Source organism: Streptomyces shenzhenensis (assembly GCF_003688995.1).
In the GTDB taxonomy this organism is placed as follows: Bacteria; Actinomycetota; Actinomycetes; order Streptomycetales; family Streptomycetaceae; genus Streptomyces; species Streptomyces shenzhenensis_A.
The window spans coordinates 343,376-400,001 of sequence record NZ_PENI01000001.1; the positions used below are offsets into that span (position 1 = coordinate 343,376).

A 56,626-nucleotide genomic window follows, 5' to 3' on the forward strand; every position below is an offset into this window, starting at 1 on the left:
CCGCCGATGCCGGTGGGCCGCAGGCGACCGCCCCGCGGTCAGCGCGCCCCGGAGGCGAGCCGCCTGAACACGCTGCATGTCGAGTGAGGAATGGGCAAAGATGCCGGACAGTTCTCCCCCAACCCACCCTGCGTTCGCCTACGCCGAGCTGCTTCCCCAGGGCGAGGACACCACCCCGTACCGGCTGGTGACCTCCGAGGGTGTCTCCACTTTCGAGGCCGACGGGCGAACGTTCCTCAAGGTCGAGCCGGAGGCGCTGCGCAAGCTGGCCGAGGAGGCCATCCACGACATCCAGCACTATCTCCGCCCGGCCCACCTCGCACAGCTGCGCCGCATCATCGACGACCCCGAGGCGTCGGGCAACGACAAGTTCGTCGCCCTGGACCTGCTGAAGAACGCGAACATCGCGGCGGCGGGCGTGCTGCCCATGTGCCAGGACACCGGTACGGCGATCGTCATGGGCAAGCGCGGGCAGCACGTCCTCACCGAGGGCGCGGACGAGAAGGCCCTCTCGCACGGCATCTTCGACGCCTACACCAAGCTCAACCTGCGGTACTCGCAGATGGCGCCGCTGACCATGTGGGAGGAGAAGAACACCGGTTCCAACCTCCCCGCGCAGATCGAGCTGTACGCGACCGACGGCGGCGCCTACAAGTTCCTCTTCATGGCGAAGGGCGGCGGCAGCGCCAACAAGTCGTTCCTGTACCAGGAGACGAAGGCGGTCCTGAACGAGGCCTCCATGATGAAGTTCCTGGAGGAGAAGATCCGTTCGCTGGGCACGGCCGCCTGCCCGCCGTACCACCTGGCGATCGTGGTCGGCGGCACCAGTGCCGAGTACGCGCTGAAGACCGCGAAGTACGCCTCCGCGCACTATCTGGACAACCTGCCCGCCGAGGGCTCACCGCTCGGCCACGGCTTCCGGGACAAGGAGCTGGAGCAGAAGGTCTTCGAGCTGACCCAGCGGATCGGCATCGGCGCGCAGTTCGGCGGCAAGTACTTCTGCCACGACGTCCGCGTGGTCCGGCTCCCCCGGCACGGCGCGTCCTGCCCGGTCGCCATCGCCGTCTCCTGCTCGGCCGACCGCCAGGCGCTCGCCAAGATCACCGCCGAGGGTGTCTTCCTGGAGCAGCTGGAGACGGACCCGGCGCGCTTCCTGCCGGAGACGACGGACGAGCACCTGGACGACTCCTCCGACGTCGTGAGGATCGACCTCAACCAGCCGATGGACGCGATCCTCACCGAGCTGACCAAGTACCCGGTCAAGACCCGGCTGTCCCTCACCGGCCCGCTGGTGGTGGCCCGCGACATCGCGCACGCGAAGATCAAGGAGCGGCTCGACGCGGGCGAGGAGATGCCGCAGTACCTGAAGGACCACCCGGTGTACTACGCGGGCCCCGCGAAGACCCCCGAGGGTTACGCGTCCGGCTCCTTCGGCCCCACCACGGCCGGCCGCATGGACTCCTACGTCGAGCAGTTCCAGGCCGCGGGGGGCTCCAAGGTGATGCTCGCCAAGGGCAACCGCAGTAAACAGGTCACGGACGCGTGCGGCACGCACGGCGGCTTCTACCTCGGCTCCATCGGCGGCCCGGCCGCCCGGCTCGCCCAGGACTGCATCAAGAAGGTCGAGGTCGTCGAGTACGAGGAACTCGGCATGGAGGCCGTCTGGAAGATCGAGGTCGAGGACTTCCCGGCGTTCATCGTCGTCGACGACAAGGGCAACGACTTCTTCCAGAACCCGGCGCCCGCGCCGACGTTCACGTCGATCCCGGTACGGGGGCCTGGGCTGGCGTAGCACCTGCGCTGCGGCGGGGGACGGACTTCGCCCCCGCCGCCCCTACCTATCCCCAGGGACTCCACCCCTGCACCCCACCGGGGCTGCACCCCTCCGGGGCTCCGCCCCGGACCCCGGTGCGGATCACCCGTCGGGGTGGGAACAGGCGCCGTGTCCGGGGTGCTGTGACTGGCGGAGGTGATCGGCAGTGGCCGACAACGAGCAGGGGTACCGGATCGAGCACGACTCCATGGGTGAGGTGCGTGTTCCCGTCGAGGCGAAGTGGCGGGCGCAGACGCAGCGTGCCGTGGCGAACTTCCCGGTCTCCGGGCAGCGCATCGAGCGCGCCCACATCGAGGCGCTCGCCCGGATCAAGGCGGCGGCGGCGAAGGTGAACGCCGAGCTGGGCGTGGTCGACAAGGACATCGCCGAGGCGATCCAGGACGCGGCCCGGGAGGTCGCCGAGGGCGGGTGGGACGAGCACTTCCCCGTCGACGTGTTCCAGACCGGGTCCGGGACCTCGTCCAACATGAACGCCAACGAGGTCATCGCCACGCTGGCGAGCGAGCGGCTCGGCCGGGACGTGCATCCCAACGACCACGTCAACGCCTCGCAGTCGTCCAACGACGTCTTCCCCTCCAGCATCCACATCGCGGCCACCGCGGCGGTCACGCACGACCTGGTCCCGGCCCTGGAGCGGCTCGCGGACGCGCTGGCCCGCAAGTCCGCGGAGTTCGCCGACGTGGTGAAGTCCGGGCGGACGCACCTGATGGACGCCACGCCGGTGACCCTGGGCCAGGAGTTCGGCGGGTACGCGGCCCAGGTGCGGTACGGGATCGAGCGGCTGCGCGCCACCCTGCCCCGGCTCGCCGAGCTGCCGCTGGGCGGCACCGCCGTCGGCACCGGCATCAACACCCCGCCGGGCTTCTCCGCCGCCGTCATCGAGGAGGTCGCCCGGGCCACCGGGCTGCCGCTCACCGAGGCCCGCGACCACTTCGAGGCGCAGGGCGCCCGGGACGGGATCGTGGAGGCGAGCGGCCAGCTGCGGACCATCGCCGTCGGCCTGACGAAGATCGCGAACGATCTGCGCTGGATGGCCTCCGGGCCGCGGACCGGGCTCGCCGAGATCCGGCTCCCCGACCTCCAGCCGGGGTCCTCGATCATGCCGGGCAAGGTCAACCCGGTCGTCCCGGAGGCCGTGCTCATGGTCTGCGCGCAGGTCATCGGCAACGACACGACCATCACCACGGCCGGCGCCGCCGGGAACTTCGAGCTGAACGTCATGCTGCCGGTGCTCGCCAAGAACGTGCTGGAGTCGGTCCGGCTGCTCGCCAACGTCTCCCGGCTGCTCGCCGACCGGACGGTCGACGGCATCGTCGCCGACCGGGACCGGACCCGCGAGTACGCCGAGTCGTCACCCTCCGTGGTCACACCGCTGAACCGGTACATCGGCTACGAGGAGGCCGCGAAGGTGGCCAAGCGGGCGCTGGCCGAGCGGAAGACGATCCGTCAGGCCGTCCTGGAGGGCGGGTACGTGGAGCGCGGCGATCTGACGGTCGAACAGCTCGACGAAGCGCTGGATGTCCTGCGGATGACTCATCCGTAACCGGAGGTTTCGGGCGCGCGAACCGTCATGCCCAGCACAGCGCCGTATGCCCAGGGCACCTAATATCTGTACATGGCAGACGGCGGAGCGGTGAGACGCGTGACAGGCGGAGGAGCGAGCGGTTCGGCGGGCTTCTGGGCGCCGGGCAGTCACATCCTGTGGCGGTACCGGGAGAACGGCGGCGAGCACGTCCACATCGCCCGCCCCGTCACCGTCGTCCGGGACGACGCGGAACTGCTCGCGGTGTGGCTGGCGCCCGGCACCGAGTGTGTGAAGCCGGTGCTGGCCGACGGCACGCCCGTGCACGTCGAACCGCTGGAGTCCCGGTACACCAGGCCCCGTACCGTGCAGCGCGACCGCTGGTTCGGCACGGGTGTGCTGAAGCTGGCCCGGCCCGGTGAGCCATGGTCGGTGTGGCTGTTCTGGGATCCGGGCTGGCGGTTCAAGAACTGGTACGTCAACCTCGAAGAACCGCTGGCCCGTTGGCGGGACGGGGTCGACTCAGAGGACCATTTCCTGGACATCTCCGTGCACCCGGACCGGAGTTGGCACTGGCGCGACGAGGACGAGTTCGCGCAGGCCCAGCGGGACGGGCTGATGGACCCGGGCCTGGCCGAACGGGTGCGGCAGGCGGGGCGGTCCGCGGTGGCGTCGATCGAGTCGTGGGGCCGGCCGTTCTCGGAAGGCTGGCAGCGCTGGCGCCCCGATCCGTCCTGGGCGGTACCGTCGCTGCCGGAGGACTGGGACCGTATGCCCGCACACATGTCCTCATGAGACTCTTGATGCGCCCCGGGGCCACAACCGTAGGATCGTCCTCCGCAAGGGCGCACAGCAGCAACTCCGGGTACAGACGCCGAGTCTGACCGAACGTCACCGAGGGGCGGCAGGACGTGAGCGAGGGGTACGAGGGCACCACCGGCGCGCATCGGAGACGGTTCGCCGGTGACACAGGAACAACCTCTGACCACGCGGGAATTCCGTTCCTGGGGCACGTATTCCGGGTATCGGAATTCCTGCGGGACGAACTGCGCGCGCTGCGCGCAGCCCCGGACGGATGGATTCGACACGCGTGACGGAGCACCCCACCTCCTACGAACGCCCCCAGCCGGGCGCCGACCCCGTGGATCCCCGCGGGGCGCTCGCGCGTGCCCCGAAGTCCTACGGTGCCGCCGCCCTACCCGCACAGGCCCGCGCCGGCGAGACGCCCTCCTCTCCGGGTACCGCCACGTCCCGCGGCAAGGAGAAGGAGCCCCCAGTCAACGGCCCCGAGCACGCACAACCCGCCGCCGCCGAGACCGACCCGCACCGCCCGCGTCCCACGCCGGCGCCGGAGAGCATCCCGCCCCAGCCGGGCGCCGAGCAGGAGCGGACGGCCGGCGGCCAGGAACGACGTACCGGACGGGGGCTGCCACCCGGACGGCCCATGCCGATGCGGCGGGACGGGGACCGGCTGCGGTTCGTGGGCGCGGCGACCCGGCGGATCGCCCGCGGCATCGACCTGGACGAGATCGTGATGGGGCTGTGCCGGGCCACCGTGCCGACCTTCTCGGACGCGATCCTGGTCTATCTGCGCGACCCGCTGCCGGTGGGCGACGAGCGGCCCACCGGCCCGGTGGTGCTGCGGTTGCGCCGCACCGACCGGATCCCGGAGGAGCGGGACACCGAGGGCGGTTTCCTGCCCGTGCCGCCGGAGCCCGAGCCGCCCGAGCTGTCGGGCCTGTCCACGCTGACGGCCGAGCTGTGCGAGGTGCGGCCCGGCGGCGCCCTCAACGAGGTGCTGCGCGGTGTCCGGCCGGTGTTCGCGGACGCGCCCGCCGCCCGCGCCGCGCTGCCCGAGCTGCTCGGCGAGGGCGGCGAGTCGGTGGTGCCCGGCGGCCGGCACGCCATCCTCGCCCCGCTGCGCGGCCGACGCCGTGTCATCGGCGCCGCGCTCTTCCTCCGCCGCCCGGAGCGTCCGGGCTTCGAGGCCGACGACCTGCTGGTCGCCGCCCAGCTGGCCACCCACAGCGCGCTGGGCATCGACAAGGCGGTGCTGTACGGCCGCGAGGCCTACATCGCCGACGAGCTCCAGCGCACCATGCTGCCGGAGAACCTGCCCCGGCCCACCGGCGTCCGGCTCGCCTCCCGCTATCTGCCCGCCGCCGAGACCGCCCGGGTCGGCGGCGACTGGTACGACGCCATTCCCCTGCCCGGCAGCCGGGTCGCCCTCGTCGTCGGTGACGTCATGGGCCACTCCATGACCTCCGCGGCGATCATGGGCCAGCTGCGCACCACCGCACAGACCCTCGCCGGACTCGACCTGCCGCCCCAGGAAGTACTGCACCACCTGGACGAACAGGCCCAACGGCTCGGCAGCGACCGCATGGCCACCTGCCTGTACGCGGTCTACGACCCCGTCTCGCACCGCATCACCATCGCCAACGCGGGACACCCGCCGCCGGTGCTGCTGCACCTGGGCGGAGAGGCCGAGGTGCTGCGGGTGCCGGCGGGCGCGCCCATCGGTGTCGGCGGAGTGGACTTCGAGGCGGTCGAGCTGGAGGCACCCGCCGGGGCCACGCTGCTCCTCTACACCGACGGTCTGGTCGAGTCCCGGCTGCGCGACGTGTGGACCGGCATAGAACAGCTCCGGGAGAAGCTGGCCGCGACCGCGCAGCTGACCGGACCCGATCACCCGCCGCCGCTGGAAGCGCTGTGCGACGAGGTGCTCGACATGCTCGGCCCGGGCGACCGGGACGACGACATCGCGCTGCTCGCCGCCCGCTTCGACGGAATCGCCCCGAGCGATGTGGCGTACTGGTTCCTGGAACCGGAGGACGCCGCCCCGGGCCGGGCCCGCAGGCTCGTCCGGCGCGCGCTGGACCGCTGGGGCCTGGAGGAGCTGTCCGACTCGGTGGAGCTGCTGGTCAGCGAGGTGGTGACCAACGCCGTGCGCTATGCGTCACGCCCGGTCACGCTCCGGCTGCTGCGCACCGATGTGCTGCGCTGCGAGGTCGGCGACGACGTACCGCAGCTGCCGCGGCTGCGGCAGGCCCGGGCCACGGACGAGGGCGGGCGCGGCCTGTACCTGGTGAACAGGCTGGCCAGGCGCTGGGGCGCGACCCGGCTGAGCACCGGAAAGGTGGTCTGGTTCGAACTGAACCGGTCTTAGACCCGGTCCAAAAGTTGCCGATGTCCTTGTGACGGAGTTGACTGGCTGAGGTGAGCGAAGCGACCTGACGTAACCCCATGCACGACGGGAGGACGCTCGTGACGCAGACACCTCAGCAGACTCCGTACACCACGAACAACGCCGGCATCCCCGTGGAGAGCGACGAACACTCGCTCACCGTGGGAGCCGACGGCCCGGTCCTGCTGCAGGACCACTACCTGATCGAGAAGATGGCCCAGTTCAATCGGGAACGGGTCCCCGAGCGGGTGGTCCACGCCAAGGGCTCGGGGGCGTACGGCATCTTCGAAGTCACCAATGACGTCAGCCAGTTCACCAAGGCCGATCTGTTCCAGCCCGGGAAACGCACGGAGATGCTGGCGCGCTTCTCGACGGTCGCGGGTGAGCAGGGCTCCCCCGACACCTGGCGCGATCCGCGGGGCTTCGCGCTCAAGTTCTACACGGAGTACGGCAACTACGACCTGGTCGGCAACAACACGCCGGTCTTCTTCGTGCGGGACGCGCAGAAGTTCCAGGACTTCATCCGCTCCCAGAAGCGCCGGCCCGACAGCGGGCTGCGCGACAACGACATGCAGTGGGACTTCTGGACGCTGTCCCCCGAGTCCGCGCACATGGTGACGTGGCTGATGGGCGACCGCGGCATCCCGAAGACGTACCGCAACATGAACGGGTACTCGTCGCACACCTACATGTGGGTCAACGGCGGCGGCGAGCGGTTCTGGGTCAAGTACCACATCAAGACGGACCAGGGCATCGACTTCCTCACGCAGGCCGAGGCGGACGAGCTGGCCGGGACCGACGGCGATGTCCACCGCCGCGATCTGTTCGACTCGATCGCGTCGGGCAACGCGCCGAGCTGGACCATGCGCGTCCAGGTCATGCCGTTCGAGGACGCCCCGGACTACCGGTTCAATCCGTTCGACCTGACCAAGGTGTGGCCGCACGGCGACTACCCGCTGATCGAGGTCGGCCGGATGACGCTGAACAGGAACCCGGACAACTACTTCGTCCACATCGAGCAGGCCGCGTTCGAGCCGTCCAACATGGTGCCGGGCATCGGCCCGTCGCCGGACAAGATGCTGCTCGGGCGCCTCTTCTCCTACCCGGACACGCACCGCTACCGGATCGGCCCCAACTACGCCCAGCTGCCGCCGAACCGGCCGCACTCCGCGGTCCGCTCGTACGCCAAGGACGGGCCCATGCGGTACGAGGCCGCCGGCACCGGTGCCGTGTACGCGCCGAACTCGTACGGCGGGCCGGCCGCGGATGTCGCCCGGTTCGGCGACATCGCCGGCTGGCGGTCGGCGGGTGAGATGGTGCGCGAGGCGTACGCGCTGCACCGTGAGGACGACGACTGGGGCCAGCCCGGCACGCTGGTCCGCAACGTCCTCGACGACGCGGCCCGCAGCCGCCTGGTCTCCAACGTCAGCGGCCACCTCAAGCAGGGGGTCACCCGGCCGGTGCTCGACCGCGCGCTGCAGTACTGGCGCAACATCGACAAGGAGACCGGCGACAGGATCGCCCACGCGGTCAACGGCAGTTAGCCGCCGCACTGGGCTCGGGCCGACGAGGAACTGCGCGTCCACGGCGACCGGACACGCAGTTCCTCCCGTCGATGCGGCGCCGGCCGGCTACTGCTGGTCGGCCGGGTTGGGGGAGCTGTCCGCGGCGGGGTCCGTGGGGGTGTCGGACGGGCTGGGAGGTTGCTGGCTTGTGGGCGTCTGGGACGGGGTCTCGGAGGTGGGTGTCTGGGACGGGGTCCGGGACGGGCTCTGGGAGGTCGGCGGGGCGGAGGACGGCGTCTGCGACGGGGGCTGGGAAGTCGGCGGGGTGTAGGACGGGGTGTTCGTCGGCTTGACGGCCGCGCCCTGCGTGGTGTCCAGGTCGAACTTCGCTTTGTCCGTGACGCCGAACGTGTAGGCCGCCCAGATCTCGGCCGGGTAGCCACCGCCGTTGATGCGGCCGCTGCCCGGGATCAGCCCGGTCGCGCCCATCAGCGTGGTGTGCTTGCCGGTCCTGGCCTCCTCGCCGAACAGACCGACCGAGGTGACCAGGTCGGGCGTGTAGCCGGTGAACCACGCGGACTTGTTCTCGTCGGAGGTACCGGTCTTGCCCGCCACCTGCTGGCCGTTGCGCAGCGGGTTGTCCGCCACCGACGTCTTGGCCGTACCGTCGTCGACCACACCGGTCAGCACCGAGGTCACCGTGTCGGCGGCCGTCCGGCTGATCACCTGGTCCCCGATGGGGTCGGGCATCTCGACCGTGCGGTTCCGCTTCTCCGCCGACTTGACGATCGACGGTGTCACCTTCTTGCCGTGGTTGTTCAGGGTGGCGTAGATCCCGGCCATCTCCAGCGGGCTTGCGCCCATGGAGCCCAGCGTCTGGGCCGGCACCGCCTGCATGTTCTTGGTGTCCATGCCGAGTTCCTTGGCGGTGCTCATCACCTTGTCCATGCCCACGTCGACGCCCATCTGCGCGAAGACCGAGTTCACCGACTTGTTCATCGCCGTCTGGACCGTGATGTCGCCGTAGCTCCGGTTGTCCTCGTTGGGCGGGGCGAAGCCGACCTTGCTGCCGCTGTCCACGACCTGGTGGCGGCTGGTGCCGTCGTAGACCGTGTTGGCGTCGATCTGCTTGCCGTCCTGCGTCTCGGCCTTGTTCTCCAGCGCGGCGGCGAGGATCACCGGCTTGAACGTCGACGCGGGCTGGTAGTCGCGGCGGGTGGCGTTGCTGAGGTAGTGCTTGTAGTAGTCCGCGCCGCCGTACAGCGCGACGATCGCGCCGGTACCGGGGTCGACGGAGACGGCGCCGGCCTGGACGTTCCCGTCGACCTTGCGCTTCTTCGCGTCGAGCTTGCCGGTCAGCTCGGACTTGACCGCCCGCTCCAGCTCGGTCTGCTTCTTCTTGTCGATGTTCAGGGTGATGGTCCAGCCCTGGTCGACGACCGCGCTCTCCGCCTGGGACTGGGTGAGTCCCTCCTGGTCCATCAGCTGCTGCTCCAGCTGTTTGTTGGCGAGGTCGACGAGATAGCCCTTCTGCCCGTCGAGGCCGGGGGCGCCCTTGGGGTCGTCGGGCACCGGGAACTTCATGGCGGCGCGCTCGGTCCTGTCCAGCCAGCCCTCCTCGACCATGTTGTCCAGGACGTAGTTCCAGCGCTCTTTCACCAGCTTCTTACCGGTCTCCGACGCGACCGCCCAGTCGTACTGGCTCGGTGCCTGGAGCAGCGCGGCCAGATACGCGCCCTGCTCGACCTTGAGGTCCTGGGCGTCGACCCGGTAGTAGGCCTGTGCCGCGGCCTGGATGCCATAGGCGTTGCGGCCGTAGTAGCTGGTGTTGATGTAGCCCGCGAGGATGTCGTCCTTGGACTTCTGGCGGTCCACCTTCAAGGAGATGACCAGTTCCTTCAGCTTGCGCGTGACGGTCTGGTCCTGGTTGAGGTAGTAGTTCTTGACGTACTGCTGGGTGATCGTCGAACCGCCCTGCTTGCCCTTGCCCGAGAGGGTGTTGAGCAGACCGCGGGCGGTGCCCTTGAAGTCGACGCCGGAGTCCTTGTAGAAGGTCTTGTTCTCGGCCGCGACAAAGGTCAGCTGGACCTTCTTCGGCACCTTCGACAGGTCGACGATCTCACGGTTGACCTCGCCCTTGCGGGCCAGGATCGTGCCGTCGCCGTACTTGTAGACATTGCTCTGGCGCTGCGCCGCCGCGTTGCCCGCGGGGACGTCCACCATCAGGTACAGCACGATGAAGGAGCCGATGCCGAGCAGGCACAGTCCGAGGAACGTGCCGAGCATCTTCTTCCAGGTGAACAGCCGGCGTATGCCGCTCTTGCCGGACCCGTCGGCCGCTCGTGACGAGCGGCGTCTGGGCGCCGCGCGGTGGCCACCACGCTGTCGCGCTCGTCGTTCTTCCGCTCGTCCCATGGATCAGCTCGCTCCGCTTCGGTCTCGGTCAGCTCAGAAAGCTAACACCCGTCTCCATGACAAAGCGCCTTCGATCCGCTCTTTTGCGGACGTGACAATCAGCACCAGCCCTACCCGAACCGACGACCGAGAGGCGTGCAGGGTTGCGCGATGGGGTAAAGTGATATCACTTAGCTAGTACGCCATCAGGCACCGCGAGAACGGGGGAACCACCCATGGCCATACATGAGACGTCCACCACCGCCGACATCCCGGAGATGCCCGCCCCACGGGTGCGGGAGTTCACGGCACACAGCATCGGCGGCGGGCTCGCCCTGCTGCTCGGCCTGGTCGGCCTGCTGCTCGGCATCGGGATGACCCTGAGCGCGATCGCGGTCGACGGGGCCGGGGGCAAGGCCGCCCTGATCGTCCTCGGCATCCTGGTGGCGCTCGGCGCCTTCCTCGCGATGTGCGGGCTGAACATGGTCGCGCCGGGCGAGGCCCGGGTCGTCCAGCTCTTCGGCCGGTACCGGGGGACGATCCGGCAGGACGGGCTGCGCTGGGTGAACCCCTTCACCTCGCGCACGAAGATCTCGACCCGCGTCCGCAACCACGAGACCGCGGTCCTCAAGGTGAACGACGCCTACGGCAACCCGATCGAACTGGCCGCGGTCGTGGTCTGGAAGGTCCGGGACACCGCCCAGGCCGTGTTCGAGGTCGACGACTACAGCGAGTTCGTCGCCACGCAGACCGAGACGGCCGTGCGGCACATCGCCATCGAGTACCCCTACGACGCACACGACGAGGGCGGGCTCTCGCTGCGCGGCAACGCCGAGGAGATCACCGAGAAGCTCGCGGTCGAACTGCACGCGCGCGTGGAGGCGGCCGGGGTGCAGATCATCGAGTCGCGCTTCACGCATCTCGCCTACGCCCCCGAGATCGCCTCGGCGATGCTCCAGCGGCAGCAGGCCGGCGCGGTCGTCGCGGCCCGGCGGCAGATCGTCGACGGGGCGGTGGGCATGGTGGAGGCGGCGCTCGCCCGGATCGCGGAGCGCGACATCATGGAGCTGGACGAGGAACGGAAGGCGGCGATGGTGTCCAACCTGATGGTGGTGCTGTGCGGGGACAGGGCGCCGCAGCCCGTCCTGAACACCGGGACGCTCTACCAGTGACGGACCCCGCCGAGACACCGAGGCGTCGGCCGCAGCAGCGCAAGCAGGTGCTGCTGCGGCTCGACCCGCATGTCTACGACGCGCTCGCCCGGTGGGCCGGGGACGAACTGCGCTCCGCCAACGCCCAGATCGAGTTCCTGCTGCGCAGGGCGCTGGCGGACGCCGGACGGCTACCGAAGGAGACCGGGCCGCTGCCACGACGGGGCCGGCCGCCTGCATCGGATGTATCGGAACCGTGACAATCGACTCCCACCTGCGCACACGTACGCCTCGCCATGATCACTGCACTCCGCGTATACATGCCGCGTATACACCGTGTGTAGAGTTGGCGGCATGTCCATCGGTCACACCCTCCTAGGGCTCCTGGAGTCCGGCCCCCGACACGGCTACGACCTGAAGCGGGCCTTCGACGAGAAGTTCGGTCACGACCGGCCGCTGCACTACGGCCAGGTCTACTCCACGATGTCCCGGCTCCTGAAGCACGGGTTCGTCGAGGTCGACGGGATCGAGTCGGGCGGCGGTCCCGAACGCAAGCGGTACGCCATCACGGACGCCGGGATCACCGACGTGGCCCAGTGGCTGGCGACACCGGAGAAGCCGGAGGAGTACCTCCAGTCGACCCTCTACACCAAGGTCGTCCTCGCCCTGCTGACCCACCGCGACGCCGCCGTCGTCCTCGACACCCAGCGCGCCGAGCACCTGCGCAGCATGCGGGTCCTGACCGACCGCAAGCGCAAGGGCGACCTCGCCGACCAACTGATCTGCGACCACGCGCTGTTCCATCTGGAGGCCGATCTGCGCTGGCTCGAACTGACCACCGCGCGGCTCGACAAGCTCCGTGCGGCGGTGGCCCGATGACCCCGCCCCCCGGTTCCCTGCTCGCCGCCGAGGACCTGCGCAAGGCGTACGGGCCGACCGTCGCGCTGGACGGCGCCTCGTTCTCCATCCACCCCGGCGAGGTCGTCGCCGTCATGGGCCCCTCCGGGTCCGGCAAGTCGACGCTGCTGCACTGCCTCGCCGGGATCGTGCCGCCCGACTCCGGTTCGATCACCTACGCCGGCCGGGAACTCGCGACGATGAACGACGCCCGGCGCAGCCTGCTGCGCCGCTCCGAGTTCGGCTTCGTCTTCCAGTTCGGCCAGCTCGTACCGGAGTTGACCTGTGTGGAGAACGTGGCCCTCCCGCTGCGGCTGAACGGCACGCCACGCAAGCAGGCCGAGCGGGTCGCGCTCGGCTGGATGGAGCGGCTGGAGGTCGACGACCTGCGGGGCAAGCGGCCCGGCGAGGTCTCCGGCGGCCAGGGGCAGCGGGTCGCCGTGGCCCGGGCCCTGGTCACCGACCCGCGTGTGCTGTTCGCCGACGAGCCGACCGGCGCCCTCGACTCGCTCAACGGCGAGCGGGTGATGGAGCTCCTGACGGACGCCGCCAGGTCCACCAACGCCGCCGTCGTCCTCGTCACCCACGAGGCGCGGGTGGCGGCCTACTCCGACCGCGAGGTCGTCGTTCGGGACGGGAAGTCGCAGGACATGGAGCGCGTCGTATGAGCACCCGGCGGGGGCAGCCGGACGGTGGCGCCGAGCGGCCGCGCCGGGGCAGTCTCCGGGATCTGTCCCTGGGGGCCCGCTTCGCCGTCACCGGCGGACGCGAGGGCTGGGTCCGGCTGCTGCTGACGGCCGTCGGCGTGGGGCTCGGCGTGGCCCTGCTGCTGCTGACGACCGCGCTGCCGAGCGCGCTGGCCGTGCGGCACGACCGGGAACAGGCCCGCATGGACTACACCTACGGCGCCCCCCTCCCCCGGGCCGACAACACGCTCCTGATCGCCGACGTCGACACGATGTACCGGGGCAAGGACGTGCGTGGGCGGCTGGTGGAACCGGAGGGGCCGCGGGCACCGCTGGCGCCCGGACTGGCGAGATTCCCGGCCAAGGGCGACATGGTCGTCTCCCCGGCGCTGCGCGACCTGCTCGCCTCCGACGACGCACGGCTGCTGCGGGAGCGGCTGCCGTACCGGATCGTCGGCACCATCGGGGAGAGCGGGCTCATCGGCTCGCACGAACTCGCCTACTACGCGGGCGCCGACGGGCTCGTTCCGCAGATCGACGGCTCCCGGGTGGGCCGGATCGCCGCCTTCGGCAACCCCCAGCCGGCGGACCAGCCGGCCGACCCGGTCCTGGTCCTGCTCGTCCTCGTCGTCTTCGTGGTGCTGCTGATGCCGGTGGCCGTGTTCATCACCGCGGCCGTACGGTTCGGCGGCGAGCGGCGCGACCGCAGGCTGGCCGCGCTGCGGCTGGTGGGCTCCGACAGCCGGATGACCCGGCGGATCGCCGCGGGCGAGGCGCTGGCCGGTGCGGTGTTCGGCCTCGTCCTCGGTACCGTCTTCTTCCTGGCCGGCCGGCAGGCAGCGGGCTCCGTCGAGATCCTCGGCATCAGCGTGTTCCCGAGCTATCTGAATCCGTCCCCCGTGCTGGTCGCGCTCGTCGCGTTCGCGGTCCCGGCCGCCGCGGTCCTGGTCACCGTGCTGGCCCTGCGCGGTGTCGTGATCGAGCCGCTCGGCGTGGTCCGCACGGCACGCCCCGCACGCCGGCGCCTGTGGTGGCGGCTGCTGCTGCCGCTGGGCGGGCTTGCGCTGCTCTACCCGATGGTCGGCCAGGGCCGGACCAACGGGGACTTCAACCAGTACCTGGTCATCGGCGGTGTGATGCTGCTGCTGGTCGGCATCACCGCGCTGCTGCCGTGGATCGTGGAAGCGGTCGTCGCCCGGCTCGGCTCCGGCTCGGTGGCCTGGCAACTGGCCGTCCGAAGGCTCCAGTTGAGCAGCGGCAACGCGGCCCGCATGGTCAACGGCATCGCCGTGGCGGTGGCCGGCGCCATCGCCCTGCAGATGCTGTTCGCCGGAGTCGAGGGCGACTACACCAAGCAGTCGCCCAACGACCTCACCCGGGCGCAGCTCCAGGTGGACGTGCCAAAGGGCATCGATCTCGCCGCGGCGGCGGACCAGTTGGCGGCGACCCGGGGCGTGCGCGGGACAACGGCGCTGGCCGATGCCACGGTCGGCGACAGGCCGTGGCGCAAGGACCCGGAGCGCACGGCCCAGCTGACCGTCGGCGACTGCGCCGCGCTGCGCGAGGTCGCGGCGCTGCCCTCGTGCCGGGACGGCGACGCGTTCGCCGTGCGCGGCGCGGAGTACGACACCGATACCCCGAAGATGTCTGCGCCGGGCACGACGCTCTATCTCGACACCGCGTACGGCGACCGCCCGGACCGGCAGGACATCCTGCTGACCGTGCCGGCCGGTCTGAAGCAGGCCCGGACGATCGAGGGTCCGGGCGGCAACCGCACCGGCGGCTTCCTGCTGACCCCTGGCGCGCTGCCCGCGAAGGCCGCCGGGGTGATGGGCGGCACGATCTACCTGTCCGTCGACACGTCCGTGCCCGACCTCAAGGAGTACATCCGCAACACGGCCGCACGGATCGGCCCGCTGACCCAACCGGTCGTCTGGTCGGCGACCGAGCAGTCCAGGAGGTTCACCTCCATCCGTACCGGTCTGTTCGTCGGTGCCGCGTGTGTGCTCGCGCTGATCGGGGCGAGCCTGCTGGTCTCGCAGCTGGAGCAGTTGCGTGAGCGCAGGAAACTGCTGTCGTCCCTGGTCGCCTTCGGCACCCGGCGGCGCACGCTGGGCCTGTCGGTGCTGTGGCAGACGGCGGTTCCGATCGTGCTCGGTCTGCTGCTGGCCTCGGTGGTGGGCGTGGCCCTGGGCGCGGTGCTGCTGCGGATGACGAGCACCTCGGTGAGCGTGGACTGGGTGAGCGTGCTGTCGCTGACCGGCTTCGGCGCCGCGGTCGTCCTCGTGGTGACCCTGCTCAGCCTGCCGCCGCTGCTGCGGCTGATGCGCCCGGACGGGCTGCGCACCGAGTAGCGGGCGCCGCGCCCGCCCCGGCCCCTTCCCCGTGGGAAGGGGCCCTCAGCCGTGGGCGAGCAGCCGCACGGGCAGCGGTCGCAGTGCCTCCCGCAGGGCGGTCGCGAGTTCCCGGTACTCGGCGCCGCGGGCCGCGCCGGTGCGCATCGCGAGGGCGACGCGGCGGCTCGGGGCGGGGTCGGCGAAGTAACCGGTGAGGAGCCGGGTGCTGCGGGTCGCCTCGACCCTGAGGGCGGTGCGCGGCAGCAGGGTGCAGCCGAGCCCGCCGGCCACGAGCTGGACGAGGGTCGCAAGACCCGCCGCCGTGGTCGCCACCGGGGCGTCCGCGCGGCCGGCCTCCCGGCAGATGTCCAGGGCCTGGTCGCGCAGGCAGTGGCCCTCGTCGAGGAGCAGCAGGTTCAGCTCCTTGAGCGCCTCGCGCGGAATGTCCTCCCGGCCGCCGAGCCAGTGGTCCGGGGGCGTGACGAGCACGAAGTCCTCGTCGAAGAGCGGCAGTTCGGCGATGCCGGGGACGCCGAGGGGGACGGCGAGCAGCAGCAGGTCGAGCCGGCCTGAGGTCAGTCCGTCGATCAGGCTGGCGGTCTGCTCCTCGTGCACCTGGAGGTCGAGGTCCGGATACCGGCCGTGGACCAGCCGCAGGACGGTCGGCAGCAGATAGGGCGCGACGGTGGGGATCACCCCGAGCCGCAGCGCGCCGGTGAACGGCGCCCGCACCGCCTCCGCTTCCTCCAGCAGCGCGCCGACCTCGGTGAGCACCGCCTTCGCCCGTACGGCGAGCCGCTCACCGGCGGGTGAGAGCAGCACCTTGCGGGTCGTACGCTCCAGGAGCGTGACACCGAGGATCTGCTCCAGCGCCGAGACGGCTCCGGACAGGGCGGGTTGGCTCATGCCGATGGCGGCGGCCGCGTCCCGGAAGTGCAGATGCTCGGCGACGGCGGCGAAGGCACGCAACTGGGACAGGCTGGGCTGCCTCCGCTTACCTGCGGTCACTGATAGCCACCTCCGATCAACACGACTGAGTGTAGCTATTTCCCGAATCAATGCCGTCTGTGTCACCATCAGCTCCGTCCAACCCATGGGAAACGCCCGTGACCGGGGCGTTTCCTCGCTGCAAGGAGAGCGCGTGCTCACTGTCGGTGACAAGTTCCCCGAGTTCGACCTCACTGCCTGCGTCTCGCTGGAGAAGGGCAAGGAGTTCGAGAAGATCAACCACAAGACCTACGAAGGCAAGTGGAAGGTGATCTTCGCCTGGCCCAAGGACTTCACCTTCGTGTGCCCGACCGAGATCGCCGCCTTCGGCAAGCTGAACGAGGAGTTCGCCGACCGCGACGCGCAGGTCCTCGGCTTCTCCGGCGACTCCGAGTTCGTCCACCACGCCTGGCGCAAGGACCACGACGACCTGCGCGACCTGCCGTTCCCGATGATGGCCGACTCCAAGCACGAGCTGATGCGCGGCCTCGGCATCGAGGACGAGGAGGGCTTCGCCAAGCGCGCGGTCTTCATCGTCGACCAGAACAACGAGATCCAGTTCTCGATGGTGACCGCGGGCTCGGTCGGCCGTAACCCGAAGGAGGTCCTGCGGGTCCTGGACGCCCTCCAGACGGACGAGCTGTGCCCGTGCAACTGGGCCAAGGGCGACGAGACGCTCGACCCGGTCGCGCTGCTCGCCGGAGAGTGAGTCCATGTCCCTCGACTCCCTCAAGTCCCGCGTACCGGAGTACGCCAAGGACCTGAAGCTCAACCTGGGCTCGGTCATCGGCAACTCGGGCCTGCCCGCGCAGCAGTTGTGGGGCACGGTGCTGGCGACGGCGATCGCCGCCCGCTCCCCCATCGTCCTGCGCGAGCTGGAGCCGGAGGCGAAGGCGAACCTCTCGCCTGAGGCGTACACCGCCGCCAAGGCGGCCGCCGCCGTGATGGCGATGAACAACGTCTTCTACCGCACCCGCCATCTGCTCTCCGACCACGAGTACGGCACCCTGCGCGCGGGCCTGCGGATGAACGTCATCGGCAACCCCGGAGTCGACAAGGTCGACTTCGAGCTGTGGTCGTTCGCGGTGTCCGCGATCAACGGCTGCGGCATGTGCCTGGACTCGCACGAGCAGGTGCTGCGCAAGGCCGGCGTGGAACGCGAGGTCGTCCAGGAGGCCTTCAAGATCGCCGCGGTGATCCAGGCGGTGGGCACCACCCTGGACGCCGAGGCGGTGCTCGCCGGGTAACTCCGCGAGCCAGGCGCTTCCTTGCCGCTCCGGGCCCCGCTCACCCTTGGTGGGCGGGGCTCTCCGCGTCCGCCGGAACCGGCTCCGCCTGGACCGGGGGCCTGGCCGCGCGCACCCGGCCCGCGCTACGCAGCGCCTGTTCCTCGGAGTAGGCCCGCAGATAGCCGACCACCGTGTTGGTCACCGCCACCAGCGGTACGGCGACCACGGCGCCGCCGATCCCGGCCACCATGCCGCCCGCGGTGACGGACAGGACGACGGCCAGGGGGTGCACCCGCACCGCGCGGCCCAGGATGAAGGGCTGCAGGATGTGCCCCTCGATCTGCTGGACCGCCAGGATCACCACCAGCGTCATGCCCGCGGTGAACACGCCCTGCGTGACCAGGGCGACCACCACGGCCAGCACGCCCGAGGCGACCGCGCCCACGAGCGGGATGAACGAGAACAGGAAGATGAACACGGCCAGCGGGACGGCCATGGGGACGTCCAGGAAGTAGATGCCAAGGCCGATGAAGATCGCGTCGATCAGGGCGACCAGCACCGTGCCGCGGACGTAGGCCGTCAGTGTGCGCCAGGCACGCGGGCCCGCCCCGGCCACGCCCGGCCGCGCCGCGGCCGGCACCAGCTTCAGCGCCCACCGCCAGATCCGGTCGCCGTCGTAGAGCAGGAAAAGCGTCGAGAAGAACACCAGCAGAATGCCGGTCAGCGCCTCGACGACGACCTGAACGCCCTCGAGTCCGGCCGACGTTATCTGGTCGGTGTTGGCGCCGATCGCCTCCCGCAGGCTCTTGGCGATCTGGTTGATCTGCTTGTCCGTGACATGGAACGGGCTCTGCAGCAGCCAGCGGCGCAGATCGTCGATGCCGCTCTGCACCTGGTCGGAGAGCGTGTCGATGTTCTCCATGACCTGCCAGGTCACGAACCACCCGATCAGCCCCATCACGATGAAGCCGAGGACCGCGGTGAGGGCGGTGGCCGGGCCGCGCGGCACACCGTGCCGTTTCAGCCGGGCCACCGTGGGCTGGAGCAGCGCGGTGACCAGCAGCGCTATGACGAAGGCGAACACCACGAGTTGGACGGAGCTGATGACGCGCATCAGCACCCACACCGTGCCGGCCAGCACCAGCAGCCGCCAGCCCGCCTCGGCCGCGACCCGCACACCCCAGGGCACCGCGAGCGCCGGGTCCGGGCGGACGATCCGGACCTCCGCCGGATCCGGATGGCCGTCGGGCAGCGGCTCCTCGGCGGGCAGCACCTCCGGCGGCTCCTCGGCATGCTGCCTCTCCGCCGCCACCCGCCGCTCGTCCAACCTCTCACCCATCTGCGTCAGTCCGGCTCCGATCCGGCCGAGCCATCCTGGCACTCGCGACATGATCCGTCCTTCTCCCGCATGTCCCCGGGTGCGCCCCACCACTCCTCCCAGGAATCGTCCGTCCGACCGTACATGGCAACAGCCCCTCCCCGTAGGACGGGAAGGGGCTGTGCAGGGTTGAGAGGGAGGCGGTGAACCGCTGTTCGACTCAGTACCAGTGGTTGGCCTGCCAGAACGCCCAGGCGTCGCACGGGCTGCCGTAGCGGCTGTCCATGTAGTTGAGGCCCCACTTGATCTGGGTGGCCGGGTTGGTCTGCCAGTCGGCGCCCGCGGAGGACATCTTGGAGCCCGGGAGTGCCTGGAAGAGGCCGTAGGCGCCGGAGGAGGCGTTGACGGCGCGGTAGTTCCAGCTGGACTCGTGGTCCACGATGTTGCTGAAGCACTGGTACTGGCTGCTCGCCACCACCTGCCGCGCCATCGCCTGGATCTGCGCGACGGTGTAGGAGCTCTGCACGGGGAAGCTGGCGCTGCCGGCGCTCGCGCTCTGGCTGCGGCTGGCGGCCTTCGCGGCCTCCTCGCGCTCCTTGGCAGCCTTGGCCGCCTTCTCGGCGGCATCCTTCTTCGCGATCGCGGTCTCGGCGGCCGCCTTGCGGGCCGCCGCCTCTGCGTCCTTCTTGGCGCTCGCGTCCGCGGCGATGGCCTGTGCGTCCGCCTGCTGTGTCAGGGACGCGGTCTGCACCTGGGCCTGCTGACCCGCGGGTATGTCCGCGAGAAGCGTCGCGTCGGTTGCCGCTGCCTCGGCGTCGTTGTTCTGCGCGACGCTGCCCGAGGCAACTCCGACGACGCTTCCGACGGCGGTGACCGCGGTGGCCGAGGCCACTGCGAATCCCCGGACCGAAATCCGGCTCACACGGTTTCCTTCCAGCACCGCCCGCTTCGGTGACCCTGGCGGACGCAATCGTGCCCCTGACGCTGGCCTCCCAACTGCGGGGTCACGGGAGGCACGGGCCCGGTGAGCAACTCCCGGCACGGGAGCGCCGCATGGTGCTCGGGCGGCATACGACGACGCTATGGAGTTGGCCGTGGTGCCATGACGCTGGGGCACAGTTGTGTCGTATGCGGGGCCTGACAGGAGTGAGACTCTGCCGTAACCCGCCGCCGGTAGGCAATTCCGAGGTGCGTGTGAAAGCTCACATCCCGCTCGGTCCAGGTGTTTTCAAGAAACCTCCGCACACCGCGACGCCGCCCGGCTAGGCTCAAGCCTTTGCCGGACGGCGCCAACCAGCGAGTAACCGACCCAAGTTGAACAGTTGGGTCAGATGTGTCCGTCCTCCAGCATTTCGGTCACAAGTGCGGCGATCTGGGACCTCTCGGACCGGGTCAGCGTGACATGGGCGAAGAGCGGATGCCCCTTCAGCTTCTCCACCACGGCGACGACACCGTCGTACCGGCCGACCCGCAGATTGTCCCGCTGTGCCACGTCATGGGTCAGCACCACGCGTGAATTCGCGCCGATCCGGGACAGAACGGTCAGGAGGACGTTCCGTTCCAGTGACTGCGCCTCGTCCACGATCACGAACGCGTCGTGCAGGGAACGGCCCCGGATGTGGGTCAGCGGCAGGACCTCCAGCATCCCGCGCGCGGTGACCTCCTCGATCACCTCACGGCTGGTGACCGCCGAGAGCGTGTCGAACACCGCCTGCGCCCACGGGCTCATCTTCTCGGCCTCGGTGCCCGGCAGATAGCCCAGCTCCTGCCCGCCGACGGCGTACAGCGGACGGAAGACCATCACCTTCTGGTGCTGCCGGCGCTCCAGGACCGCCTCCAGGCCCGCGCACAGCGCCAGCGCCGACTTGCCGGTGCCGGCCCGGCCGCCCATGGACACGATGCCCACGTCCGGGTCGAGCAGCAGATCGAGGGCGATCCGCTGCTCGGCGCTGCGGCCCTTGATGCCGAACGCCTCCCGGTCGCCGCGCACCAGGCGGACGGTGCCCTCCGCCGTCACCCGGCCGAGCGCCTTGCCCCGCTCCGACTGGATCGTCAGGCCCGTGTGCACGGGCAGCTCGGCGGCCTCGGGCACATGGGCGTGCCCCTCCTCGAAGAGGATGTCCACCTGTTCGGCGGAGAGTGTCAGCTCGGACATTCCGGTCCAGCCGGAGGAGTCCGTGATGGCCAGTTCCGCGCGGTACTCCTCGGCGAGGAGCCCGACGGACGAGGCCTTGATCCGCAGCGGCAGGTCCTTCGAGACGACGGTGACGTCGAACCCCTCGGCCTGCAGATTGCGGGCGACGGCGAGGATACGTGAGTCGTTGTCCCCCAGGCGGTAGCCGGTGGGCAGCACGCTGGGGTCCGAGTGGTTGAGCTCGACACGGACGGATCCGCCGAGGTCCCCGATCGGGATGGGGGCGTCGAGACGGCCGTACCGGACCCGGTAGTCGTCGAGCAGGCGCAGCGCCTGCCGGGCGAAGTAGCCGAGCTCGGGATGGTGCCGCTTGGCCTCCAGCTCCGTGACCACGACGATCGGGAGCACGACCTCGTGCTCGTCGAAGCGGGCCAGGGCGTTCGGGTCGGCCAGCAGGACGCTGGTGTCGAGAACATAGGTGCGCCGGTCTGGCTTACGACGCTTTGTGCTGGTCACCACGGAAGGACGTACCCCCTCGGATGAGGTCGGGGAGCGACGAGACGGAAGCTGGGCCGGGAGGACGGGACGAACCAGGCCGGTCGTCGGCCGCGCTGCACACGCGCGGGCCGAGAACCGGCCCTCCGCGGCTGCTTCCGTGCAGTGACCGCACGGTCGGGCTGGTGCAAAGGGCCTCCCGGGCGGACGGCCCCGTGCCGCCCGCTGAGATTCGACACCCGTGGTTCGGGTGTCGACCTGTTTGGCTTATGCCCTGGAAGATGCATTGCCATGCAAATGCATGGGACGGCGCGCGGATGAACTCCTCGTTGCCTCCACCCCGACAGGGGCGTACGGAATGTGTGCCGTGCAGGTTGTCCACGGGCCCCGCAGGGCGCTCGTTCAGCCGCCGTAGCGCCGGTGCCGGGCCGCGTAGTCACGCAGCGCGCGCAGGAAGTCGACCTTGCGGAAGGCCGGCCAGAAGACCTCACAGAAGTAGTACTCCGAATGGGCCGTCTGCCACAGCATGAAACCGGACAGCCGCTGCTCGCCGCTGGTCCTGATCACCAGATCCGGGTCGGGCAGGTCACTCGTGTAGAGGTGGCGGCCGATCATGTCGATGTCGACGGACTCGGCGAGGTCCTCGATGGCGACGCCCTTGTCGTGGGCGTCCAGGAGCATGGAACGCACGGCGTCGGCGATCTCCTGCCGGCCGCCGTAGCCGATGGCGACGTTGACCACTATCCCGTCGACGTGGGCCGTGGCCTCCTCGGCCTCCTTCAGCGCCATCTGCATCGGGGAGGGCAGCAGGTCCGGGGTGCCGACGTGGTGCACGCGCCAGCGGCCGTCGGCGGCCAGGGTACGCACGACGTCCTCGATGATGCCGAGGAGCGGGACCAGCTCCTCCTGGGCACGGTCGAAGTTGTCCGTGGACAGCAGCCACAGGGTGACGACCTCGACGTCCGTCTCGGAGCACCAGCCGAGGAACTCGTCGATCTTGTCCGCACCGGCCCGGTGACCGTGGACGGTGCTGGATCCCGCGGCCTTCGCCCAGCGCCGGTTGCCGTCCATGATGACGCCGATGTGCTTGGGCACCTGAGCGTGGTCCAGGTGGCCTTCCACCCGGCGCGCGTACAGCCTGACCAGGAGGCCGCGCAGCTTGTCGCGCAGGTTCACGTGATGTCAGCCCCTCCGTACGGTGCGGGTGCGTCCCCGCGGGCCCGCAGCCTACTCCTGCGGGGCCTCAGCGGGGTTTCCGGGTGCGCGTCGCGGTGGGTCGCACGCACCCTGTCATGGGGACGGCAGACGACCGGGGAACGGTTCCCCGTGCGGCGGCTTGTGATGGCGTCGCGCCGGGCGCGTGGCGGGCGGGAGAAGAAAAACGGGCCGGTCCGTGGGGGGGGAGACGGACCGGCCCGAGGGGGGGTTTCCACCATAACCCTTCGTAAGGGATCCCGTGTGCATCGGCGTGCCACAACTACTCTCCGGAGTTGCCCGACGACTCCCCGATGGACGCGGAATCCCTTGTTCGGGGGTTCTCCTTGGCCGATTCACGGCGGATTCCCAGGTGACCGGAGCGCGTACGGAGCGATCGACAGGCGTGGGGCGTTCCGGCGCCGACGCGAACATTCGCCATACCGTCCCCCCGATGGGCTAACCCGGCAGCGAACGGTGGCTTGACGGGTGCATGGGGCATTCCGGCACCGCGCAGCCCCCTCCGCCACGCGGTGCCGACCGCGTAGCTTTGCTCACGCGAATTGCCTTGGTCTGAACTTACGTGGGGCGTGCCGCTGATGCGAGCCGCTCGCGATAACGATGTGGAAACCCCGCCGACACGCGCGTCCCCGCGCGGGCGGTGCGGTCGCGTACGAGGCCCTGCCCCGCCCTCGCCTCCGGAGCGCACCCGAGCAGCGGTTACCGGCCAATTCTGCCGCCCGGGGCCACGGGCGCGCAGACCGGGCGGTCCGCTGTCCGGTCAGCGGTCCGGTCTGCGGGCGTCGAAGAGGTGCCGGGTGCTGTGCGCGACGAAGGGCCCCTCGGCCTCGATCCGCTCGTGCAGGGCCCGCAGCCGCGGCTCGTACGCCTCGACCGTGAAGCCCGGGACCAGCCAGACGACCTTGCGCAGGAAGTGCACGACGGCGGCGATGTCGTGGAACTCCATGCGCAGCCGCTCGGCCCGCAGGTCGACGATCCGCAGCCCCGCCCGCTCGGCGTCGGCGCGCTCACGGTCGGGGTGGCGGGCCCGGCGGCTGCGCTCCGGCTGCGGGCCGAGGAAGTACTCGACCAGCTCGAAGACGCTGGCCGGCCCGACGTGCTGGGCGAAGTAGGTGCCTCCCGGGCCCAGCACGCGGGCGATCTCGTCCCAGTGCGGGCGCACCGGGTGCCGGCTGAGCACCAGGTCGAAGGCCCCGTCGGCGAAGGGCAGCGGCGCGTCGTCCGAAGCCGAGACGACCACGGCGCCGCGCGGGCGCAGCAGTGCGGTGGCCCGGGCCACGTTCGGCGGCCGGCCCTCGGTGGCGGCGATCAGGGCGGGCCGGGCCGGGGCCGCCGCACCCAGCGCGAAGTCGAGGACCTCGCCGCCCCCGGTCTGGATGTCCAGCGCGGCGGTGGCGCGGGCCAGCCGGCCGGCCGCCGAGCGGGCGTACCCCCAGGACGGCCGCTGCTCGCCGGCGCGCCCCTCGAACCAGGAGAAGTCCCAGCCCTCGGTGGGCACGGCGGCACCTTCGGCGACGAGCTCTTCGAAGGAACGGCGCGCTTCGGGCGACCTCGGGTCCGTCCGGTCCATGGGGGGATCGTCGCAGGACGGCCCCGGTGGGCGCCGCTGGTTTTCTCACGACACGGCGTCCTCCTCGTCCGCCGCCGAGGTCCGGAGGGCGAGGAGGACCTGTTCGCCGTCGGTGCCGGCGTCCTCGAAGCCGTGCCGCCGCAGGAGCCGGACGGATGCCGTGTTGCTGGAGAACGGGTCGGCGTACAGGGGCCGGGTGCGCTCCTCGCGGAGGAAGAGCCCCAGGGCACGGGACCCGATGCCGCGCGCCCAGTACGCCCGCCCCAGCCAGTAGCCGATGAAGCGCCGGTCGCCCGCCGACCAGGAGACGATGTTCCCGGCGACCTCGCCGTCCACGGTGACGGTCCGCACCAGGCAGTCGGGATTGCCCAGCACCCTCGTCCTCCAGTGCGTCAGGAAGGCGTCCCGCTCCCGTGGCGGGAATCTCGACCGGCGGACCGCCTCCGGATCGTGCTCGTAGGCGAGGAAGGTCTCCAGGTCGGCGTCGACCGCCTCGCGCAGCCCCACGGCACCGGGCTCAGCACCCCACGTGGACTCTCCACCCATCTCCGGCCCCTTCGTCTCGAACTCCGTCATGGGGATGGAGTGTGGCAGCCCCCACTGACAATCCCGGCCGGCCGACGCCGACGGCACGCGCGGCCGGGCCTCCTCGACGGCGAACCGCACGAAGCCCTCGGGACCCGGCTCGTCCCCCGCCGGCTGGCAGCACGACGGTGCCGGCCCCGGCCTCCACGAGCCGCTGCACGGCCTTGGCACAGATCCGGCGTCTCCGGCGACGCCACGGTCCGGCACGGAGTCCAGTCCCTCGGCGGCCAGGTCGGCATGCAGCCGGGCGGCAGCGTCGGCCCCGGTGGGGTCAAGGAGGTGGACGACGACATGGTGCGGCCCGCCGCGTCCGGTCGCGGCCCGTCCCTCGTCGATGAGCCGCCGGGCCCGGCGCACGCCGGGAGTCGGCGTGTCCGGGAACATGGGGGGTGCAGCAGGTGGGTGGGTACCGTCTTCTGGGAGGTGGGGTGGGGATGGGGCGTTGGCGGGACGGTCGTGGGGAGTTGGCGGTCCACGGGCTTCGTGGGGGGCTGGTGACGGTTCCTCTGGAGATCGCGGCCTCCTATCGCGCCCGTACCAAAGGGCTGTTGGGGCGCGACGCGGTGGACGGGGCGATGCTGCTCTCGCCCGCCGGCAGTGTGCACACCTTCGGTATGCGGATGCCCATCGACGTCGCCTACCTCGACCGCGATCTCACCGTGATCGCCGTACGCACCATGCGGCCGGGACGGCTGGGCCTGCCCCGGCCGCGTTCACGGCATGTGCTGGAGGCAGCGGCCGGGGCCATGGCCGGGTGGGGGGTCGAGGCGGGGGCGCGGGTGCGGGTGGAGGCGGGGCCGGGGGCCGAGGCGGGCTGAGCGCGGGTCAGTTCTCCGAGCGGGGGAAGGAGACCTCGACCCTTCGGTTCTTCTTGCGGCCCGCCTCGCTGGAGTTGTCCGCGATCGGGTACTGCTCGCCGTACCCCCGTACCTCGAAGGTGACGTTCGCGTCGTTCAGGTCCTGGTCCAGAACCGCCTGTACGGCGTTGGCCCGCTGCTTGGACAGGACGTCGCCGTGGGCCGAGGAGCCCAGGTTGTCCGTGAAGCCGAACACCCGTACCCGTGTCGCGTTCTGGTTCTTGATCTCCTCCGCGATGGAGGCGATACGGGCCTTCGCCTCCGCGCTCAGCCTGGCGCTGTCCTTGCCGAACAGCACCTCGGCCTGGAGGGCGAACGTCACGTCCGCGTTGGTGTCCTCGCGTCGCTCGTCGCCGCTCTGGTCCTCCACCACGGACTTGATGTCGAGCACCTTGGGTGAGGCGAGCGTGGCGCCCTCGGGCAGCTTCAGATCCGGGTCGTTGGGGTCGACCTCGACCGGCGCGGAGGGAGATGCCTCGGTACCGGGCGGAACACTGGGACCGGTCTCGTCGGCCCGGGCGGGGGCAGCGCCGCAGAGGGTCGTGGCGAGAAGCACGGCGGCCGTGCTCACGGCCACCGGAATCCGGGGTGTGGTGGTCACGTGCGCCTCACCCGGAGATCTGGACGGTGGCGGTGGGGAACGTCGGCAGCTGGAAGGTCACCTCGGTCGTGCTCGCCGGCGGTGCCGGGAACTGCATGAAGACGGGGACGGTGTCACCCGCCTTGACCGTCTGGACCCCGGCGGTCGTGAGGGGGCGGCCGTCCGTGTCACGGAGGACGTAGTAGCGCTTCCTGCTCTTGGAGTCCACAAGTGTGGCTCCGCCGAAGGACTGGCCGTTCCTCATGATCTCGGTCTCGTTGCCGGTGAGCTGTGACGAGAGCACGGCGTCCGTGCCGCCGTCGTTCTTGAGCTCCGCGTTCACGGTGATGAATCCGCCGGAGTCCCGCACGGCCGACGTGATCTTCAAGTTCAGGCCGTCGGGGCCGCGGAGTTCAGCCAGCGGCTCTTCCGATGTGCCTTCTTGGGCGCTCGGCCCGGATCCGCCGTCCTGCGAAGCGGACGCCGACTTCTCCGGCTTCCTGTCGTCACCGCCGCCCCCGCCGCAGCCGCCCGCGCAGACGGCCAACCCCACCGCGACGGCCAAGGCGGCCGTCCCTCTGCGAGCCTTCGCAGTGAACCGAATGCTCATTGCTCTGCTTCCTTTTGACTCGTCGTTCGCTTGTCAGTCGGCCAGGTGCACGTCGAAGAGATCCTCGGGTCCCGGCAGATCAGCGGGATCGTCCGGGTTCAGGTCCCAGTCTCGTTCGCAATGAAGCTGCGGCAGTGCGGTGTCCTCGGCATCCTCGTCCAGGAGTTCGAAGGTACAGAGCGGCTCGATCACGGCCGTGGCGGATGCCGTCGACTTCATGTTCTCCGTACCGGGTACAAGGGAATGCCCGACGGACTTGTCAGTCTGGACCTCGACCCGATAGGTGAGCGGATCGAGTGCCTCGCAGTTGTGCACCGTCGCCTCGTTCTGAGCGGCGAGCTGGGCGGCGCGCCAGCACGACGGCTCCAACGGCACGCTGCCGTCGAAGACGCCCTGCCACGTGGTGGGATCGAGCACGTCCTCGAGCCACTTGCCCGCGAGTTGGTCACGGGCGTTCTGAGCCGCCGCGAGCGCCGCCGCGTCCGCCGCCGTCTGGGCGCCGTTCCGGTTGGCCGCGGCCTGGCCGACCGCGAGATAGGCGAACGCGAGAAAGAGCAGACCCGCCACCACCGTGATGTAGACGGGGAAGGCCTGCCCTGCGTCCCTGGACCCGTGCGGGCGCGTCAGGTGATCTGGGTGATCTTGGCCTTGATCTTGTCGAGGATCGCCTTGCCGATGTCCGTGCCGGTGATCGCCAGGACGATGGCCACCACGACCGCGATGATGCCCAGGTACTCGACCGCGGTCTGCCCGCGGTCGCCGCCGCGGCGCCGAACGGCCTCGACCGTCGTGTTCTTCCAACCGTTCACGCGCACCTTCGCCGCCACGGCCGTCCTCAGCATCAGGTCGCTCATCGTGCTCCCCTCCGGGTTCGGCTTCGATCCGGTGAACGTACGACGCCGGGCCGGCCTGTGCACAGGGTCCCAGGGCCCATTGCCGGGCCCAACCTCCGTCGATGTCCGTCATGTCAGGCCACCCCCAGCCATTTGGCGGCCGCCTGGGCGCGGCTGGTGCTGTGGAGCTTGGCGAAGATGCGGTTGATGTGGTTCTTGACCGTCTTCTCGCTGATGAAGCACACGGCGGCGATCTGCTGGTTGTTCAGACCGGACGCGACCAGGTCCATGATCTCCGCCTCCCTCGTGCTGAGTTGGAACCGCGACCGCAATGAATGTCCCACATTCGATTGCAGTTGCGAAAGGTTTTGTGGAGAAGTACCACGAGAATTATGGGGGAGTTCAGCTTCAGCGTGTGCAGTTGCATGCGATCGATGGCGTAGCGGTGCCATCAGGGCGCCGGCCGCCGCGGGCGTGAGGTGCGGGCGGCCGACGGTGATGTCCCGTATCGCGGTGACCAGTTGGTCCACGGTGAACTCGCCGTGGACCAGATAGCCGCCCGCGCCCAGCCGCACCGCCTCCTGGACGATCTCCGTCTCGTGGCTGTAGGTGAGCATCATGACCGGGGCCAGCCGCACCAGGTGCGGCAGTGCCGACAGTCCGTCGACTCCGGGCATGCGGACGTCCAGGAGTACGACGTCCGGGCGGTGTACCAGGGCCGCTTCGTACGCTTCGCGGCCGTCCGCGGCCTCGGCCACGACCGTGGTGTCCGCCCGGCCGGTGAGGAGGACGGAAAGGCCCGCCCGGACCACCGGGTTGTCGTCGGCGACCACGATCCGGAGCGGTGCGGCGGGAGCGGTCGGCGGGAGGTTCTCGAAGGGGTTCGCCGGCATCGGGGTGCCTCCTCTCATGCGTCTCGGGCCTCGTGGGCCGGTACGGGGGCGGGGGGTGCCAGCGCCGCGAGCGGCAGTTCCAGCAGCACCTCGGTGCCCTGGGAGTGGTCGCCCCGTCCGATGTGCAGGCGGGCACCGACCGTCGCGGCGCGTTCGGCCATGCCGACCAGGCCGAAGTGGCCGGTCCGGCGCAGCTGTTCGAGGGTGGTACCGGGGGGCAGGCCCCGGCCGTCGTCGTGCACGCTCAGGCGCAGCAGCCCGCCCCGGACGTCCGCCCGTACGCCGACGTGGGCCGGCGCCCCGTGGCGGTGGGCGTTCTCCATGGCCTCCGAGACGACGGCGAGCAGGTGGCGGGCGACCGCCGGGGGGACGGGAGGTGGCGGCCGGTCGCCCGTCCGGTGCAGCTCGGTCGGCAGGCCCGTGCGGGTGCGGAACTCGGCGGTGAGCGCGGCCAGTTCCGGCAGCAGCTCGGTGCCGTGCGCGGGGTCTGTCTCGCGCCGCAGGTCGGTGAGGAGTTCCCGGGCCTCCGCCGCCGCCCTGCGGGCCGAGCGGGCCACCAGTTCCGCCTGCTGCTCGATCAGGGCGGGGTCCGTGCGGGCGCCCGCTGCGGCGGAGGCCGCGAGACCATCGGCGGCGAGGGCGACGCCGTACAGCGTCTTGGCCACCGAGTCGTGCATCTCCCGGGCCAGCCGGGCGCGTTCGGCGCTCACCGCCTCCGTGCCGGCGAGCCGGGCCTGCACCGCCGTCAGGGCCTGGGTCGCGGCGCCGAAGCGGAGCATCAGGTTGCGCAGGGTCGAGCCCATGGCCCCGGCGATGACGCACAGGCCGGGCAGGAGCAGCGACTCGGCGACGTCGGCCCGGTGGCCGTGCTCCAGGGTCGCGTGGACCAGGAGCAGGATGAGGGACTGGAGCGAGGCGAAGCAGGCCGCGCCGCGCCAGCTGTAGACGAGGCCGGCCAGGAGGGGGGTGCAGACGCTGACGTAAGCGAGGGTCGTGTCCGGGCCCGCCGAGACGAGGAGCAGGGAGCCGATGAGGGTGTCAGCCGCCAGCAGAGTGGGGTGGCGCAGCAGGAGCGGGCCGAACCGTTCCCAGTCGCGGAACAGGACGTACGACACCATGAACGTGATGACGACCGCCCCGCCCACCAGGCGGGCGCCGAGGCCGGGGGACGCGTTGACCAGGGCGGCGGGGGCGGCCAGCGCGATCATCGCCAGGCGGAAGCCGAAGACCTGCCGGCACATCGCCTGGAGGGCGCGCAGCTGGAGTTTCTCCGGTGCGGTGTCGGGCCGGGTCAGGTCCCCGAGCTGCCGGCCGGCTTCACCGTCGGGTTCCCGGCCCGGCGCGGGCGCGTACGCCTGCTCGGGCTCCGTGGAGTCGGTGGTCCGTGGCGCAGGCGCCCGTCTCCCCCGCCTCGGCAGGCGTGCGCGGCGGCGTCCGGCCGCCGCGCCGTCTCTCGTCACCGTCACCGCCATCACCCCCCGCCCGCTTCCCCGTCTACTTGCCCGTGATGGTGCCGAAGTCCACCCCGGAGCCCAGCAGAAGTCCGGCGCCCAGCAGGAGCATCGTGGCCGGGACCATGAACGTGGTGATCATCAGCGTGGCCTTGGGCACCGCACGGGCGGCCTTGCGGCGGGCGTTCTGCGCGTCGGTGCGGCGCATGTCCTTGGCCAGGGCCACGAGGGTGTCGACGATCGGCGCGCCCAGCTCCTCGCCCTGCTGCAACGCCGTGACGAACATGGCCACCTGCTCGGAGTCGTTGCGGCGGCGCAGCTCCGCGAAGGCCTGGCGGCGGCTCATGCCGAGGTCCATCTGGCGCAGGGTGATGCGCAGTTCGTCGGCCCAGGGGCCCTCGTACCGGGCGGCGACCCGGTCCAGGGCCTGCCGGAAGCCAAGCCCCGCGCTCACCACCACCGCGAGGACGTCCAGGAAGTCGGGCAGCGTCCGCTCGATGACGTCCTTGCGGATGCGGATCGCCGACCAGATGCCGACCTCGGTCCAGAACGCGCCGAAGGCGAGCAGGAGCAGCGCGACGACGTACTGGCCGCGCGCCACCATCACCAGGAAGCCGACGCCGCCGAGCGCGCCGTAGACCGCGCGCCGTGCCGCGTACCGGTCGATGGTCAGGCCGCCCGGGTTGCCCGCGAGGTCGATCCTGCGGCGGTACCTGGCGACCCGCTTGGGGCCCATCAGGCGCAGCACCGCGGGGGCGTAGCGCATGCCCATGCGGTCGATCAGCGAGTCGACGGCGCCGGTGCGGGTGGCGCCCACCTCCAGGGCCACGGCCAGGTCGGGGGGCAGCTTGACCTCCGCCCGGTACATGCGGATCCCGGCGAACACGCCCCAGACGCCGAGGCCCATCACCGCCGCCAGCAGAAGTCCCATGCGGATCCCCTCCCTTCCTTCGTTCCCGGCTCGGTTCTCAGACGTCGATGCGGCTCATCCGGCGGATGAGGACGAACCCGACCGCGTACATCGCGAACGCGACGACCACGCAGGCCTGGCCGATCGGTGAGCCGGTCATCCGGTCGAGGGCGCCGGCCTTGACGCCGTTCATCAGGAACAGCGCGCCCACGCCGAGCGCGGGGACGGCGTACGACGTCATGGTCACCTGGGAGAGCTGGGTGCGGATCTCGCGCCGGGTCTCCTTGCGTTCCTCCAGCGTCTCGGTCAGGTTGCGCAGCGCGCTGACCACCTGGCCGCCCGCGCGGTTCGACAGCACGAGGGTGGTGACGAGGACGACCAGCTCGCGCGACGGCAGCCGGTCGGCGAGTTCGCCCAGGGCGTCGTCCATGGAGTGGCCGATCGCCAACTGGTCGGCCACCTTGGCGAGTTCCTCGCCCGCCGGGGCCTCCAGCTCCTCCGCAGCCAGGCCGATCGCGGTGCGCAGGGCGAGGCCGGCCTGGGTGGCGTTGGCCAGGATGCGGGCGAGTTCGGGGAGTTGGCCGATGAAGCGTTCGATGCGCTTCTGCCGCTGCCAGTTGAGGAACAGCAGCGCCGCCCACACGCCGGCCAGAGCGGCGATCGGGCCGAAGAAGGGGGCGAGGACGGCCTGGCCGATCAGCCACAGCGCGGCGACCACGGCGAGCAGGTACGCGAAGAACTCGCCGGGGGTGACATCCAGGCCGGTCGCCAGGAGGCGCAGTTCCAGCTTGCGGCCGAGCCGGGTGCGGCGCAGCCGGCGGTCGAGGGTGCGGAAGCGGCGCCGGCGGGCGGCGGCCGGGACCTGGCCGGTGTGGCTGAGGCGCTCGACGAGGGCGGCGCGCTGGGCCCGGCCCGAGGCGTAGGTGTGTACGCCGACGACGGCCAGGACGCAGGTCAGCAGGGTGACACCGGTGGTGAGCGGGACGAGCGTGTGCAGTTCCATGGGTGCCTGGCTACCTGGCCTCTCGGGTGGCGAGCTGGTCCGCGCTCTGGGCGACGCCGAAGGCCTGCGGCAGGGGCTGGCTCGCCATGTAGAGGCGGTCGGCGGTGCGGCGCGGGAGGGGGAAGTAGTGGAAGGTGCCGTGGACCCGGCCGTCGGGGGTCATGGGCCGGGCGTCGAAGCGGGCCGCGGTGGCCAGCCGGTACGGCTCGCTGCCGTGGCTGTCGAGCAGGGCGATCTCGGTGATGCGGCGGGCGCCGTCGGCGAACCGGGTGAGCTGGACGAGGACGTCGACAGCGCTGTTGATCTGGTCGTGCAGGGCTACGAAGGGGACCTCGACGTCGGACATGGAGGCGAGGGTCTGGAGCCGGGTGAGGGCGTCCTCGGCGCTGTTCGCGTGCACGGTCGCCAGGGAGCCGTCGTGGCCCGTGGACATCGCCTGGAGCATGTCCAGGGACTCGCCGCCGCGGACCTCGCCGACCACGATGCGGTCGGGGCGCATACGGAGCGAGTTGCGCACCAGGTCGCGGATGGTGACCTGGCCCTTGCCCTCGACGTTCGGCGGGCGGGACTCCAGCCGGACCACGTGGGTCTGCTGGAGCTGGAGTTCGGCCGAGTCCTCGATGGTGATGATCCGCTCGTGCGCCGGGATGAGTCCGGAGAGGGCGTTGAGCAGGGTCGTCTTGCCGGTGCCGGTGGCCCCGGAGACGATGATGTTGAACTTCGCCTGCACCAGGCCCGCGAGCAGGAACACCATGTGCTCGTCCAGCGAGCCGAAGCCGATCAGCTCCTGGAGGGTGAAGGAGCGCGGGAAGCGGCGGATGGTGAGGATCGGGCCGGTGAGGGACAGCGGCGGGATGATGACGTTGACGCGCTCGCCGGACGGGAGGCGGGCGTCGACCATCGGGTTGGACTCGTCGACCCGGCGGTTGACCGTCGAGACGATCCGCTCGATCGTCTGCATCAGCTGGTCCGAGGAGACGAAGCGCAGCGGCAACTGCTCGACCCGGCCGCCGCGTTCCACGAAGATCGTGTCGGGGCCGTTCACCATGATCTCGGTGATGGACGGGTCCTCCAGCAGGGGTTCCAGGATGCCCAGGCCGAGCGCCTCGTCGACGACACGCCGGATCAGCTGGGCGCGTTCGACCGTCGACAGGACCGGGCCCTCGCGGCTGATGATGTGGCCGAGCACCCGTTCGAGCCGGGCCCGGCGCTCGGCCGCGGCGAGGGAACCCATCTCCGCCAGGTCGATCTCCTCCAGGAGCTTGGCCCGGTACGAGGCGACCAGGTGGCCGTCCTCGCCCCGGCTGCCGTGCTCCTCGGGGGAGTTGATGCGTGCCCGCAGGCTCATGGCTGGGCTGCTCCTCGTTCAGTGGTCGCGTGGCATGGTGGCGGACTTGCGGGCGTCCCCGAAGTCCCAGCCGAAGACGACCGAGGGGATGTGGACGGTGGCGGTGACCTCGACCGAGTCGCCCAGGTCAGCGGTCACGCACCGGGTGCCGCCGGCGAGCCAGTCGCTGACCGCGCCCGCGCAGGCCTGGGCGACGTCCTGCCGCAACGAGGCGGCCCGCGCCCCGGCGCGCGCCGCCGTCCCCGCCTGTTGCGCGGTGTACGCGACGACCCCGATCTGCAGCCCGGCGAGCGCGACGAGCAGCAGGATCGGGATGAACCCCAGGTATTCGATGGCGACTTGCCCCCGATCCCGACGCCGGACACGGAGCCCATGGCGGGGCCCGACGTCCAGGGGAGCGCACCCGGAGGAACGAGCACGCAGGCGGATGCGGAACTGTCCGAGACGGGCACGGAGCCCGGTGCCGGGCCCGACGTCCCGGGAAACACATCCGGAGGAACGAGCAAGCACGCGGATGCGGAACCGGCCGAGGCCACCAGCCGGACGCCGGCCCCCTGGGTCACCACCCCGGCCCGGAATCCCGGCCCCGCCCTCTCCCCACCGGACACGGAAGTCACCGCCCGGGCGCGCCTCTCCATACGGGCGCTGGCCGCCCACGTCACCCGCCCTGCGCGAGGCGCGCACCCGTCCACCCCGACGCCGGTACCCCAAGTCGCCGTCCCCGCGCGGGAGACGCCCTTCTCCACCCCGGCGCCCACCGTCCAAGTCACCGTCCCCGCCCAGGGGGCGCACCCCTCCACCGAGGCGACGGAAGCGCGCCTCTTCGCCCAGGCGTCGGGCGTCCGAGTCGCCGTCCCCGCGCCGGGAGCGCACCTCTCCACCCCGGCGCAGACCCTCCAAGTCACCCTCCCCGCGCCGGGCGTGCGCCTCTCCGCCCACGCCTCGGGCGTCCGAGTCGGTTTCCCCGTGGACGGAGGTGATGTCGTCTGCCGAGCCGCAGAACGTGGGGGCTTCGTCGTGGTACATCTCAGTGTTTCGCCTCCTCCACCGCGCCCGCGTGGCCGTGGACGGTGACCGGGAAGGCGATGGTCCCCGGGAAGAGGACGGGCACCTTGAGCGACACGTCGGCGGTCACGTAGCCGCTTCCCCCGCACGTCACCGTGGCATCCCCCCTCCACGCCTCCGACAGATTCCGGAGTCCCGCCTCCTGGCAGGCGGCCTGCCGCTCGCCCGGCGCCGCGGCCGTCCCGGCCCGCACCGCCTCGTCGGCAGCGTTCCCCGCGAGCGTGTAGGTGTACCCCACGAGGACGCACTGCCACATCAGCACCAGGGTCAGCAGGATCAGCGGGGTCATGCCGAGGAGTTCGATGCTGACCTGGCCCCGGTCGCGTACCGGCCGGTGCATGCCGTTCACTCCTTCCGGCGCCGGAAACTCACCGCACCCCGGTCGCCGCGTGGCCGATCGCCGCGCGGCCGGCCGCCGCGGTGCGCCGGTCCGTCGGGCGTGCCGGCCAGGCCGAGTTCGCCCGCGAGCGCCCACAGGGCCTGCTTCACCGCGCTCCGGCTGTCGAGTTCGTGGACGCGCCCCGCGTCCACGACGCCCTGGAGTTCCTTGAAGCCCGCGGGGACCGTCGTACGGGCCAGCGCGGTGCCGGTGATGCGCTGGATCAGCGGCGGCTGGATCTCCGTGCTCCTGGTGTGGCGGTTGACGACGACGGTGGTCTCCTCCGCCTTGCGGATCTGCAGCCGGTCCCACATGCGCACGGTGCGCTTGGCGGCCCGTACGGCGACCACGTCCGGGGTGGTCAGCAGCAGCGCCGTCGCGGCCATCTCCACGGCGGTCGCGCCGGCGCCACTGAGCTGGGCGCCGCAGTCCAGCACGACCACCTCGTAGCGGGAGCGCAGGGCGCCGATGATCTGCCGGGCGGCCCGGTCGGTGACCTCCTCGCCGCGTTCGCCCTCGCCGGGGGCAAGCAGCAGGGCGAGGCCGGTGTCGTGGCGGAAGACGGCGTCGGCGAGGACGCGCGGGGAGATGTCGGTGATGGCGGCCAGGTCGACGACGGAGCGGCGGAACTGGATGTCCAGGTAGGAGGCGACGTCGCCGGTCTGCAGGTCCAGGTCGACCAGGGCGGTGGACCGGCCGGACGCCTGGGCAGCCAGGGCGAGTTGGATGGCGGCGAAGGTGGTGCCGACGCCGCCCTTGGCACCGCTGACGGTGACGACGGTGCCGCCGACCCCGCCGAACACCTCGGCGCCGTGGCCGAGATGCCGGCGTACGCCCGTCGACCACTGGGCCACCGCCTGCACCCGGCCGGCCAGTTCGTCGTAGCTCAGCGGGAGGGTGACCAGGCCGCGGGCGCCGGCGTCCATGGCGGCGGCGAACAGGCCGGGACCGGCGTCGGTGGTGACGAGGACGACACCGACGGCGGGGAAGCGCAGGGCGACCTCGCGGACGAGTTCGAGCGCGGGTACGGGTCCGATCCGCTCGTGGACGACGACGACCTCGGGCAGTTCGTCGACGGACTCGGCGGCGAGCCCGGCAAGGGTGTCGACGAGCTGGGTGGAGTCGCCGACCGGGGGGAGCGGTTCGGCGTCCGGCAGTTGGCTGAGCAGGGTGATGAGGGAGCGTACGGCGTCCGGGTCACCGACGGCCGGGAGGATTCTGGTGGGCATGCGGGCCGCCTCTCACTTGTCCGTCGCGAGTTCGTACGTGCGGTCCTTGTCCGGGACGGTGGTCTCGCCGCCGGGTGCCACCAGGGCGAGCCTGACCCGCTGGGCGAACGACTCGGCGTACGTGATGCGCTGCGCGTCGATGGTGGACAGCGCGAAGGTGATCGGGACGGCGTCGGTCGGCTGCTGGTTCTTGTTGTCCGGCTCCAGGGAGGTCAGCTTGCCGACGTCGAGGACCCGGGCGTTGGTCACGATGATCTTGGACTGGTCGGGGTCGCCCTGCTGTCGGCCCTCGAAGGTGGCGTAGACGTTGACCCGGGAGCCCGGGGTGATCTTGCCGGCCACTCCGGTGGCCGCGTCGATCATGATGGCGACCTCCTGCTCCCCCGGCTGGAGGGCGGGCTGGTCGACGATCATGTCGGTCTGCAGCAGGGAGCCCTCGCGCAGGGTGGTCACCGCGATCTTGCCCCGGATCCGCCGCAGATCGGTGACGGCGTTGGCCGACAGCCAGCGCTCGGGCATCCGGATCTTCTCGAACTGGCCCGTGTTCAGCGGCGTGTACGGCGCCACGTTCGACTTGAGCCGGTATGCGGTGACCTCGGGGCCGACCTTGGACTTCACGTCGTCGATGACGGAGAGCACGCCGGCGAACGCGCCGAGGGCGCAGACGACCGACAGGACCAGGAGTATCACGCCGCGGCGCTGACGGGAGTTCATGAACCGTGCAACCTCATTGGGGGAATCGGTCGTGCGCAGTCGTTTGGGTGAGCGGTGTCGCGGTGCCGGATGGCAGGGGGTCGGGTGGCTCCTGGCCTGGCGGGGTCGCGGAGCAGAAGACGCAGCGGTCGCCGATGACGTCGATGCCGCACCAGTGGCAGGTGCTCTGCCGCACGGAGGTGACCAGTTGGTAGAGGACGGAGAGGTCGCCGAGATAGCTGCAGAACTCGATGATCCGGCCCGTCCCCCACCACTGCGCGGACTCGGCAGGCAGCGGGGTCTCGCGCAGCCCGTGCGCACCCCAGGCCTTAGCGAGCGTGCCGGTCCACTCGGACTGCAGCTGTCCCTTGGCGACCAGCATCGAGGTGCTGAACTCGGGTCCGGACAGGGTCGCTTCGGGGCCGACCCGGACGAGCTGCGGTTGGGGGTGGGCGACCACCGCGAACTGGCTGCCCGGCACCCAGGACTTGGCGTGCGCCTTCAGTCCCACGGGGACCCGGTCCAGCTTGGCGACCGAGCCGAGGACCGCGCCGGCGTGGATGTAGTGGGTGAGCAGCCGGCCCGCGGAGGCGAGCACGCCCGGGCTGAGATCGCAGGAGGCCAGCTGGCGCAACTGGCGGGCCAGGACGGCGATTCCGAGGGGCGGCAGGGCGGGCCGGAACAGGGCGATCCGGTCGCTCTCCAGGAGCGACCGCAGGGTGTGCAGCCGCTGGGTCACCGCCGCGGGAGCGGCCTGCGAGCCGACGACGACCAGATGCCCGTGCTGCTCGACGAGCCCATGCAGCTCGGCGAGCGCATGGTCGAGCGGCCGCTTGTCGAGGTCCCGCAGGACGACGGCGGGCACGGTCCGTTCGTCCTGCGCGGACAGCGCCATGTCGGCGCTGGTCACGGCGATGGCAGTTGGCACGCGCAGCTCCCCGCTCTTCACATCCGTGGGCCCACCGGGGTGGCCGGTGTGCCGGGACGACTTCACTGCGTGACTACGTGAGCACTGTATCCACGCCTCTGTGACCGGAGAACACCGTTTGTGTAGCCGGACGGGATCCACCCTCACACAACTCACTTCAAATCAGGACAGGTTGAACGTCTTGCGTGGACGGGGTTTTGGTCTGGACCTCTTGACAGCGAGATTGGTCTGGACCAACTTGGAGGCGAGCGGTGGCCACCGTCCTCACCTCTCTCCCCGCCCACTCCCCCACCCGGAGGCCCCAGTGGACCGCGCACCAGGCACGCCCAGACGCAGCCGACGACGGATACGGACCTGGTCCGTGACGGCCGCGCTCGCCCTGTCCGTGGCGGGACTCGCCGCCGCCCCCGCATCCGCTGCGGACGTCAACAACGCCAAGAACGCCGGCTTCGAGTCCGGCCTGAGCAACTGGACCTGCTCCGCGGACAGCGGTACGACCGTCTCCTCCCCGGTGCACTCGGGCGCGGGCGCGCTGAAGGCGACGCCGGCCGGCCAGGACAACGCGCGCTGCGCCCAGACGGTGGCGGTGCGGCCGAACTCGACGTACACACTGAGCGCGTGGGTGCAGGGCGGCTACACCTATCTGGGCGTGACGGGCACCGGCACCACCGACGTGTCCACCTGGACGCCCGACTCGGCCTCCTGGAAGCAGCTGACGACGACGTTCACGACCGGCTCGGGCACCACGTCCGTCTCCGTCTACACGCACGGCTGGTACGGCCAGGCGGCGTACCTCGCGGACGACGTGTCCGTCTACGGCCCGGACGGCGGGGGCGGCGGCGACCCGGACCCGAGCGTCCCGGGCACCCCGAGCGGCCTCGCCGTCGCCGGGACGACGTCCTCCTCGGTCTCGCTGGCCTGGAGCACGGTGTCCGGCGCGACGGGCTACAACGTCTACCGCGACGGCACGAAGGTGACGGCGGTGACCGGCACCTCGGCGACGCTGACCGGCCTCGCCGCCGCCACCTCGTACACCTTCCAGGTGACGGCGACCAACTCGGCGGGCGAGTCGCCGAAGTCGGCGGCGGTCACCGGCACCACCGCCACGAGCGGCGGCGGAGGCGGCGGCTCGGTGCCCAAGCACGCGGTGACCGGCTACTGGCAGAACTTCAACAACGGGGCGACGGTCCAGAAGATCTCCGATGTGCCGTCGGCGTACGACATCGTCGCGGTGGCCTTCGCGGACGCGACGTCGACCCCCGGCGCGGTCACCTTCAACCTGGACTCGGCCGGTCTCGGCGGCTACACCGTCGACCAGTTCAAGGCGGACATCAAGGCGAAGCAGGCCGCCGGGAAGAAGGTCATCGTCTCGGTCGGCGGCGAGCGGGGCACGGTGTCGGTGAACGACTCGGCGTCCGCCGCGAACTTCGCCGACTCGGTTTATTCGCTGATGCAGACGTACGGCTTCGACGGCGTCGACATCGACCTGGAGAACGGGCTGAACGCCACGTACATGACGCAGGCGCTGCGCTCGCTGTCGGCGAAGGCGGGCGCGTCGCTGGTGCTGACGATGGCCCCGCAGACCATCGACATGCAGTCCACGTCGAACACGTACTTCCAGACGGCGCTGAACGTGAAGGACATCCTCACCGTCGTCAACATGCAGTACTACAACAGCGGTTCGATGCTCGGCTGTGACGGCAAGGTGTACAGCCAGGGCTCGGTGGACTTCCTCACCGCGCTGGCCTGCATCCAGTTGGAAGGCGGCCTCGCGCCGTCGCAGGTCGGCCTGGGGCTGCCGGCGTCGACGAGCGCGGCGGGCAGCGGCTATGTCTCCCCGTCGGTGGTCAACAACGCCCTGGACTGCCTGACGAAGGGCACCGGCTGCGGCTCCTTCAAGCCGTCGAAGACCTACCCGGACCTGCGGGGCGCGATGACCTGGTCGACCAACTGGGACGCGACCTCGGGCAACGCCTGGTCGAACACGGTGGGCCCACACGTACACGCGCTGCCGTAACCTCGCGGAGGTCCCAGGGGGCGGCGGCTTGGGCCTCCGCCCCCTTCCGTGTCACCCCCGGGGCGCCCGGACGGTGCTATAAGTACGGCTCCCTGTGCGCTCGGCCCCGTCGAACCGAAGTCCAGCGCGGCCGAGTAGAACTTGCTCCCGAATTGACCAACAACGTCCTTCGGACGGCTGGGGCCGCTTTCGTGCGTTCAGGGGTCAGTGCAGGGCCTCGATCGCCCGCACGATCAGCGCACGGGCGTCCGCGCCGTACACGGCGTGCTGGTGCAGCGCTCCGAACGCCTTCAGGTACTGGTCCACTTCATCCGGTGCCGTGATCTTCACCGAGGCCGACAGCGGCTCGTGATCAACCCGGCGGTCGTCGAAGGCCGTGAACGACTCGATCGCCCACATGCTGCGCTCGGCGGCGGCCGGGATGATGCCCAGCGACACCGACGGCAGGTCCATCGCCGAGAGCAGCGAGCCGAGTTGGCCGGCCATCACTCCGGCGTCGCCGAGGCGGTAGCGGAGCACGGTCTCCTCCAGCACGATCGCGAAGGTCCGGCCGTTCTCGTGGAGGATCCGCGACCGGTTCATGCGCGCAGTGACGGCGTCGGCGACGTCGTCGGGCAGTCCGCGGAACGTGGCGATGGCCCGGAGCAGCGCGGCGGCGTACCCGGGCGTCTGAAGGAAGCCGGGTACCACGTTGGAGCAGTAGACCTTGAAGTGCCGGGTCCGCTCGAAAAGAGAAAGGTTGGCCGTCTGGAGCTGCTTGAGCCCGGTGCGTTGGAGCCGCTTCCACTGGACGTACATGGAGTCGGCCTGCCGGTTCGCGGCGACGAGAGAAGCCGCCTGGTCGTCGGCGCCGCAGGCGTGGCACCAGGCGCGAAGGTCGTCGTCGGAGGGCGCCGTGCGGGCGTTCTCGATCCGCGAGGACTTCGCCTCGCTCCACCCGCACCGGGCGGCAAGCTCCCGTTTGGTGATCCCTGCGTCCAGCCGGATGTCGCGGAGCCGAGCGGCGAGCGCGGCGCGCGCAGCTTGCGCGCTGGACGACGGGGATGTGGGTGGCATGGTCGTTCTGTCGCGCTCGGTCTATCGGATCTCGTACTGGTCGTGCGGGACGGCCCGGTCCCAGACGCGTTCGAAGGCTGCGCCGTTGAGTTCGACCAGGGCGGGGTCGTCGCAGAACTCCTCGCCGAGCAAGTCGCCGGCTCCGGAGAAGTTGTGCACGCGGATCACCCGGTCATCGAAGATCCAGAAATCACAGCCCGGCATCAGCAGATCGGCAGTGTCACGACGAGGCAGCCACCGCACCTGTTCTCCGGCATCGACGTTGGCGCGGGTCTGGTAGTGCTCCCACCGGATGTAGTCGGTGACCGGCTCGGACACGACCCGGGCCCGCCGCACCTGGACACCGCGGGCGACAGCGTCGGCGATGTCCTGGTGAAAGGGCCGCCACCAGGAGGCCCGGTCGTCCCAGTCGACACGCTCACCCTTCAGCCATGCCTCGAAGCGGGGGTTGCTGTAGTAGGCGTCCCGCATCTCCAGGTGGACAGCCGACCGCTGGGCGGCGGCGAGCTGTTCATCGAACGACGTCGGGATGCTCGATGGCATTGCATGCCTCCTTGAGGATGTGCGCCATGCGTGCGGGGATCCGCACCACGGCCTCGTAGTCGGGGAGCGGGCCGGTGGACCGCACCTCGTCTTCCAGTGCCTCGTCTGCCTTCCAGCCCTGGAAAACGAACTCTTGCTTCTTCTCGTCGACCCATACCCGCGGGCAGTTCTTCTCGTCGGTGTCGGGGTCGATGCCGATGAACCGTAGTGCCATGGTGACCTCCAAGGCTCTTCTGCTTACACGGACTTGCACCAAAGTCGACCCGCCGGAGGACGTCGTCAAGGGCGCGAAGTGGCCATCGCGACTCGCCAGATAGCTGAAGTGCAAGGCGGTGCAAGTTTGTAGCGGCTGCAAGACCCCATTTCCTACGGTCGGCAGTCACGACGAAACCCCGGCGAGGCGGCGGGCCTCCCGGGGCGTGGCCGACTGCGAAGGAGTCGACATGACCGGTTATGACCCGACGCCCCGAGCCCCCACCCGTCGCGTCACTGACCTACGCCCAGTACTCGGGGTGGGCCTGCTGCTGGTGCGCGAAGAGCCTGCTTCGACGTGGTCGGCGCCGTGTCCGCCGGCATCGCCCGCGGCCGGGAGGGCGTGCACGTCCTCGACGTCGAGGTGTACGCCTGCCCCGACTGCGCCAGTAGCCACACCCCGGGCATTCCTGGCAGCACCACATCACCCAGCATCAGCTCACCGCTTGACATAGAAGCGTCAACGGCCTGCTGCGGCAATGCTTCCCCAAGGGCACCGACCTGGCCCGCTACAGCCGCGAACAGCTGGACGCTGTGGCCGCCGAGCTGAACAGCCGGCCACGCAAAACGCTCGGCTGGGAAACCCCAGCCGAGCGCCTCGCTAGGCTCCTGGCAACAGCCAGTTGATCACTTGTGTTGCAACGACCCCTGGAATTCGCCTCGGGCAGTGGGGGCCCCTTCGTCATGCCTGGGTACGCTCGCGTCCATGATTCGCGCTGTGATCTTCGACGTCGGCGAATGCCTCGTAGACGAGACCACCGAGTACGGCACCTGGGCCGACTGGCTCGGCGTACCCCGCCACACCTTCCATGCCATGTTCGGCGCCGTCATCGCCCAAGGCCGCGACTACCGCGACACCTTCCAGGAGTTCCGCCCCGGCTTCGACCTGTACGCCGAACGCGAGCGCCGCGCCGAGGCAGACCGGCCCGAGACCTTCGGCGAGGCCGACCTCTACCCGGACGTCCGGGACGCGCTCACCGCGCTCCGCGCGGACGGGCTGTGGCTGGGCATCGCCGGAAACCAGACGGTCCGCGCGGGCAGGATCCTGCGCGAGTTGTTCTCCAACGACGTGGACCTGATCGGCACCTCCGACGACTGGGGCGCCAGCAAGCCTGACCGCGCATTCTTCGACCGTGTTGCCGACGTCGTGCCCGCGGAGCCCGGCGAGATGCTGTACGTCGGCGACCGCGTGGACAACGACATCCGCCCCGCCCGCCAAGCCGGGATGCACACCGCGCTCGTACGCCGGGGCCCGTGGGCCACGATTCAGTGGAACAGCGAGGCTGCGCAGAAGCTGCCGACTTTCCGGGTCGAGAGCCTCCTGGAACTGTCCGGGCAGATCAGCCAGTTCAACGCGCGAGAGCACTGACCGTAGTCGACCAGCCGTACAGCCGGTCGTCCAACTCCCGCACACACCGCTCGTGCTGGTGCGGCGCCAACGCGCGCCGCACCTCCCGGATCCGGTCCATGCCCATCGCATACCAGGTGCGCTCCAACTGGTCGAGCGCACGCACCGCGTACCGGCACGCGGCCTCCGGGTCGCCAGCCGCGGCTTCGACGGCGGCGAGGTCGCCGAGGACGACGGTGGTCTGCTTCTCCTCGGACGGAGCGAGCGCGTCGAGGACGCCGAGGAGGGTGACCCGCGCCTGCGGCAAGTGGCCGGCGCGCAGCTGCGTGTTGCCCTTGAACGCGGCGAGCCGGACGGGCGAGAACCAGTCGAGCCACACCGGCGACTCGTGCTCACCGCCCCGGGTAACGATGTCCTCGGCGTGCCCGATCAGGTGCAGCGCCGTCCTCGTGTTTCCGCAGCGGGTCTCGCACTCGGCCTCCACCGCGTCCAGCCACGCCAACAGCTCGGCCGAGGCCGGGCCCCGGCGGACGTAGGTCCGGGCGGCCACCATCCGCTCGACGGCCGCGTCGCGCTCGCCGGCCCACGCGGGGATGAACGCCGTGTGCGCGAGGATCGCCGCACCGAGCAGCGCATCGTCCGCCTCACCCGCGGCCTGGAGCGCGCGGAGCAAGGTCTGCTGGGCACGGTCGGCCTCGCGCAGGTCGAAGAACTCGATCCGCCCGGCGAGCAGCCACGTCTCGGCGAGGGCTGCGGCGATCCGGGTGCGGGTCTGTCCGACCGCCTCCGGGAGCAGCGCGCAGCCGAGGGTGGCATGGGCGAGGGCAGCCGGGTGGAGGGTGGCCGGGGCGACAGACCAGTACAGGCGCCGGTGAGACCGCGTGACCGCCTCGTAGTCGTCAGCAGCGGTCGCGGGCTGCACAGCGACGGCCTGCGTGGGGACGGCAGCGAGGCCGGCGGCGGCTGTGGCAGCGAGGACGGTGCGGTGCCCTCGGTCGACGGACGCGCCCCCTGGCGGGGTGAACCCGAGCGATTCGAGGTCCTGGCCGAGGAGCCGTGTGAGAGTCTGCGCCATCTCGGGCTGCGGCCACGGCGGAGTGGCGGACTCCCACCGTCGTACCTGCCGGACTCCTACACCGAGGACGTCGGCGAGGTCTTGCTGGGACGGGTAACCGGCGGCGATCCGTGCCGCCTTGAGCCGGGCGTTGCCTGCGGATGTGGCCACTGCTGCTCCCTCGCGGTCGTGCGCTGTGTCAAGTGTCGCCGCTGGCCCTGTAATTGGCCACCCGTCACCCCTATGGCTGCATGAAAGTCCTCTTTGCGGCAAGGAAGAGACCTCTGGAAGTCCTCGGTTCTTATCCGGCGGAGCGTCACCCTGGTTCGCACCTGATCCTCCGGTGCCGAGGAGCCCCGCCATGCCAACCACCACGCCCTTACCATCCGCCACGACCTACACGCTGCTCGACGCCAGCCGCGACTGGGACGCCATCCGGGTACCGCGCAGCATCGGACTCGCCGCAATGGCGGTCCTCGGCACCCGCTGCGGCGCCGTTGTCGAAGACCGCACGGTTGTGTACTACTTCGTCCCGGCCGGAACGGCGCAGGCATGGGACATGGAGAACACACGCCCGCTCGGCACCGGCGCGTCGGTGACGATTCCGCCCGCCCGCCGCACCGAGGGTCCGGGCCCGCACTGGCGGATGTGCCCGGGTGAGGACGGCTGGCTGACTCAGCCGCAGGCCCTCCAGGCAGCGCTGGAGGACTGCATGAGCGTCAAGGCGGGATCGGAGGGCTCGGCATGATTGATACATCCGTTGAGATCCCCGCAGGCGTGCTGGAGGTCTTGACGCTGCCCGACTTGGACGGCCTGGACGAGGCCCGGGGAGCCGGCCGTGTGTGCATCTGGTGCGGCCAGCCTCTGACGATCGAGACGGCTGTCGACCTCGGCGAGCAGAAGGCTGACGCGGGTACGTGCTTCCCGCGCGCCTGCCGGAAGTGCGTCGCCGACCGTGCGCACCGCGGCCTGTTCACCCACACGCCTACGTGCGACCTCTGCGGGACGAAGGCGACAGCCGCCAGGTGCATCGTCGGCCGCGGCTTGTACCGGCTCGTCAGGGACAACCGCCGGTGACCCGCCAGCAGATGATTGCAGGGGCGCGGTCCCCGCACCCGAGCCCGCCGCTCAGCCACATGACCATGCGGGTCTACCAGGTGGACCGCTACGGAACGGTCACCCGACAGCGTACGGGTCATCGTCGCGCCCACCCAGGGGCTGACGCCTGCCACGGACAGGTACCCGTCGTGCGCAGCAGTCGGGCGGGCCGGGCCGCGGGCCACTGCTCATTGGGGCCAGTTCCTCTACGCGTTGGCCATAGCCGTCCTCATGGGTGCCCTCGTGGCCGGGGTCGGCCGCTGACCCCATGACTGGCTCCGGTCGCTCGCGCCCCAGGGGGTGACCGGAGTCCCCAGGCGCCCGCCGGTTTCCCGCTCCCGACTCTCCCCCGCGGGGGCCGGCGGGCCGGCCCGGCACACCTGACCCTGTGAGTACAGCGGTGTGCCGGGCCGTCACCCTCGTCTCGACATAGGAAGGTTCTCGATCGTGTTGCCTCCGGCTCCGCCAGGCCTCGTCCCGTACATCGCCGGATGGAGCGAGGAGAAGCTCCTGGCTCGCCCGATCATCCGCCGGCCCGTGGTCCCGGGGATCGCTTACGCGGATGAGACGCCGTACGACCGGGACAGTTTCGGTGTGCTCTGGGTCCGGTACGTCCTCCGGCCGAGGCAGCGCCGGGGCAGCCCAGTGTTCCGGAATGTCCACCCGTATCGGCAGCGTCGGGCGATGCTGAACATGATGTGTCAGGTCTGTGCTCGCATGCCGCCCGACCCACACGGTCCGCATCTCTTTCTCCTGAAGGACTCCGGCGGTCCGATCCGGGAGGGGGAGCTCACGACGAGTCCGCCGGTGTGCGTGCCGTGCGCCGGGATCTCCATCCAGCTCTGCCACGCCCTGCGCGGTGGGCGGTTCGTGGCGGCGTGGGCGAGGCGCGTACCCGCGTGGGGAGTCGTCGGTCCCCTCCATCACCCACGGACGCTCCAGCCCATCCCGGGGTGCGCCATGGAGCACGTGAAGTACGGCTCGGAGTGGGCGCCGTGGGTCCGGGCCGCCCGCACCATGGTGGAACTCCGCGGAGTGACACCGGCAGACCTGGACCGCGAGTTCGCGGTCCTCGGGCGGGACCGCCTGGAGGAGGAGTTCGCCCGGATCGCGCAGCTGACGGCAGTCGCCTGACGGCCCGGCCCGCGGGCACTACTCGTGTTCCGGCCCGGGCAGCCCGCGACCGTCCGTGTCCCGGAGGGCTGGTACGAGGATCTGCGTACCGCCGCGGCGGAGAACCTGCCGGTCCCGGCGTGGCTGCGCCAGGCCGGGACCCGAGCGTGGTCGACGCTGCCGGACCCGCCACGATCGGAGCGTCGGGCGAGCCGGACCGCTCCGCGGCTGCGACGCCACGCCATGGGGAGCAGGCCACCGACGAGGGTGACCGCACCGCCCCACAGTCACAAGATCTTCAGCGAGTACTGCCGCTGAGCGGCCCGGCAGGGCCGTCGCTACTCCTCGAAGTACGCGTCGAGCACGGCGTCCAGTTGTTCCTCCCACTCCTTGAAGTGCGCCCTGGCCGTCGCCTCGATCTCGATCGGGTACCAGCGGCGGTCAGGGGTGTGCACCGTGATGGTGAAACGCTTCCCGAAGCGGGGCGCCTCCGTCTCGACCGCGCCGATCTCATCCCAGCGGAACTCGCAGGACTCCTCGTCGAGGCGGAGCCGGACGCCCTTGCGGTCGGCCACTATCCGGGCCCGGCGGTCGGCGGCCTCGAAGACCGGGCCGTCCGGCTCGTCCTCACTCTCCTCGCCCTCGGCGCCCTCGGTGGCCTCCTCGGCCTGCGACGCGGGCACGGCGGGCACGTCCATGTCCTCGGCCGAGTCCGTCTCCTCGGTCTCGACGGCGTCCTCGGGCTCGGTGTCCTGCCGCTTCGCCGACACCGGTGCGGTGATCCCGGGAATGAAGGCCGGGTCGAATCCGGCGCCCTCGACGGGCTGGCTGCTCGATCCTATGCGCTGCTCCACGCGGGCAGTATGGACGACATTGCTGTGCCGGAACCAGTCAGCCCACCCTTCACACGGGTTCACCCTGGTGACGCGCCCGCGCGCGAGGCCGCTCGGCTCAGTGGACGAACAGGCTCAGCAGGGCCGCGACCACGAAGCCCGCGACCGACAGGACCGACTCCAGGACGGTCCACGTCTTCAGGGTGTCGCGTTCACTGATGCCGAAGTACTTCGCCACCATCCAGAAGCCGCCGTCGTTGACGTGCGAGGCGAAGATGGAGCCCGCCGAGATCGCCATGATGACGAGCGCGACGAAGGCCTGGGAGTGGTCGCCCCCGGCGAGCAGGGGGGCGACGATGCCGGCGGTGGTGACGATCGCGACGGTCGCCGAGCCCTGGGCCACCCGCAGCACGACCGAGATGAGGTAGGCCAGCACGATCACCGGGAGTCCGACGTCGTGGAAGGTGTCCGACAGGGCCTGCGCGACGCCGCTCGCCTTGAGCACGGCGCCGAAGACACCGCCCGCGCCGACCACCAGCAGGATGTTGCCGACCGGCTTCAGCGAGGACGTCGACACGGTCTCCAGGGACTTGCGGGACCAGCCCCGGCGCAGCCCCAGCAGGTAGTACGCGAGCAGCAGCGCGATGGTCAGTGCCACGAACGGGTTGCCGAAGAACTCGATCACCGAGCGGGCGGTGGAGGGGTCCAGGGCGATGGAGGAGAAGGTGGCGGCGAGGATCAGCACCAGCGGGGTGCCGATGATGGTGAGGACCGTGCCCAGCGGGACCGGCTGCTCCGGCGCCCGCGCACCGGCCGCCCGCTGTTCCGCGAGCACCGCCTGCCGCGCCTCCTCGGCGGCCTCGACCATGTCCTGCGGCACGGCGACGAAGATCCGCCGGCCGATCCAGGCGGAGAAGGCCCAGGCCGCGAGCACGGCGGGGATGCCGCAGACGATGCCCATGAGGATGATCCAGCCGAGCTGGACGTTCAGCAGTCCGGCCGCGGCCACCGGGCCGGGGTGCGGCGGCAGGAAGGCATGGGTCATGGACAGGCCGGCGAGCAGCGGCAGGCAGTACAGCAGGACGGAGCGGCCGGAGCGTTTGGCGGCGGCGTAGACGATCGGCGCGAGCACGAAGATGCCGACGTCGAAGAAGACCGGGATGCCGAAGATCAGGCCCGTCAGGCCCATGGCGAGGGGTGCGCGCCGCTCGCCGAACAGACCGAGCAGCCGGGACGCCAGCACCTCGGCCCCGCCGCTGACTTCGAGGATCGCGCCGAGCATCGTGCCGAGACCGATGATGATCGCGACATGGCCGAGGATGCCGCCCATGCCGGATTCGATGGTGGAGACGGCGGCGGAACGCTGGACGGTGCCGAAGAGTTCGGTGACCGACAGGCCGGCGAGCAGGCCGACGGCGATGGAGACGGCGAGGAGAGCGACGAAGGGCTGCAGCCGCGCCTTGATGATCAGGAAGAGGAGGAGAGCGATGCCGATGGCGGCGACGGTGAGCAGTCCTGCGGTGCCGTCGACCAGGAGGAGCAGCCCTCCGGTGTGGGGTGGCGCGGCGGGCGCGTCGGCGGCGAGCGGCAGGGATATGGGGGTCATGTGGGGGTCCTCTACGGGGGGACACGGTGCTTTCGGGCAGGGGGGACCACGGCACGGCGCCCCGGGGGTGGGGAGCGCCGTGCCTGCGGAGTACGGGTGCGGGGACAGCGGTCAGCCGAGTACGGCGAGCGCGTCGATCTCGATGAGGAGTCCCGCGGGCAGGCCGACGTAGACGGTGGTGCGCGCGGCGGGCGGCTGGGTGAGGCCCTGCTCCTCGAAGTAGGTGTTGTAGATCTCGTTCATCTCGGCGAAGTGGTCGACGTCGGTGAGGTAGACGCGGATCATCATCACGTCGTCCCAGCCCGCGCCGCCCTCCACCAGGATCGCCTTGACGTTGGCGAGGGTCTGGAGGGTCTGCTCGCGCAGGGTGGGGCCGGCCGGCGTGGGGGGCTTGCCCGGCTCGGCGGGGAGGAAACCGACCTGACCGGCGACCTGGAGGATGTTGCCCTTCCTGACGCCGTGCGAGAACTTCGCGGGCGGGGTGGTGTGGGTCGTGGGGACGAGCGCGATCTTCTCGGTCATGCGGGGGTTTCCTTCACTGGAGTTCTGCCGGAGTACTCGCCGCTGATGGCGTCGGCGGTGCGGCGCACCTGCGGGAGCAGGGTGAGGAGTTCGTCGGCGGTGACGACGACGTTCGGCGCGGAGACGGACATCGCGGCGGCCACCCGGCCGTCGGCGCCGCGGATGGGGGCGGCGACGCAGTTGATGGACTCCTCGTGGCCGCCGAGGTCGGTGGCCCAGCCCTGTTCCCGGACCTTGTCCAACTCCCGCAGGAAAGCGGCGGCGTTGGGGGTGGAACGGGCCGTGTACAGGGGGTAGTCGAGCTGCTCGGCGAGCGCGCGGCGCTCGGTGTCGGACAGGTCGGCGAGGAGCAGTTTGGCGACGGCGGCGACGGTGATGGCGACGGGCTTGCCGATCCGCGAGTACATGCGCACCGGGTAGCGGCTCTCCACCTTGTCGATGTAGAGCACCTCGTGCTCCTCGTACACGGCGAGGTGGACGGTGTGTCCGCAGCTCTCGTTGAGGCGGACGAGGTGGGGGTGGGCGATCTCGCGGATGTCGAGGTTCTCCATCGCCTCCTGGGCGAGCGCGAAGAGCCGGGCGCCGAGCCGGTAGCGCTGGTCGGCCTGGCGGTAGACGAGGCCGTGTCCGTGCAGGGTGCGCAGCAGGCGCAGCGCGGTGGACTTGTGCACGCCGAGCCGGTCGGCGACCTGGCCGAGGTCGGCGGGTCCCTCGGCGAGCAGCGGCAGGATGCTCAGCGCGCGGTCGACGGTCTGACTCATGGCGTGGGTACCTCCTCATCGGCCCGGCCTGCGGCGTGTGTCCAGCCGGGGCCGAGTCGAAGTCTCCCCCACGCCGCGTCGTCCAGGGCGAGCAGCCGGTCGGCGTGGTCCCTGGAGGGCGGCACGGCGAGGTCGCCGGGCACGGTGAGCGCGGCGGCGGCCATGAGATGCCCGGACCGGATCCGGTCCCGCACGGGCAGCCCGCGCAGCGTCGCCGACAGAAACCCGGCGGCGAAGGCGTCACCGGCCCCGACGGGCGCGACGACGTCGACGCACAGCGCGGGCGCGGAGGTACGGGTGTCCGGCCCGGGACCGGGCGCCGCCGCTCGGCCCGGCGCGGCCCCGGTGCGGCCGGGGCCGTCCCACGCCGGCCCGGCGGCATCCCAGGCGTCCCCGGCACCGTCCACGCCGGGCGCGCCCCCCGTATCGCCCGCGCCTCCGGCACCGTTCGCAACGTCGGCACCGGTCGCGACGCCCGCGGCATCAGCACCGTTCGCGATGCCCGCGGCGCCCGCACCGGTCACAACGCCCGCAGCATCCGCACCACTCGCAACGCCCGCACCACCCACACCGGCCGCGACACCCGCCGCGCCCGCACCGGTCACAACGCCCGCACCACCCACACCAGTCACGACGCCCGCAGCATCCGCACCACTCGCAACACCCGCAGCATAGGCACCGTTAGCGGCGCCCGCGGCGCCCGCATCGTGCGCGGCGAGCGCGCCGTGCGCGGCGGCGCGCTCGAAGACCGTCGCCCCCCGCGCCCCCTCCTTCACCACCAGGACCCGGGGCTCCGGGAGGAGGGCGCGGATCGCGTCCGGGTCGGCCGTGACGCCCCAGGCCGCCTCCGCCTCGTCGGCGCCCACGAAGACCAGGTCGCAGCCGCGGGCCAGGTCGAGCAGCACGCGGGGCGCGGCGGCGTCGCGCCACAGGCCGGGGCGGAAGTTCACGTCGAAGGAGACGAGGGGGCGGCGGCCGGGCCGGGGCGCGGTGAGCGCGCGCAGCAGGTCGAGGCAGCCGTCGGAGAGCGCGGCCGTGATCCCGGACAGATGCAGGACGCGCGCGGCCCGCAGCGCCGCCGGGTCCACGTTGTCGACGGTCATCGCGGAGGCCGCCGACCCGGCCCGGTAGTAGGCCACTTCGTGGTCGTCGCCCGCCCGGTCGCCGGCGGTGCGGAAGTAGATCCCGGTGGGCCGCGCCGGGTCCCGCCGCACCGAGGCGACGTCGACGCCGTACTCCCCGATCGCCGCGACGAGATGGTCGCCGAAGCCGTCGGCGCCGACCCGGCTGACCCAGCGCGTGGGGTGTCCGGCGGCGGCGAGGACGCAGACCACGTTGGACTCGGCGCCGCCGATGGCACGGTCGAAGGAGGGCACGTCGGCGAGGCGGCCGGTGCGGGTGGGCAGGAACGTGACCATGGACTCGCCGAGCGCGACGACGTCCACGACGTCGGGGTCGGTGCGGGATCCGGTGTCGGTCACGGTCGTCGTGGCTCCTCGGTGCGTACGCGGGTCACGGCGGCTCCGTTGACCCCGCGTTGGCCGAGATGTTAGACAGCAGTGAGCGATATACGCAACGGTCGTTGCAGATAGCGCAACGCACCAGATCAGGGAGGTTCCATGAGCATCGAGGCGCTCGCCCGCCTGGCCGAGGAACGCGTCGACCACCGCTTCAAGGGCCTCCCACCGGACGCCGCCGGGCTGACCGTCGGCGAACTGGCCGCCCAGCGCCGCAACCTCTTCACCGACGGCTTCGCCACCCCCGTGCTCACGCTGTCCGCCGAGCGCCTGGAGCACAACCTCAAGCTCATGGAGACGTACGCGGCCCGGCACGGCCTCGCCTTCGCCCCGCACGGCAAGACCTCCATGGCCCCGCAGCTCTTCCACCGCCAGCTCGCGCACGGCGCCTGGGGCATCACCCTGGCGGTGCCGCACCAGGTGCGGGTGGCGCGAGCGTTCGGCGTCGAGCGGGTCTTCCTCGCCAACGAGCTGGTGGACGCGGCGGCCCTGCGCTGGATCGCCGCCGAACTCGCCGCGGACCCCTCCTTCCGCTTCGTCTGCTACGTCGACTCGGTGCGCGGCGTGGAGTTGATGGACGCGGCGCTGCAAGGGGCCGCCCGCCCCGTGGACGTGGTGGTCGAACTGGCCGCAGGCGAGGGCGCCCGCACCGGCGTCCGGGCGGAGGCGGAGTGCGTGGCGGTCGCGGACGCGGTGGCGGCCGCGGGGACGCTGCGGCTCGTCGGTGTCGCCGGGTACGAGGGCGAGGTGCCGCGGGCCGACCCGGAGCGGGTGCACGCGTGGCTGCGCCGGCTGGTCGCGCTCGCCGTGGACTTCGACCGGGCGGGCCGGTTCGCGGACACCGCGGAGATCGTCGTCAGCGCGGGCGGCAGCGCCTGGTTCGACGCGGTGGCCGACGTGTTCGCCAAGATCCCGCCGCTGTCCCGCCCCGTCCTGAAGCTGCTCCGCTCCGGCGCCTACGTCTCGCACGACGACGGCCACTACCACCAGGTGACCCCCTTCAACCGGGTCCCGCAGGAGGGCGCGCTCGAACCCGCCTTCCGGCTGTGGGCGCAGATCGTCTCCCGGCCCTCCGCCGAACAGGCGTTCGCCAACGCGGGCAAGCGGGACGCGGCGCACGACCTCGACCTGCCCTTCGCCCAGGTGGTACGCAGGAACGGCACGGAACGGCCGGCGGCCGGCGTCTCGGTGACCGGCCTGTCCGACCAGCACACCTGGCTGGGCACCGGACCGGAGGCGGACCTGGAGGTCGGCGACTGGATCGGGCTCGGCCTGTCCCACCCGTGCACGTCCTTCGACAAGTGGCAGCTGATCCCGCTGGCCGAGGCGGACGGCACGGTCGTCGACTACATCCGCACCTTCTTCTAGGAGACACGCCATGGAAGAGCTGGTCATCAGGGACGCGGACGTCGTGGACGGCAGCGGCCGGCCGTCGTACCGCGCCGACGTGGTGGTGGACGGCGGCCGGATCGTCTCGATCGTCCGGGAGGCGGCCCAGGCGGGCTGCCAACGGCCCACGGCCCGCCGGGAGCTGGACGCCGAGGGGCTGGTGCTCTCCCCCGGCTTCATCGACATGCACGCCCACAGCGACCTCGCCCTGCTGCGCGACCCCGACCACAGCGCGAAGGCCGCGCAGGGCGTGACCCTGGAGGTCATCGGGCAGGACGGGCTGTCGTACGCCCCGGTCGACGACCGCACGCTCGACGAGGTGCGCCGGGCGATCACCGGCTGGAACGGGTACGGCGACGACATCGACTTCGACTGGCGGTCCGTCGGCGAGTACCTGGACCGGCTGGACGCGGGCATCGCCGTCAACGCCGCCTATCTGATCCCGCAGGGCACGGTGCGCGCGCTCGCCGTCGGCTGGGAGGACCGCCCGGCCACGCCCGCGGAGCTGGACCGGATGCGGCAGCTGGTCGCCGAGGGCATGGAGCAGGGCGCGGTCGGCATGTCGTCGGGGCTCACCTACACGCCCGGCATGTACGCCGAGGACGCTGAACTCACCGAACTGTGCCGGGTGGTGGCCCGGTACGGCGGCTACTACTGCCCGCACCACCGCTCCTACGGGGCGGGCGCGCTGGCCGCGTACGCCGAGATGGTGGAGCTGACGCGCAAGGCGGGCTGCGCCCTGCACCTCGCGCACGCGACCATGAACTTCGGCGTGAACAAGGGCCGCGCGCCCGAGCTGCTGACCCTCCTGGACGACGCGCTCGCCGGCGGCGCCGACATCAGCCTCGACACCTACCCCTACACGCCGGGCTGTACGACGCTCGCGGCGCTGCTGCCCAGCTGGGCGAGCGAGGGCGGTCCGGAGGAGATCCTCGGGCGGCTCACCGACGAGGCGACCGCCGAGCGGATCCGGCACCACATGGAGGCCGTCGGCTCCGACGGCTGCCACGGTGTGCCCGTCGAGTGGGACACGATCGAGATCTCGGGGGTGAGCGACCCGGCCCTCGGTGACCATGTCGGCCGCACGGTCCTGGAGTCGGCGCGGCGGCGCGGCGAGGCGCCCTGGACGACGGCCCGCCGGCTGCTGGTCGAGGACCGGCTGGGGTCCACCATCCTCCAGCACGTGGGCCACGAGGAGAACGTCCGCGCGATCATGCGGCACGGCGCGCACACCGGCGGTTCGGACGGCATCCTGCAGGGCGCCAAGCCGCATCCGCGTGCGTACGGCACCTTCCCGCAGTATCTGGGCCGTTATGTACGGGAGTTGGGGGTGCTCTCCCTGGAGGAGTGCGTCGCCCATCTCACCTCGCGTCCCGCGGCCCGGCTGCGACTGCCGGACCGCGGTCTTGTCCGCGAGGGACACCGCGCCGACCTGGTCCTGTTCGACCCGCGGACGGTCGCGGCGGGGTCCACCTTCGAGCAGCCGCGCGCGCTGCCCACCGGCATTCCGTACGTCCTGGTCGACGGGCGGTTCGTGATCGAGGACGGGCGCCGTACGGATGTGCTGGCCGGGCGTGCGGTCCGCCGGACTCCGGCCTGACCGCCGGAGCCGCGGGAGCCGCCGGCCGGGCCGCGCCCCACGGCCCTCCGAGCGGAGCGCTACGGCCTGGGCAGGGTGCAGCCGCTCGCGTTGAGGTTCAGCTTGTTGCCGGTCGTGAAGCAGGCCGGGATCTGGTAGGTCTCCTGGGCGTAGTTGATGCCCTGGCGGACGGTGACGGTGCCGGCCTCGTCGACCTCGCAGGGGTTGTTCAGGGTGCAGCTGGCGCCGTCCTCGTTGCCGGTGTTGTTGACGGCGACGACCTTGCCGGTGGCGTTGTCGACCACCGGGGAGCCCGAGGTGCCGCCGATGGTGTTGCAGGCCGAGGTGTAGCGGACGGAGTCCTTCCAGGTCCAGCTGCCCTCCTTCAGGCGGTAGGCGAAGCCGTCGATGGAGCAGGCGTAGGTCCGCTTCCAGTAGCCGGAGACGACCGTGATGGCAGTGCCGGCGGTCGGGTGCGTGTCCTGCACCGTCAGGGCGTTGATCCCGTACGTGCTGCTGATCTGCGCGTACGTGGTGGTGAGCTGGTAGATCGTGACGTCCGTGTCGGTCATCGTCGCGTAGGCGACCTTGGCAGCGCGCAGCGTGCCGACCTGGGTGGCCGAGGCGTTGAGCAGGCCGAAGGTGCGGCTGGACGCCTGGTCGACGATGACCTGGCCTGCGGCCGGGAAGCCGGTCTCCAGGCAGTGGCCGTTGGTGAGCACGAGGGCCGGGTCGGTGTCGGCGGAGGCAGGGAAGCGGATGACGGAGCCGGAGCAGTTGCTGAGCGCGACGGTGCCGGCGAAGTCGACGGCCTGGATCGCGGGTGCGGTGGACTGCGTCGCTGTGGCGGTGGCGGCGGCCGCGGGTGCCATGCCCGTCCCGGTGATCACCAGGGTCGTGAGCGCGGCAAGGAGAGGCTTCTTCATGTGGGGTCCCCTCTGCAGACGTAGGCGACCGGAGATCTTCCGGCCGCACGTTGTCATGTGCATTGTGAAGCCACCAGGGGTCAACAGCAAGAAGCCGAACCCACCCCAACTCCCCAAAACCCACCCCCAGTTGCCAACGCAGACCACTCACCCCGGCGACCACGGAACGCCCCCGCACCCGCCCCGGCGGAACCGACCCGCGCCCTGCCCCGCCACACGCGCCCCGCGCCCCGCAGACAACCCGCTCCCGCTCACCCACTCCCGCGCCGCGCCCCGCACCCGCCACCCCACACCCGCCCCAGCGGAACCGGCCCGCGCCGTGCCCCGCTACACGCGCCCCGCGCCCCGCGCCCCGCGCCCGCAGACGGCCCACCCCCACACCGCCCGACCGCCACCCAGCCCCACACCCGCCTCCGCGGCACCCACCGACCCCCAGGCGCCCTGCCCCGCAGACCCGGCTCCGCGCCGAACTCCGCACCGTCCGCCGATCCAACCAACCCCGCACCCGCAGACGCCCCGTCCCCGGCGTCACACACCCGACGCACCCCACGCCCGCCACCCGACACCCGCCCAGGCGGAATCGACCCGCACCGCGCCCCGCGCCCACAGACGGCCCGCTCCCGCTCACCCACCCCCGTGCCGTCCCTGCCCGGCGTCACACACCCGACGCACCCCCACGCGCGCCACCCCACACCCGCCCCGGCGGAGCCGACCCGCACCCTTCCCCGCCGCACGCGCCCCGCGCCGAACCCGCAGACGGCCCGCTCGCCCACCCCCACACCCGCCCCGGCGGAGCCGACCCGCACCCTTCCCCGCCGCACGCGGCCCGTGCTGAGTCCTTAGGCGGGCCGTCTCCGGTCGGGTTCGGCGTCGTCGGTGGTGTGGGTGGGTCACTCGTCCTGGTGGATGCGGGGCGGTGGGTCCCGTCGTGGGCCGGAGGCCGCCGTGGCCGCCTGGTTCGCGGGTTCCGCGGTCCGCCCGGCAGGGCAGCGGCACCCGGTCGGGTGTCTCACGTGGCGGATAACACCGTCCAAGGGGCGTTACCGGGTCGTAAGCTCGCGGACATGCAGGTGATCCAGTCGACCAAGCTCGCCAACGTCTGTTACGAGATCCGGGGCCCGGTGCTCGAGGAAGCGATGCGGCTGGAGGCGGCCGGACACCGGATCCTCAAGCTGAACACCGGCAACC

General features: G+C 71.2%; 53 protein-coding genes and 2 pseudogenes (1 of these 55 only partly in view). 22 read left to right on the plus strand and 33 right to left on the minus strand.

Annotated elements, in window-relative coordinates:
• Positions 1-100 precede the first annotated feature (100 nt).
• From CTZ28_RS01405 to CTZ28_RS01425, 5 genes are all read left to right on the plus strand, one after another.
• Positions 101-1,792, plus strand: coding sequence for a fumarate hydratase (locus tag CTZ28_RS01405; RefSeq protein ID WP_121887311.1), 1,692 nt, complete (start codon positions 101-103; stop codon positions 1,790-1,792).
• A gap of 187 nt (positions 1,793-1,979) precedes the next feature.
• On the plus strand, positions 1,980-3,377 hold the full coding sequence (locus CTZ28_RS01410) for a class II fumarate hydratase (RefSeq protein WP_259471413.1): 1,398 nt from the start codon (positions 1,980-1,982) through the stop codon (positions 3,375-3,377).
• 72 nt (positions 3,378-3,449) lie between these two features.
• Positions 3,450-4,151: a cytidylyl-2-hydroxypropylphosphonate hydrolase gene (gene fomD, locus CTZ28_RS01415; protein ID WP_121887312.1), complete on the plus strand. Its 702-nt coding sequence runs from the start codon at positions 3,450-3,452 to the stop codon at positions 4,149-4,151.
• 280 nt (positions 4,152-4,431) lie between these two features.
• Positions 4,432-6,525 (plus strand): ATP-binding SpoIIE family protein phosphatase, encoded by a 2,094-nt coding sequence (locus CTZ28_RS01420; RefSeq protein ID WP_183154208.1) that lies wholly within the window; start codon positions 4,432-4,434, stop codon positions 6,523-6,525.
• Between the two features lie 77 nt (positions 6,526-6,602).
• A complete protein-coding gene (locus tag CTZ28_RS01425; RefSeq protein ID WP_220795300.1) occupies positions 6,603-8,087 on the plus strand; it encodes a catalase in 1,485 nt (494 codons plus the stop codon).
• Between the two features lie 87 nt (positions 8,088-8,174).
• On the opposite strand, the gene CTZ28_RS01430 is transcribed toward CTZ28_RS01425, so the two are convergent.
• A complete protein-coding gene (locus tag CTZ28_RS01430; protein ID WP_121887315.1) occupies positions 8,175-10,463 on the minus strand; it encodes a transglycosylase domain-containing protein in 2,289 nt (762 codons plus the stop codon).
• Positions 10,464-10,678: 215 nt separating this feature from the next.
• Between CTZ28_RS01430 and CTZ28_RS01435 the strand changes: the two genes are divergently transcribed.
• From CTZ28_RS01435 to CTZ28_RS01455, 5 genes are all read left to right on the plus strand, one after another.
• Positions 10,679-11,614 (plus strand): SPFH domain-containing protein, encoded by a 936-nt coding sequence (locus CTZ28_RS01435; RefSeq protein ID WP_121887316.1) that lies wholly within the window; start codon positions 10,679-10,681, stop codon positions 11,612-11,614.
• Entirely contained in the window at positions 11,611-11,853 is a 243-nt protein-coding gene (locus CTZ28_RS01440) for a type II toxin-antitoxin system antitoxin (protein WP_259471414.1), read from the plus strand. Before CTZ28_RS01435 ends, CTZ28_RS01440 begins: the two co-directional genes overlap by 4 nt.
• Before the next feature lie 94 nt (positions 11,854-11,947).
• On the plus strand, positions 11,948-12,472 hold the full coding sequence (locus tag CTZ28_RS01445) for a PadR family transcriptional regulator (protein WP_121887318.1): 525 nt from the start codon (positions 11,948-11,950) through the stop codon (positions 12,470-12,472).
• Positions 12,469-13,158: an ABC transporter ATP-binding protein gene (locus tag CTZ28_RS01450; protein ID WP_121887319.1), complete on the plus strand. Its 690-nt coding sequence runs from the start codon at positions 12,469-12,471 to the stop codon at positions 13,156-13,158. The genes CTZ28_RS01445 and CTZ28_RS01450 overlap by 4 nt, the downstream gene beginning before the upstream one ends.
• Positions 13,155-15,530, plus strand: a complete 2,376-nt coding sequence (locus CTZ28_RS01455; RefSeq protein WP_121887320.1) for an ABC transporter permease — start codon at positions 13,155-13,157, stop codon at positions 15,528-15,530. Before CTZ28_RS01450 ends, CTZ28_RS01455 begins: the two co-directional genes overlap by 4 nt.
• A gap of 45 nt (positions 15,531-15,575) precedes the next feature.
• Here CTZ28_RS01455 and CTZ28_RS01460 read toward each other — a convergent pair whose 3' ends face one another.
• Positions 15,576-16,520, minus strand: a complete 945-nt coding sequence (locus tag CTZ28_RS01460) for a LysR substrate-binding domain-containing protein (protein ID WP_121887321.1) — start codon at positions 16,518-16,520, stop codon at positions 15,576-15,578.
• A 133-nt stretch (positions 16,521-16,653) separates the two neighbouring features.
• Here CTZ28_RS01460 and CTZ28_RS01465 point away from each other — a divergent pair, with 133 nt between their 5' ends.
• Together CTZ28_RS01465 and CTZ28_RS01470 are read left to right on the plus strand one after the other, a co-directional pair.
• A complete protein-coding gene (locus CTZ28_RS01465) occupies positions 16,654-17,208 on the plus strand; it encodes a peroxiredoxin (RefSeq protein ID WP_121887322.1) in 555 nt (184 codons plus the stop codon).
• Positions 17,209-17,212: 4 nt separating this feature from the next.
• Complete coding sequence (locus CTZ28_RS01470) at positions 17,213-17,746, plus strand: alkyl hydroperoxide reductase (protein WP_121887323.1); 534 nt, start codon at positions 17,213-17,215, stop codon at positions 17,744-17,746.
• Positions 17,747-17,786: 40 nt separating this feature from the next.
• On the opposite strand, the gene CTZ28_RS01475 is transcribed toward CTZ28_RS01470, so the two are convergent.
• The 7 genes and pseudogenes from CTZ28_RS01475 to CTZ28_RS01505 all read right to left on the minus strand — a co-directional run.
• Complete coding sequence (locus CTZ28_RS01475) at positions 17,787-19,118, minus strand: AI-2E family transporter (protein WP_121887324.1); 1,332 nt, start codon at positions 19,116-19,118, stop codon at positions 17,787-17,789.
• A gap of 148 nt (positions 19,119-19,266) precedes the next feature.
• Complete coding sequence (locus CTZ28_RS01480) at positions 19,267-19,968, minus strand: aggregation-promoting factor C-terminal-like domain-containing protein (protein WP_183154209.1); 702 nt, start codon at positions 19,966-19,968, stop codon at positions 19,267-19,269.
• Positions 19,969-20,373: 405 nt separating this feature from the next.
• Positions 20,374-21,699: a PhoH family protein gene (locus tag CTZ28_RS01485; protein ID WP_121887326.1), complete on the minus strand. Its 1,326-nt coding sequence runs from the start codon at positions 21,697-21,699 to the stop codon at positions 20,374-20,376.
• Between the two features lie 378 nt (positions 21,700-22,077).
• Positions 22,078-22,851 (minus strand): isoprenyl transferase, encoded by a 774-nt coding sequence (locus CTZ28_RS01490; RefSeq protein WP_121887327.1) that lies wholly within the window; start codon positions 22,849-22,851, stop codon positions 22,078-22,080.
• Between the two features lie 799 nt (positions 22,852-23,650).
• The gene (locus CTZ28_RS01495) at positions 23,651-24,460 is read right to left on the minus strand and encodes a methyltransferase domain-containing protein (protein WP_121887328.1); all 810 of its coding nucleotides are present in this window, start codon (positions 24,458-24,460) and stop codon (positions 23,651-23,653) included.
• A gap of 45 nt (positions 24,461-24,505) precedes the next feature.
• Entirely contained in the window at positions 24,506-25,006 is a 501-nt protein-coding gene (locus CTZ28_RS01500) for a GNAT family N-acetyltransferase (RefSeq protein WP_183154235.1), read from the minus strand.
• A gap of 81 nt (positions 25,007-25,087) precedes the next feature.
• Positions 25,088-25,417, minus strand: a pseudogene (locus tag CTZ28_RS01505) (LLM class flavin-dependent oxidoreductase); the annotation flags it as partial.
• A gap of 62 nt (positions 25,418-25,479) precedes the next feature.
• On the opposite strand from CTZ28_RS01505, the gene CTZ28_RS01510 reads away from it, so the two are divergent.
• Positions 25,480-25,863, plus strand: a complete 384-nt coding sequence (locus CTZ28_RS01510) for a DUF192 domain-containing protein (RefSeq protein ID WP_121887621.1) — start codon at positions 25,480-25,482, stop codon at positions 25,861-25,863.
• Between the two features lie 7 nt (positions 25,864-25,870).
• Here the strand turns inward: CTZ28_RS01510 and CTZ28_RS01515 are convergent, their stop codons facing one another.
• The 14 genes from CTZ28_RS01515 to CTZ28_RS01575 form a co-directional block, all read right to left on the minus strand.
• On the minus strand, positions 25,871-26,503 hold the full coding sequence (locus CTZ28_RS01515) for an OmpA family protein (protein ID WP_121887329.1): 633 nt from the start codon (positions 26,501-26,503) through the stop codon (positions 25,871-25,873).
• Positions 26,504-26,510: 7 nt separating this feature from the next.
• Entirely contained in the window at positions 26,511-27,092 is a 582-nt protein-coding gene (locus CTZ28_RS01520; RefSeq protein ID WP_121887330.1) for a hypothetical protein, read from the minus strand.
• 33 nt (positions 27,093-27,125) lie between these two features.
• The gene (locus CTZ28_RS47920) at positions 27,126-27,719 is read right to left on the minus strand and encodes a pilus assembly protein TadG-related protein (protein ID WP_259471436.1); all 594 of its coding nucleotides are present in this window, start codon (positions 27,717-27,719) and stop codon (positions 27,126-27,128) included.
• Positions 27,716-27,946 (minus strand): hypothetical protein, encoded by a 231-nt coding sequence (locus CTZ28_RS47925; RefSeq protein WP_259471415.1) that lies wholly within the window; start codon positions 27,944-27,946, stop codon positions 27,716-27,718. Before CTZ28_RS47925 ends, CTZ28_RS47920 begins: the two co-directional genes overlap by 4 nt.
• 113 nt (positions 27,947-28,059) lie before the next feature.
• The gene (locus CTZ28_RS01530; RefSeq protein WP_121887332.1) at positions 28,060-28,836 is read right to left on the minus strand and encodes a response regulator; all 777 of its coding nucleotides are present in this window, start codon (positions 28,834-28,836) and stop codon (positions 28,060-28,062) included.
• The gene (locus CTZ28_RS01535) at positions 28,833-30,290 is read right to left on the minus strand and encodes a sensor histidine kinase (RefSeq protein WP_121887333.1); all 1,458 of its coding nucleotides are present in this window, start codon (positions 30,288-30,290) and stop codon (positions 28,833-28,835) included. Before CTZ28_RS01535 ends, CTZ28_RS01530 begins: the two co-directional genes overlap by 4 nt.
• 22 nt (positions 30,291-30,312) lie before the next feature.
• Positions 30,313-31,200, minus strand: coding sequence for a DUF5936 domain-containing protein (locus CTZ28_RS01540; RefSeq protein WP_121887334.1), 888 nt, complete (start codon positions 31,198-31,200; stop codon positions 30,313-30,315).
• A gap of 37 nt (positions 31,201-31,237) precedes the next feature.
• Positions 31,238-32,182: a type II secretion system F family protein gene (locus CTZ28_RS01545; RefSeq protein ID WP_121887335.1), complete on the minus strand. Its 945-nt coding sequence runs from the start codon at positions 32,180-32,182 to the stop codon at positions 31,238-31,240.
• Between the two features lie 10 nt (positions 32,183-32,192).
• The gene (locus tag CTZ28_RS01550) at positions 32,193-33,530 is read right to left on the minus strand and encodes a TadA family conjugal transfer-associated ATPase (RefSeq protein WP_121887336.1); all 1,338 of its coding nucleotides are present in this window, start codon (positions 33,528-33,530) and stop codon (positions 32,193-32,195) included.
• An 18-nt stretch (positions 33,531-33,548) separates the two neighbouring features.
• Positions 33,549-33,923 carry a TadE/TadG family type IV pilus assembly protein gene (locus tag CTZ28_RS47930; RefSeq protein ID WP_259471438.1) on the minus strand — a complete coding sequence of 125 codons (375 nt, stop codon included), beginning with the start codon at positions 33,921-33,923 and terminating at the stop codon, positions 33,549-33,551.
• A 634-nt stretch (positions 33,924-34,557) separates the two neighbouring features.
• Positions 34,558-34,935, minus strand: coding sequence for a TadE family protein (locus CTZ28_RS01560; protein WP_121887338.1), 378 nt, complete (start codon positions 34,933-34,935; stop codon positions 34,558-34,560).
• Positions 34,936-34,940: 5 nt separating this feature from the next.
• Positions 34,941-36,203, minus strand: coding sequence for a CpaE/TadZ family protein (locus CTZ28_RS01565; RefSeq protein ID WP_121887339.1), 1,263 nt, complete (start codon positions 36,201-36,203; stop codon positions 34,941-34,943).
• Between the two features lie 12 nt (positions 36,204-36,215).
• Positions 36,216-36,917: a Flp pilus assembly protein CpaB gene (gene cpaB, locus CTZ28_RS01570; protein ID WP_121887340.1), complete on the minus strand. Its 702-nt coding sequence runs from the start codon at positions 36,915-36,917 to the stop codon at positions 36,216-36,218.
• A gap of 13 nt (positions 36,918-36,930) precedes the next feature.
• Positions 36,931-37,824, minus strand: a complete 894-nt coding sequence (locus CTZ28_RS01575) for a hypothetical protein (protein WP_398655053.1) — start codon at positions 37,822-37,824, stop codon at positions 36,931-36,933.
• A 304-nt stretch (positions 37,825-38,128) separates the two neighbouring features.
• Here CTZ28_RS01575 and CTZ28_RS01580 point away from each other — a divergent pair, with 304 nt between their 5' ends.
• A complete protein-coding gene (locus tag CTZ28_RS01580) occupies positions 38,129-39,841 on the plus strand; it encodes a chitinase (protein WP_121887341.1) in 1,713 nt (570 codons plus the stop codon).
• Positions 39,842-40,045: 204 nt separating this feature from the next.
• On the opposite strand, the gene CTZ28_RS01585 is transcribed toward CTZ28_RS01580, so the two are convergent.
• Genes CTZ28_RS01585 through CTZ28_RS01595 form a run of 3 tightly spaced genes read right to left on the minus strand, consistent with a single transcriptional unit; the run spans position 40,046 to position 41,654 of the window.
• Positions 40,046-40,897 (minus strand): helix-turn-helix domain-containing protein, encoded by an 852-nt coding sequence (locus CTZ28_RS01585; protein ID WP_121887342.1) that lies wholly within the window; start codon positions 40,895-40,897, stop codon positions 40,046-40,048.
• Positions 40,898-40,918: 21 nt separating this feature from the next.
• Entirely contained in the window at positions 40,919-41,440 is a 522-nt protein-coding gene (locus CTZ28_RS01590; protein WP_121887343.1) for a DUF6879 family protein, read from the minus strand.
• The gene (locus CTZ28_RS01595) at positions 41,409-41,654 is read right to left on the minus strand and encodes a hypothetical protein (RefSeq protein WP_121887344.1); all 246 of its coding nucleotides are present in this window, start codon (positions 41,652-41,654) and stop codon (positions 41,409-41,411) included. Before CTZ28_RS01595 ends, CTZ28_RS01590 begins: the two co-directional genes overlap by 32 nt.
• A gap of 488 nt (positions 41,655-42,142) precedes the next feature.
• On the opposite strand from CTZ28_RS01595, the pseudogene CTZ28_RS01600 reads away from it, so the two are divergent.
• Positions 42,143-42,319: pseudogene (locus CTZ28_RS01600) on the plus strand (IS30 family transposase); the annotation flags it as partial.
• A gap of 79 nt (positions 42,320-42,398) precedes the next feature.
• Entirely contained in the window at positions 42,399-43,061 is a 663-nt protein-coding gene (locus CTZ28_RS01605) for an HAD family hydrolase (protein ID WP_183154210.1), read from the plus strand.
• Here the strand turns inward: CTZ28_RS01605 and CTZ28_RS01610 are convergent.
• The gene (locus tag CTZ28_RS01610; protein ID WP_121887346.1) at positions 43,042-44,265 is read right to left on the minus strand and encodes a helix-turn-helix transcriptional regulator; all 1,224 of its coding nucleotides are present in this window, start codon (positions 44,263-44,265) and stop codon (positions 43,042-43,044) included. The two genes, CTZ28_RS01605 and CTZ28_RS01610, sit on opposite strands and share 20 nt — an antisense overlap.
• Positions 44,266-44,455: 190 nt before the next feature.
• Between CTZ28_RS01610 and CTZ28_RS01615 the strand changes: the two genes are divergently transcribed.
• From CTZ28_RS01615 to CTZ28_RS47935, 3 genes are all read left to right on the plus strand, one after another.
• The gene (locus CTZ28_RS01615; protein ID WP_121887347.1) at positions 44,456-44,842 is read left to right on the plus strand and encodes a hypothetical protein; all 387 of its coding nucleotides are present in this window, start codon (positions 44,456-44,458) and stop codon (positions 44,840-44,842) included.
• Complete coding sequence (locus CTZ28_RS01620) at positions 44,839-45,171, plus strand: hypothetical protein (protein ID WP_259471417.1); 333 nt, start codon at positions 44,839-44,841, stop codon at positions 45,169-45,171. Before CTZ28_RS01615 ends, CTZ28_RS01620 begins: the two co-directional genes overlap by 4 nt.
• 981 nt (positions 45,172-46,152) lie before the next feature.
• Positions 46,153-46,326, plus strand: coding sequence for a hypothetical protein (locus CTZ28_RS47935; protein ID WP_259471418.1), 174 nt, complete (start codon positions 46,153-46,155; stop codon positions 46,324-46,326).
• A 317-nt stretch (positions 46,327-46,643) separates the two neighbouring features.
• Here CTZ28_RS47935 and CTZ28_RS01630 read toward each other — a convergent pair whose 3' ends face one another.
• The 5 genes from CTZ28_RS01630 to CTZ28_RS49915 form a co-directional block, all read right to left on the minus strand.
• The gene (locus tag CTZ28_RS01630) at positions 46,644-47,159 is read right to left on the minus strand and encodes a hypothetical protein (RefSeq protein WP_121887349.1); all 516 of its coding nucleotides are present in this window, start codon (positions 47,157-47,159) and stop codon (positions 46,644-46,646) included.
• 97 nt (positions 47,160-47,256) lie between these two features.
• Positions 47,257-48,744 (minus strand): GntP family permease, encoded by a 1,488-nt coding sequence (locus CTZ28_RS01635; protein WP_121887350.1) that lies wholly within the window; start codon positions 48,742-48,744, stop codon positions 47,257-47,259.
• Between the two features lie 111 nt (positions 48,745-48,855).
• On the minus strand, positions 48,856-49,266 hold the full coding sequence (locus tag CTZ28_RS01640) for a RidA family protein (RefSeq protein WP_121887351.1): 411 nt from the start codon (positions 49,264-49,266) through the stop codon (positions 48,856-48,858).
• On the minus strand, positions 49,263-50,027 hold the full coding sequence (locus CTZ28_RS01645; protein ID WP_121887352.1) for an IclR family transcriptional regulator: 765 nt from the start codon (positions 50,025-50,027) through the stop codon (positions 49,263-49,265). The genes CTZ28_RS01640 and CTZ28_RS01645 overlap by 4 nt, the downstream gene beginning before the upstream one ends.
• On the minus strand, positions 50,024-51,508 hold the full coding sequence (locus tag CTZ28_RS49915; RefSeq protein ID WP_121887353.1) for a sugar kinase: 1,485 nt from the start codon (positions 51,506-51,508) through the stop codon (positions 50,024-50,026). The genes CTZ28_RS01645 and CTZ28_RS49915 overlap by 4 nt, the downstream gene beginning before the upstream one ends.
• Positions 51,509-51,646: 138 nt before the next feature.
• Between CTZ28_RS49915 and CTZ28_RS01655 the strand changes: the two genes are divergently transcribed.
• Together CTZ28_RS01655 and CTZ28_RS01660 are read left to right on the plus strand one after the other, a co-directional pair.
• Positions 51,647-52,912 (plus strand): amino acid deaminase, encoded by a 1,266-nt coding sequence (locus CTZ28_RS01655; protein WP_121887354.1) that lies wholly within the window; start codon positions 51,647-51,649, stop codon positions 52,910-52,912.
• A gap of 10 nt (positions 52,913-52,922) precedes the next feature.
• On the plus strand, positions 52,923-54,533 hold the full coding sequence (locus CTZ28_RS01660; protein WP_121887355.1) for an N-acyl-D-amino-acid deacylase family protein: 1,611 nt from the start codon (positions 52,923-52,925) through the stop codon (positions 54,531-54,533).
• A 59-nt stretch (positions 54,534-54,592) separates the two neighbouring features.
• Here CTZ28_RS01660 and CTZ28_RS01665 read toward each other — a convergent pair whose 3' ends face one another.
• A complete protein-coding gene (locus tag CTZ28_RS01665; protein ID WP_121887356.1) occupies positions 54,593-55,438 on the minus strand; it encodes a trypsin-like serine peptidase in 846 nt (281 codons plus the stop codon).
• 1,064 nt (positions 55,439-56,502) lie between these two features.
• Here CTZ28_RS01665 and CTZ28_RS01670 point away from each other — a divergent pair.
• A protein-coding gene (locus CTZ28_RS01670) for a pyridoxal phosphate-dependent aminotransferase (protein WP_121887357.1) crosses the window boundary here: on the plus strand, positions 56,503-56,626 show its start. The gene runs 1,088 nt beyond the window's last position; only the first 124 of its 1,212 coding nucleotides appear in the window; the start codon lies at positions 56,503-56,505; the stop codon falls past the right edge of the window.

Bases quoted from the DNA above. Each gene is read 5' to 3' on its own strand.
- CTZ28_RS01405 (WP_121887311.1), top strand. From the start codon at position 101: ATGCCGGACAGTTCTCCCCCAACCCACCCTGCGTTCGCCTACGCCGAG.
- fomD (WP_121887312.1), top strand. From the start codon at position 3,450: ATGGCAGACGGCGGAGCGGTGAGACGCGTGACAGGCGGAGGAGCGAGC.
- CTZ28_RS01420 (WP_183154208.1), top strand. From the start codon at position 4,432: ATGGATTCGACACGCGTGACGGAGCACCCCACCTCCTACGAACGCCCC.
- CTZ28_RS01425 (WP_220795300.1), top strand. From the start codon at position 6,603: ATGCACGACGGGAGGACGCTCGTGACGCAGACACCTCAGCAGACTCCG.
- CTZ28_RS01430 (WP_121887315.1), bottom strand. From the start codon at position 10,463: ATGGGACGAGCGGAAGAACGACGAGCGCGACAGCGTGGTGGCCACCGC.
- CTZ28_RS01435 (WP_121887316.1), top strand. From the start codon at position 10,679: ATGGCCATACATGAGACGTCCACCACCGCCGACATCCCGGAGATGCCC.
- CTZ28_RS01445 (WP_121887318.1), top strand. From the start codon at position 11,948: ATGTCCATCGGTCACACCCTCCTAGGGCTCCTGGAGTCCGGCCCCCGA.
- CTZ28_RS01450 (WP_121887319.1), top strand. From the start codon at position 12,469: ATGACCCCGCCCCCCGGTTCCCTGCTCGCCGCCGAGGACCTGCGCAAG.
- CTZ28_RS01455 (WP_121887320.1), top strand. From the start codon at position 13,155: ATGAGCACCCGGCGGGGGCAGCCGGACGGTGGCGCCGAGCGGCCGCGC.
- CTZ28_RS01470 (WP_121887323.1), top strand. From the start codon at position 17,213: ATGTCCCTCGACTCCCTCAAGTCCCGCGTACCGGAGTACGCCAAGGAC.
- CTZ28_RS01475 (WP_121887324.1), bottom strand. From the start codon at position 19,118: ATGTCGCGAGTGCCAGGATGGCTCGGCCGGATCGGAGCCGGACTGACG.
- CTZ28_RS01495 (WP_121887328.1), bottom strand. From the start codon at position 24,460: ATGGACCGGACGGACCCGAGGTCGCCCGAAGCGCGCCGTTCCTTCGAA.
- CTZ28_RS01500 (WP_183154235.1), bottom strand. From the start codon at position 25,006: ATGGGTGGAGAGTCCACGTGGGGTGCTGAGCCCGGTGCCGTGGGGCTG.
- CTZ28_RS01510 (WP_121887621.1), top strand. From the start codon at position 25,480: ATGGGGCGTTGGCGGGACGGTCGTGGGGAGTTGGCGGTCCACGGGCTT.
- CTZ28_RS01520 (WP_121887330.1), bottom strand. From the start codon at position 27,092: ATGAGCATTCGGTTCACTGCGAAGGCTCGCAGAGGGACGGCCGCCTTG.
- CTZ28_RS47925 (WP_259471415.1), bottom strand. From the start codon at position 27,946: ATGAGCGACCTGATGCTGAGGACGGCCGTGGCGGCGAAGGTGCGCGTG.
- CTZ28_RS01530 (WP_121887332.1), bottom strand. From the start codon at position 28,836: ATGAGAGGAGGCACCCCGATGCCGGCGAACCCCTTCGAGAACCTCCCG.
- CTZ28_RS01535 (WP_121887333.1), bottom strand. From the start codon at position 30,290: ATGGCGGTGACGGTGACGAGAGACGGCGCGGCGGCCGGACGCCGCCGC.
- CTZ28_RS01540 (WP_121887334.1), bottom strand. From the start codon at position 31,200: ATGGGACTTCTGCTGGCGGCGGTGATGGGCCTCGGCGTCTGGGGCGTG.
- CTZ28_RS01545 (WP_121887335.1), bottom strand. From the start codon at position 32,182: ATGGAACTGCACACGCTCGTCCCGCTCACCACCGGTGTCACCCTGCTG.
- CTZ28_RS01550 (WP_121887336.1), bottom strand. From the start codon at position 33,530: ATGAGCCTGCGGGCACGCATCAACTCCCCCGAGGAGCACGGCAGCCGG.
- CTZ28_RS01560 (WP_121887338.1), bottom strand. From the start codon at position 34,935: ATGCACCGGCCGGTACGCGACCGGGGCCAGGTCAGCATCGAACTCCTC.
- CTZ28_RS01565 (WP_121887339.1), bottom strand. From the start codon at position 36,203: ATGCCCACCAGAATCCTCCCGGCCGTCGGTGACCCGGACGCCGTACGC.
- cpaB (WP_121887340.1), bottom strand. From the start codon at position 36,917: ATGAACTCCCGTCAGCGCCGCGGCGTGATACTCCTGGTCCTGTCGGTC.
- CTZ28_RS01585 (WP_121887342.1), bottom strand. From the start codon at position 40,897: ATGCCACCCACATCCCCGTCGTCCAGCGCGCAAGCTGCGCGCGCCGCG.
- CTZ28_RS01590 (WP_121887343.1), bottom strand. From the start codon at position 41,440: ATGCCATCGAGCATCCCGACGTCGTTCGATGAACAGCTCGCCGCCGCC.
- CTZ28_RS01595 (WP_121887344.1), bottom strand. From the start codon at position 41,654: ATGGCACTACGGTTCATCGGCATCGACCCCGACACCGACGAGAAGAAC.
- CTZ28_RS01605 (WP_183154210.1), top strand. From the start codon at position 42,399: ATGATTCGCGCTGTGATCTTCGACGTCGGCGAATGCCTCGTAGACGAG.
- CTZ28_RS01615 (WP_121887347.1), top strand. From the start codon at position 44,456: ATGCCAACCACCACGCCCTTACCATCCGCCACGACCTACACGCTGCTC.
- CTZ28_RS01620 (WP_259471417.1), top strand. From the start codon at position 44,839: ATGATTGATACATCCGTTGAGATCCCCGCAGGCGTGCTGGAGGTCTTG.
- CTZ28_RS47935 (WP_259471418.1), top strand. From the start codon at position 46,153: ATGGAGCACGTGAAGTACGGCTCGGAGTGGGCGCCGTGGGTCCGGGCC.
- CTZ28_RS01635 (WP_121887350.1), bottom strand. From the start codon at position 48,744: ATGACCCCCATATCCCTGCCGCTCGCCGCCGACGCGCCCGCCGCGCCA.
- CTZ28_RS01640 (WP_121887351.1), bottom strand. From the start codon at position 49,266: ATGACCGAGAAGATCGCGCTCGTCCCCACGACCCACACCACCCCGCCC.
- CTZ28_RS01645 (WP_121887352.1), bottom strand. From the start codon at position 50,027: ATGAGTCAGACCGTCGACCGCGCGCTGAGCATCCTGCCGCTGCTCGCC.
- CTZ28_RS01655 (WP_121887354.1), top strand. From the start codon at position 51,647: ATGAGCATCGAGGCGCTCGCCCGCCTGGCCGAGGAACGCGTCGACCAC.
- CTZ28_RS01660 (WP_121887355.1), top strand. From the start codon at position 52,923: ATGGAAGAGCTGGTCATCAGGGACGCGGACGTCGTGGACGGCAGCGGC.
- CTZ28_RS01665 (WP_121887356.1), bottom strand. From the start codon at position 55,438: ATGAAGAAGCCTCTCCTTGCCGCGCTCACGACCCTGGTGATCACCGGG.